55 protein-coding genes and 1 pseudogene (1 of these 56 running past the window's edge) are annotated in these 57,671 nt (G+C 55.8%); 26 read left to right on the top strand and 30 right to left on the bottom strand.

Annotated features, from left to right (window positions below; all coding sequences use genetic code 11):
- Window positions 1-446, top strand: partial view of a ribonuclease PH gene (rph, locus tag Q1A48_RS07985; RefSeq protein WP_299943195.1) — the 3' portion only. Its footprint begins 283 nt before the window's first position; the window shows 446 of its 729 coding nt (coding positions 284-729); its start codon lies beyond the left edge, outside the window; its stop codon occupies window positions 444-446.
- Between the two features lie 90 nt (window positions 447-536).
- Here rph and Q1A48_RS07980 read toward each other — a convergent pair whose 3' ends face one another.
- Window positions 537-1,304: an exodeoxyribonuclease III gene (locus Q1A48_RS07980; RefSeq protein WP_299943193.1), complete on the bottom strand. Its 768-nt coding sequence runs from the start codon at window positions 1,302-1,304 to the stop codon at window positions 537-539.
- Window positions 1,305-1,418: 114 nt separating this feature from the next.
- Here Q1A48_RS07980 and pyrE point away from each other — a divergent pair, with 114 nt between their 5' ends.
- Together pyrE and Q1A48_RS07970 are read left to right on the top strand one after the other, a co-directional pair.
- Window positions 1,419-2,072 carry an orotate phosphoribosyltransferase gene (gene pyrE, locus Q1A48_RS07975; protein ID WP_299943191.1) on the top strand — a complete coding sequence of 218 codons (654 nt, stop codon included), beginning with the start codon at window positions 1,419-1,421 and terminating at the stop codon, window positions 2,070-2,072.
- A 35-nt stretch (window positions 2,073-2,107) separates the two neighbouring features.
- Window positions 2,108-2,725 (top strand): hypothetical protein, encoded by a 618-nt coding sequence (locus Q1A48_RS07970; protein ID WP_299943188.1) that lies wholly within the window; start codon window positions 2,108-2,110, stop codon window positions 2,723-2,725.
- 89 nt (window positions 2,726-2,814) lie between these two features.
- On the opposite strand, the gene slmA is transcribed toward Q1A48_RS07970, so the two are convergent.
- From slmA to coaBC, 4 genes are all read right to left on the bottom strand, one after another.
- Window positions 2,815-3,423, bottom strand: a complete 609-nt coding sequence (slmA, locus tag Q1A48_RS07965) for a nucleoid occlusion factor SlmA (protein WP_299943185.1) — start codon at window positions 3,421-3,423, stop codon at window positions 2,815-2,817.
- 110 nt (window positions 3,424-3,533) lie between these two features.
- Entirely contained in the window at window positions 3,534-4,451 is a 918-nt protein-coding gene (argB, locus tag Q1A48_RS07960; protein ID WP_299943182.1) for an acetylglutamate kinase, read from the bottom strand.
- Between the two features lie 296 nt (window positions 4,452-4,747).
- A complete protein-coding gene (locus Q1A48_RS07955) occupies window positions 4,748-7,135 on the bottom strand; it encodes a phosphomannomutase/phosphoglucomutase (protein WP_299943179.1) in 2,388 nt (795 codons plus the stop codon).
- Between the two features lie 21 nt (window positions 7,136-7,156).
- The gene (gene coaBC, locus Q1A48_RS07950) at window positions 7,157-8,368 is read right to left on the bottom strand and encodes a bifunctional phosphopantothenoylcysteine decarboxylase/phosphopantothenate--cysteine ligase CoaBC (protein ID WP_299943177.1); all 1,212 of its coding nucleotides are present in this window, start codon (window positions 8,366-8,368) and stop codon (window positions 7,157-7,159) included.
- 139 nt (window positions 8,369-8,507) lie between these two features.
- Between coaBC and radC the strand changes: the two genes are divergently transcribed.
- From radC to Q1A48_RS07915, 7 genes are all read left to right on the top strand, one after another.
- Window positions 8,508-9,182, top strand: a complete 675-nt coding sequence (radC, locus tag Q1A48_RS07945) for a DNA repair protein RadC (protein ID WP_299943175.1) — start codon at window positions 8,508-8,510, stop codon at window positions 9,180-9,182.
- 217 nt (window positions 9,183-9,399) lie between these two features.
- On the top strand, window positions 9,400-9,636 hold the full coding sequence (gene rpmB, locus Q1A48_RS07940; protein ID WP_226644147.1) for a 50S ribosomal protein L28: 237 nt from the start codon (window positions 9,400-9,402) through the stop codon (window positions 9,634-9,636).
- A gap of 36 nt (window positions 9,637-9,672) precedes the next feature.
- A complete protein-coding gene (rpmG, locus tag Q1A48_RS07935; protein WP_020413983.1) occupies window positions 9,673-9,828 on the top strand; it encodes a 50S ribosomal protein L33 in 156 nt (51 codons plus the stop codon).
- A 99-nt stretch (window positions 9,829-9,927) separates the two neighbouring features.
- Window positions 9,928-10,743, top strand: coding sequence for a bifunctional DNA-formamidopyrimidine glycosylase/DNA-(apurinic or apyrimidinic site) lyase (mutM, locus tag Q1A48_RS07930; RefSeq protein ID WP_299943160.1), 816 nt, complete (start codon window positions 9,928-9,930; stop codon window positions 10,741-10,743).
- Between the two features lie 81 nt (window positions 10,744-10,824).
- Entirely contained in the window at window positions 10,825-10,977 is a 153-nt protein-coding gene (locus Q1A48_RS07925) for a DUF5993 family protein (RefSeq protein ID WP_299943259.1), read from the top strand.
- Between the two features lie 25 nt (window positions 10,978-11,002).
- Window positions 11,003-11,530, top strand: a complete 528-nt coding sequence (locus Q1A48_RS07920) for a disulfide bond formation protein B (protein WP_299943158.1) — start codon at window positions 11,003-11,005, stop codon at window positions 11,528-11,530.
- A 240-nt stretch (window positions 11,531-11,770) separates the two neighbouring features.
- A complete protein-coding gene (locus Q1A48_RS07915) occupies window positions 11,771-13,378 on the top strand; it encodes an amidohydrolase family protein (protein WP_299943157.1) in 1,608 nt (535 codons plus the stop codon).
- 50 nt (window positions 13,379-13,428) lie between these two features.
- On the opposite strand, the gene ggt is transcribed toward Q1A48_RS07915, so the two are convergent.
- From ggt to rsmD, 3 genes are all read right to left on the bottom strand, one after another.
- The gene (gene ggt, locus Q1A48_RS07910; RefSeq protein ID WP_299943155.1) at window positions 13,429-15,147 is read right to left on the bottom strand and encodes a gamma-glutamyltransferase; all 1,719 of its coding nucleotides are present in this window, start codon (window positions 15,145-15,147) and stop codon (window positions 13,429-13,431) included.
- A gap of 63 nt (window positions 15,148-15,210) precedes the next feature.
- Window positions 15,211-15,687 carry a pantetheine-phosphate adenylyltransferase gene (coaD, locus tag Q1A48_RS07905; protein WP_299943153.1) on the bottom strand — a complete coding sequence of 159 codons (477 nt, stop codon included), beginning with the start codon at window positions 15,685-15,687 and terminating at the stop codon, window positions 15,211-15,213.
- Window positions 15,688-15,785: 98 nt separating this feature from the next.
- Window positions 15,786-16,385 carry a 16S rRNA (guanine(966)-N(2))-methyltransferase RsmD gene (rsmD, locus tag Q1A48_RS07900; RefSeq protein WP_299943151.1) on the bottom strand — a complete coding sequence of 200 codons (600 nt, stop codon included), beginning with the start codon at window positions 16,383-16,385 and terminating at the stop codon, window positions 15,786-15,788.
- 328 nt (window positions 16,386-16,713) lie between these two features.
- Here rsmD and ftsY point away from each other — a divergent pair, with 328 nt between their 5' ends.
- The 8 genes and pseudogenes from ftsY to Q1A48_RS07860 all read left to right on the top strand — a co-directional run bounded on the left by ftsY (window position 16,714) and on the right by Q1A48_RS07860 (window position 23,120).
- Window positions 16,714-17,742, top strand: coding sequence for a signal recognition particle-docking protein FtsY (ftsY, locus tag Q1A48_RS07895; protein WP_366523394.1), 1,029 nt, complete (start codon window positions 16,714-16,716; stop codon window positions 17,740-17,742).
- Between the two features lie 30 nt (window positions 17,743-17,772).
- A complete protein-coding gene (gene ftsE / locus Q1A48_RS07890) occupies window positions 17,773-18,459 on the top strand; it encodes a cell division ATP-binding protein FtsE (protein ID WP_299943147.1) in 687 nt (228 codons plus the stop codon).
- Window positions 18,440-19,465, top strand: coding sequence for a permease-like cell division protein FtsX (gene ftsX, locus Q1A48_RS07885; RefSeq protein ID WP_299943145.1), 1,026 nt, complete (start codon window positions 18,440-18,442; stop codon window positions 19,463-19,465). The genes ftsE and ftsX overlap by 20 nt, the downstream gene beginning before the upstream one ends.
- Before the next feature lie 222 nt (window positions 19,466-19,687).
- The gene (gene rpoH / locus Q1A48_RS07880) at window positions 19,688-20,542 is read left to right on the top strand and encodes an RNA polymerase sigma factor RpoH (RefSeq protein ID WP_299943143.1); all 855 of its coding nucleotides are present in this window, start codon (window positions 19,688-19,690) and stop codon (window positions 20,540-20,542) included.
- 111 nt (window positions 20,543-20,653) lie between these two features.
- Window positions 20,654-21,031 (top strand): DUF423 domain-containing protein, encoded by a 378-nt coding sequence (locus Q1A48_RS07875; protein ID WP_299943141.1) that lies wholly within the window; start codon window positions 20,654-20,656, stop codon window positions 21,029-21,031.
- Between the two features lie 88 nt (window positions 21,032-21,119).
- On the top strand, window positions 21,120-21,878 hold the full coding sequence (gene trmB, locus Q1A48_RS07870) for a tRNA (guanosine(46)-N7)-methyltransferase TrmB (protein WP_299943139.1): 759 nt from the start codon (window positions 21,120-21,122) through the stop codon (window positions 21,876-21,878).
- 256 nt (window positions 21,879-22,134) lie between these two features.
- Window positions 22,135-22,443, top strand: a pseudogene (locus tag Q1A48_RS07865) (integrase core domain-containing protein); the annotation flags it as partial.
- 437 nt (window positions 22,444-22,880) lie between these two features.
- On the top strand, window positions 22,881-23,120 hold the full coding sequence (locus Q1A48_RS07860; protein WP_299943137.1) for a hypothetical protein: 240 nt from the start codon (window positions 22,881-22,883) through the stop codon (window positions 23,118-23,120).
- Between the two features lie 1,341 nt (window positions 23,121-24,461).
- Here the strand turns inward: Q1A48_RS07860 and Q1A48_RS07855 are convergent.
- Window positions 24,462-24,707: a hypothetical protein gene (locus Q1A48_RS07855; RefSeq protein WP_299943135.1), complete on the bottom strand. Its 246-nt coding sequence runs from the start codon at window positions 24,705-24,707 to the stop codon at window positions 24,462-24,464.
- Between the two features lie 1,314 nt (window positions 24,708-26,021).
- Window positions 26,022-26,492: a GNAT family N-acetyltransferase gene (locus Q1A48_RS07850; protein WP_299943133.1), complete on the bottom strand. Its 471-nt coding sequence runs from the start codon at window positions 26,490-26,492 to the stop codon at window positions 26,022-26,024.
- Window positions 26,493-26,800: 308 nt separating this feature from the next.
- Between Q1A48_RS07850 and bla the strand changes: the two genes are divergently transcribed.
- On the top strand, window positions 26,801-27,676 hold the full coding sequence (gene bla / locus Q1A48_RS07845) for a subclass B3 metallo-beta-lactamase (RefSeq protein WP_299943131.1): 876 nt from the start codon (window positions 26,801-26,803) through the stop codon (window positions 27,674-27,676).
- A 204-nt stretch (window positions 27,677-27,880) separates the two neighbouring features.
- Here the strand turns inward: bla and metF are convergent, their stop codons facing one another.
- The 4 genes from metF to Q1A48_RS07825 form a co-directional block, all read right to left on the bottom strand.
- Window positions 27,881-28,759, bottom strand: coding sequence for a methylenetetrahydrofolate reductase [NAD(P)H] (metF, locus tag Q1A48_RS07840; RefSeq protein WP_299943129.1), 879 nt, complete (start codon window positions 28,757-28,759; stop codon window positions 27,881-27,883).
- Between the two features lie 61 nt (window positions 28,760-28,820).
- Window positions 28,821-30,206: an adenosylhomocysteinase gene (gene ahcY, locus Q1A48_RS07835; RefSeq protein ID WP_299943127.1), complete on the bottom strand. Its 1,386-nt coding sequence runs from the start codon at window positions 30,204-30,206 to the stop codon at window positions 28,821-28,823.
- A 96-nt stretch (window positions 30,207-30,302) separates the two neighbouring features.
- The gene (metK, locus tag Q1A48_RS07830; RefSeq protein WP_299943125.1) at window positions 30,303-31,523 is read right to left on the bottom strand and encodes a methionine adenosyltransferase; all 1,221 of its coding nucleotides are present in this window, start codon (window positions 31,521-31,523) and stop codon (window positions 30,303-30,305) included.
- Between the two features lie 72 nt (window positions 31,524-31,595).
- Window positions 31,596-32,552 (bottom strand): metalloregulator ArsR/SmtB family transcription factor, encoded by a 957-nt coding sequence (locus Q1A48_RS07825; RefSeq protein ID WP_299943123.1) that lies wholly within the window; start codon window positions 32,550-32,552, stop codon window positions 31,596-31,598.
- A 260-nt stretch (window positions 32,553-32,812) separates the two neighbouring features.
- Between Q1A48_RS07825 and tkt the strand changes: the two genes are divergently transcribed.
- The 3 genes from tkt (at window position 32,813) to Q1A48_RS07810 (ending at window position 36,645) form a co-directional block, all read left to right on the top strand.
- Window positions 32,813-34,810 carry a transketolase gene (tkt, locus tag Q1A48_RS07820; RefSeq protein WP_299943121.1) on the top strand — a complete coding sequence of 666 codons (1,998 nt, stop codon included), beginning with the start codon at window positions 32,813-32,815 and terminating at the stop codon, window positions 34,808-34,810.
- Between the two features lie 116 nt (window positions 34,811-34,926).
- A complete protein-coding gene (locus tag Q1A48_RS07815; protein WP_299943119.1) occupies window positions 34,927-35,934 on the top strand; it encodes a glyceraldehyde 3-phosphate dehydrogenase NAD-binding domain-containing protein in 1,008 nt (335 codons plus the stop codon).
- A gap of 174 nt (window positions 35,935-36,108) precedes the next feature.
- Complete coding sequence (locus tag Q1A48_RS07810) at window positions 36,109-36,645, top strand: peroxiredoxin-like family protein (protein WP_299943117.1); 537 nt, start codon at window positions 36,109-36,111, stop codon at window positions 36,643-36,645.
- 115 nt (window positions 36,646-36,760) lie between these two features.
- Here the strand turns inward: Q1A48_RS07810 and Q1A48_RS07805 are convergent, their stop codons facing one another.
- The 3 genes from Q1A48_RS07805 to Q1A48_RS07795 all read right to left on the bottom strand — a co-directional run bounded on the left by Q1A48_RS07805 (window position 36,761) and on the right by Q1A48_RS07795 (window position 38,138).
- A complete protein-coding gene (locus Q1A48_RS07805) occupies window positions 36,761-37,159 on the bottom strand; it encodes an ester cyclase (protein ID WP_299943115.1) in 399 nt (132 codons plus the stop codon).
- Between the two features lie 162 nt (window positions 37,160-37,321).
- A complete protein-coding gene (locus Q1A48_RS07800) occupies window positions 37,322-37,657 on the bottom strand; it encodes a hypothetical protein (protein ID WP_299943113.1) in 336 nt (111 codons plus the stop codon).
- Between the two features lie 7 nt (window positions 37,658-37,664).
- The gene (locus tag Q1A48_RS07795; protein WP_299943112.1) at window positions 37,665-38,138 is read right to left on the bottom strand and encodes a type VI secretion system amidase effector protein Tae4; all 474 of its coding nucleotides are present in this window, start codon (window positions 38,136-38,138) and stop codon (window positions 37,665-37,667) included.
- A gap of 418 nt (window positions 38,139-38,556) precedes the next feature.
- On the opposite strand from Q1A48_RS07795, the gene Q1A48_RS07790 reads away from it, so the two are divergent.
- Window positions 38,557-39,516, top strand: a complete 960-nt coding sequence (locus tag Q1A48_RS07790; protein WP_299943110.1) for an alpha/beta hydrolase — start codon at window positions 38,557-38,559, stop codon at window positions 39,514-39,516.
- A 284-nt stretch (window positions 39,517-39,800) separates the two neighbouring features.
- Here Q1A48_RS07790 and ubiD read toward each other — a convergent pair whose 3' ends face one another.
- The 12 genes from ubiD to proC form a co-directional block, all read right to left on the bottom strand.
- Complete coding sequence (ubiD, locus tag Q1A48_RS07785; RefSeq protein ID WP_299943108.1) at window positions 39,801-41,264, bottom strand: 4-hydroxy-3-polyprenylbenzoate decarboxylase; 1,464 nt, start codon at window positions 41,262-41,264, stop codon at window positions 39,801-39,803.
- Window positions 41,265-41,418: 154 nt separating this feature from the next.
- Entirely contained in the window at window positions 41,419-41,688 is a 270-nt protein-coding gene (locus Q1A48_RS07780; protein WP_299943106.1) for an RNA-binding protein, read from the bottom strand.
- A 269-nt stretch (window positions 41,689-41,957) separates the two neighbouring features.
- Complete coding sequence (rho, locus tag Q1A48_RS07775) at window positions 41,958-43,217, bottom strand: transcription termination factor Rho (protein ID WP_299943104.1); 1,260 nt, start codon at window positions 43,215-43,217, stop codon at window positions 41,958-41,960.
- A gap of 370 nt (window positions 43,218-43,587) precedes the next feature.
- On the bottom strand, window positions 43,588-43,917 hold the full coding sequence (trxA, locus tag Q1A48_RS07770; protein ID WP_299943102.1) for a thioredoxin TrxA: 330 nt from the start codon (window positions 43,915-43,917) through the stop codon (window positions 43,588-43,590).
- Window positions 43,918-44,063: 146 nt separating this feature from the next.
- Complete coding sequence (hemW, locus tag Q1A48_RS07765; protein ID WP_299943100.1) at window positions 44,064-45,275, bottom strand: radical SAM family heme chaperone HemW; 1,212 nt, start codon at window positions 45,273-45,275, stop codon at window positions 44,064-44,066.
- Window positions 45,265-45,882, bottom strand: a complete 618-nt coding sequence (gene rdgB, locus Q1A48_RS07760) for an RdgB/HAM1 family non-canonical purine NTP pyrophosphatase (RefSeq protein ID WP_299943098.1) — start codon at window positions 45,880-45,882, stop codon at window positions 45,265-45,267. The genes hemW and rdgB overlap by 11 nt, the downstream gene beginning before the upstream one ends.
- Before the next feature lie 108 nt (window positions 45,883-45,990).
- The gene (locus Q1A48_RS07755) at window positions 45,991-46,443 is read right to left on the bottom strand and encodes a DUF4426 domain-containing protein (RefSeq protein WP_299943096.1); all 453 of its coding nucleotides are present in this window, start codon (window positions 46,441-46,443) and stop codon (window positions 45,991-45,993) included.
- Between the two features lie 177 nt (window positions 46,444-46,620).
- Window positions 46,621-47,211, bottom strand: a complete 591-nt coding sequence (gene metW, locus Q1A48_RS07750; RefSeq protein WP_299943094.1) for a methionine biosynthesis protein MetW — start codon at window positions 47,209-47,211, stop codon at window positions 46,621-46,623.
- Entirely contained in the window at window positions 47,211-48,392 is a 1,182-nt protein-coding gene (locus Q1A48_RS07745) for a homoserine O-acetyltransferase (protein WP_299943092.1), read from the bottom strand. The genes metW and Q1A48_RS07745 overlap by 1 nt, the downstream gene beginning before the upstream one ends.
- A 116-nt stretch (window positions 48,393-48,508) precedes the next feature.
- The gene (locus tag Q1A48_RS07740; protein WP_299943090.1) at window positions 48,509-50,476 is read right to left on the bottom strand and encodes a dynamin family protein; all 1,968 of its coding nucleotides are present in this window, start codon (window positions 50,474-50,476) and stop codon (window positions 48,509-48,511) included.
- 150 nt (window positions 50,477-50,626) lie between these two features.
- Entirely contained in the window at window positions 50,627-51,235 is a 609-nt protein-coding gene (locus tag Q1A48_RS07735) for a YggT family protein (protein ID WP_299943089.1), read from the bottom strand.
- Window positions 51,236-51,298: 63 nt separating this feature from the next.
- Window positions 51,299-52,132 (bottom strand): pyrroline-5-carboxylate reductase, encoded by an 834-nt coding sequence (gene proC, locus Q1A48_RS07730; protein WP_299943088.1) that lies wholly within the window; start codon window positions 52,130-52,132, stop codon window positions 51,299-51,301.
- Window positions 52,133-52,273: 141 nt separating this feature from the next.
- Here proC and Q1A48_RS07725 point away from each other — a divergent pair, with 141 nt between their 5' ends.
- A complete protein-coding gene (locus Q1A48_RS07725) occupies window positions 52,274-54,280 on the top strand; it encodes an alpha/beta fold hydrolase (RefSeq protein WP_299943086.1) in 2,007 nt (668 codons plus the stop codon).
- A 173-nt stretch (window positions 54,281-54,453) separates the two neighbouring features.
- Here Q1A48_RS07725 and Q1A48_RS07720 read toward each other — a convergent pair whose 3' ends face one another.
- Entirely contained in the window at window positions 54,454-55,158 is a 705-nt protein-coding gene (locus Q1A48_RS07720; RefSeq protein ID WP_299943084.1) for a YggS family pyridoxal phosphate-dependent enzyme, read from the bottom strand.
- A 68-nt stretch (window positions 55,159-55,226) separates the two neighbouring features.
- On the opposite strand from Q1A48_RS07720, the gene Q1A48_RS07715 reads away from it, so the two are divergent.
- Window positions 55,227-56,261, top strand: a complete 1,035-nt coding sequence (locus tag Q1A48_RS07715; RefSeq protein ID WP_299943082.1) for a type IV pilus twitching motility protein PilT — start codon at window positions 55,227-55,229, stop codon at window positions 56,259-56,261.
- A 64-nt stretch (window positions 56,262-56,325) separates the two neighbouring features.
- A complete protein-coding gene (locus tag Q1A48_RS07710) occupies window positions 56,326-57,477 on the top strand; it encodes a PilT/PilU family type 4a pilus ATPase (protein WP_299943080.1) in 1,152 nt (383 codons plus the stop codon).
- Window positions 57,478-57,671: the final 194 nt, after the last annotated feature.

Raw genomic sequence — 57,671 nt, 5'->3', positions numbered from 1 at the left:
TTGGTCGCTCGCTGCGGGCGGCAGTGGATCTGGAGAAGCTCGGTGAAAACCAGATTACCCTCGATTGTGATGTCATTCAGGCCGATGGTGGTACGCGCACAGCGGCGATTACCGGTGCCTGCGTGGCGCTGGTGGACGCCCTGCGCCATATGCAGCGGGAAAAGCTTCTCATCCAAGACCCGCTGTTAAACCTGGTTGCGGCGGTGTCAGTGGGTATCTATGCGGGGCAGCCGGTGCTGGACCTGGATTACCCCGAGGACAGTAGCGCCGATACCGATATGAACCTGGTGATGGCGGCAGACGGCGGAATGATTGAGGTGCAGGGAACCGCCGAAGGCGCGCCCTTTTCTGAAAAGCAGTTTGCCCAGATGCTGGGTTTGGGCAAGGCGGGGATCGACGAACTGATTGCCCTGCAGAAAAAGGCGCTGGATGCGCGGGGCGACTGAGATTCGGCAGACTCCTGGCTGCCTGGCCCGGCAGTCTCTGCCGGGGCGCAAATGCTCGCGGAGTTCAGTACCGCCCGGGCCCGCCGCTAATCACACTTCGAGGTCATAATCCATGCTGACCGGCAGGTGGCTGGAAAAGCTGACGTTCTTGTTGATGGCGCCGTACTCGATGCGATTCTTCAGCCCGTGTGAGACTATCTGCATATCGATGCGCCAACCATCGCCCTCGCCGAGGGTGCCACTGGGCCACCAGGTGAATTCATCAGTGTCTTTGACCACCCGACGGAAAGCATCGGCATAGCCGATTTCATTGAACAACTGGTCCAGCCAGCGCTGTTCATGGCGCATAAATCCCGGAGTGTCCTGATGGTCCTGCCAGTTCTGCACGTCGGCGCGGCGGTGGGCCATGCCCCAGTTGCCGCAGAAGATAAAGTCACGGCGTTTGCGGCTGACCTTGTGCAGGTGCGCCTGCATATCGTCGAAGAACTGTACCTTTTTCTCCAGGGTTGCCTCACCGGTGGCTGCGGGGGCGAGCAGCGAGCCGACACTCAGGCGCTCGAAGTCCGCCTGTAAATAGCGTCCGAACATGTCCTCACCACTGGCAAAGCCCATACCAAAGATAATGGCTTTGGGCTGGCTGCGGGTGTAGATGGCCACCCCATTTTCGTGCGGTGTTCCCGAGTCGAAGAAATAGCTGTAATAACCGTCGGGGTGAAAGACGGGGTGGTCCAGCTGGGGCTCGAGGGCACGCAGGTCCTGTAGACAGATAATGTCTGCGTCCTGCTCTGCCAACCAATCGTAGAGGCCGCGTTGTGCGGCCTGGTGAACGCCGTCCACCGACAAGCTTACTATTCGCATTATTAGCCCCTTACCAGCGGACTGTGTATCATTAGAAACATTATGTATGTGCCTGTCCCCGGGATTGCCACGGGGCGGTCTCCCTTCACCTTAGCCAATTGTTAACAATTTTCCATGCAGCAGTATCAGCGCGATTTTATCCAACTGGCCCTGGATCACCGAGTGTTGCGTTTCGGTGACTTCACCCTGAAATCAGGCCGCCAGAGTCCCTATTTCTTCAATGCCGGGCACTTCCATACCGGTGCAGCGCTGGCAGCACTCGGACACGCCTACGCCGAAGCGGTTATCGCTTCAGAGGTGGATTTTGATGTCATTTTCGGGCCGGCTTACAAGGGTATCCCGCTGGGTGCGGTGACCGCCGTGGCACTGGCGCAGAAGGGCATCAACAAGCCTTTCTGCTTCAACCGCAAGGAAGCCAAGGATCACGGCGAGGGTGGAACCATAGTGGGTGCGCCGCTGGTTGGCAAGGTTTTGATTGTCGATGATGTGATTACCGCGGGTACTGCGGTGCGAGAAGTAGTACAAATTATCGCAGCCCACGGAGCCAGCGCCGCCGGTGTGGTGATCGGATTGAACCGCCAGGAAAGAGCGAGCGAGGAATGTGAATTCTCCGCTATTCAGCAGATAGAGAGACAGTACAATATCCCGGTGATCAGCATCGTGCAGCTAGACAATGTGATCAGTTATCTCGAGCAGGAATCGCACGACAGCGAGACCCTGCAAAAAATTGTGGACTATCGGCAGCGTTACGGCGTTTCGGATCAATAGAGCGGGACCTTTGTGGCGGGCCGGAGGACTATTCAGTGAGAAGTGCGATGCGAGCCGCTCCTGTGGTACGTTTACTGGTCGCCGCTCTGTTGTCGCTGTCCGCCTTGGCAAATGCCGCGGGCGGTGCCGGGGACAGGGTGCTCTATCGCTATACCGATGAGCGGGGCATAGTGGTGCTCAATGAGGTGGTCCCACCCGAGTATGTTGCCAAGGGGTATGAGATCCTCACCCCCACCGGCCGTGTGCTTGAGGTGGTGCCCCCGCAGCCGAGCCCCGAGGAATACGCGGCGAAGCGCCGGCAGGAGGTCCAGAAGGAGGCGGACCGCAGGTTGCTAAAACGGTACAACAGCATTGCCGATATTGAGAGTGCGCGGACGCGCAAGCTGGCTATTGTGGAGCAGGATATGGCAATTATGCGCTCGAATATCGCCAGCCTCGTTCGCCAGATCGCTGAGGAGGAAGCAGCTGCGGCGCGTACCCAGCGCAGCGGTCGTGAGGTGGCACCCGAACTCCTGCGGCGTATCGCCGATTTACAAAAGGAGGTATCGGTCTTGCGCGAGCGCCTCAGTCAGCGTGCGGGGGAGGCCCGCTCTATCGGTGCGGAGTTCGATAAAGCCGTTGCCCGTTACACCGAGCTCACAGCCCGATCCTAGCCGGGCAGTCCTTCCGTTGCGCATTCCCCGGTTTTGCCCGCGGCCCATTTGGTTGCGGGGTGAATCATGGCGGAATTACCTGCGGCCCGCTACCTGACCGGGACCAAGGTTTCGCGAAAGAACCCCGAAGTCAGAACCGGCCACTGCTCCTCCCAATACTCGGTGGGTTTACGTTTAAAGCCGCTGCGCACATACTGCACAATCCGTCCTTCGGCACTGGCCAGCAGCAGGTTGGCCGCGCCGCCTAGAGGCAGCACTGGGCGCAGGTCCTCGCGCAGTTCCGCCTCTCGCAGGATTTGTCGCATCTGAGTTTCCAGGCGGTCGAACAACTGTAGAATACGCCCGTGTAGTCGCTCGGTTTCGCCCGTCAGGGCATCGCCCGTGAGCAGCCGGGTAATACCCGGATTGCGTTCACAGAAGGCCAGAAGGAGGTGCAGAATTTTCTGGCAGCGGCTCAGGGCCGAGGGCTCATCCCGCAGAATCAGTGCGACGCGACTAAAAATGGCCTCTTCAATGAATTCAATCAGGCCCTCAAACATTTTCGATTTGCTGGGGAAGTGGCGATAGAGTGCCGCTTCGGAGAAACCGACCTCCCTGGCCAGGGCTGCAGTTGTGATACGTGCGCCGGGACTGGCTTCCAGCATATGAGCCAGGGCTTCCAGAATTTGTTGCCGCCGAGTAATTTTTTCACTGCTCATTGATTGCCTTTTGTCCACTTGAGGGTGGGCGGTGATTTTGTTTTTATCGCTGTAGTGTTGCGGTGGCGGAATCCTACCGATTCGCCGGGCTGTGTTCAATTGCCAAGACGTTATCTGCTTTCAGTTTGCGCGCGGCTATTGGTGATCAATGTGCCTACGCCACTATCTGTGAAAATTTCCAGCAGTACCGCATTTGGGATGCGCCCGTCGATAATGTGGGCTGCGTTAACCCCGGCTTTGATGGCATCCAGTGCGCAGGTAATCTTGGGAAGCATACCGCCGTAAATAGTGCCATCGTCAATCAGGCTCTGCACCTGTGGGCTGGCCAGGCCGGTGAGTACTTCTCCCTGCTTGTTTTTCAGGCCCGCTACATTGGTGAGCAGCATCAGTTTCTCGGCTTTTAAGCACTCGGCGATTTTACCGGCCACCAGATCCGCATTTATGTTATAAGAGATGCCATTTCTGTCCACACCAATCGGGGCAATGACCGGAATGAAATCACCATTGATAAGCATGTTGATGACTTCGATATTGACTTTTTCCACCTCTCCGACCTGACCGATATCGATAATCTCAGAGGCGTGCAGGCCGGCGTTTTCATTTTTCCTGGTCAGTTTGCGGGCCTCTAACAGCAGGCCGTCTTTACCGGTCACGCCCACGGCGCGGCCGCCATTGTGGTTAATCAGGTTGACAATTTGCTTGTTGACGGTACCGCCCAACACCATTTCCACCACATTCATGGTCTCACTGTCGGTGACTCGCATTCCATCCACAAAGCGGGATTCAATATTCAGTTTATGCAGCAGTTGGCCAATTTGCGGACCGCCACCATGCACCACCACCGGGTTCATACCCACCAACTTCATTAAGATAATGTCGCGCGCGAAACTATTTTGCAGTTCCCAGTCCACCATGGCGTTACCGCCGAATTTCACCACGATGGTTTTGCCGGTAAATCGCTGGATATAGGGTAGTGCTTCATTTAAAACCTGGGCGACACGCAGAGCAGACTTCTTATTGAGGGACATGACCATTCCTTTCTGATCAAGCAGGATCGTACGGATATCGCCACCCGCCTTTACCGGGGATACTGGGCAAATAACCGGGGTTTGTATTGGAAAAACTCGCTGGCCAAGAGCTAACAGCGGCAGCAGCACCTGCCATATATATTACCGGGTCGGAAGGAAAGAATACCCTTCCCCCAGAACGCGCTGTGAATACATCCCTGTACGCCCTTAATCGGCCTCCATGCCTCATACGGTTCTGAGAGAGGGGGTATTTTCCCCTCCTGCTTTACTAGTCATTCGGAATCAAGCCGAACGCACTAGTCGAGAAGCTGCCAATTGGGCACTGTGATCGCGGGCGCAATTCTCCTGAGCTGGTCCATCACTTGGGTGCGGATACGTTCCAGGGCTTCGGCATTTTCCGCTTCAAAACGCAGCGTCAGCGCACTGGTGGTGTTGGAGGCGCGCACCAGCCCCCAGCCATCGGAAAACTCGATGCGCAGGCCGTCGATGGTGTTGATGTCCGCATTGGCAAAGTCCCCCTGCTCGCGCAGTTGATCGACCAGGGAAAACTTCTCCTGCTCCTCTACCGGCAACAAAATTTCCGGGGTGCTTTCCATTCTTGGCAGCGAATCCAAAAGCTCATCCAATGTCTGTTCGCGCAGAGCCATAATTTCCAGTATGCGCGCGGCCGCATAGATACCGTCGTCAAATCCAAACCAGCGGTCTCTGATAAAAATATGTCCCGACAGCTCGCCGCCCAGAATGGCCTTGGTTTCCAGCATTTTGGTTTTCATCGGCGCGTGGCCGGTTTTCCACATCACCGGGCGGCCGCCGTACTGGCTGATCAGTTGCGCCAGGCTGCGACTGCTTTTTACATCAAAGACAATATGCTCCCCAGGGTGACGTCCGAGAATATCCCGCGCCAACAGCATCACCAACTGGTCCGCCCAGGCGATGCGCCCGCTGCGAGAGATCAAGGTAACCCTATCGCCATCACCATCGAGCGCCACACCGAGATCTGCACCGCATTCAGTCACCTTGTCAATCAGGGCCTGCAGATTTTCGGGTCTGGAAGGGTCTGGCGGATGATTGGGGAAATTTCCATCCACTTCGCAGAAAATAGGGGTCACGGCACAGCCCAGTTGCTCAAACAGGCGTGGCGCCAAAACGGAGGCAGCGCCGTTGCCGGTATCCACAACCAAGTGTGGCTGCCCGGCAAGGGCGACGTTATTCAAGACCTCGTCAATGTACTTGTCTATGATTTCCTGTTCACGATTGCTGCCCTCACCCTGCTTGAAAGGACCTTTCTGCATCAGTTGATACAGTCCCTGCAGTTTTTCCTCGGCCAGCGGGCGCCCTTTCAGAACAATTTTAAATCCATTGTCCTCGGCGGGATTGTGGCTCGCAGTAACTATAACGCCACTGCTGGTATTTTTCCCTTTTACGCAGGCGTAATAGAGTAGGGGTGAGGGTATCAGCCCCAGATTGATACTGTTGCAGCCGCTGTCGAGAATACCTTCCACCAGGCAGTTGCCCAGCAGTTCACTGCTATTGCGGCCGTCGCGTCCCACCAGCAGAATAGATTCGCCAGCGTGTTGTGCCAGGGTTCCCAGGGCGCGCCCCAGTTGGTAGGCGAAAGGCTCGTTGATTTCCTCACCGGCAATACCGCGAATATCGTAGGCGCGAAATACGTGTTGTGGACAGTTGATTACCGGGTTCAGCCCGGACTGGCGCACAGCCATAGGGGGTTGTTTGCCGGTGGTGTTGTTTTCCCCGTTTTGCCGAGGGGTATCTGCAGTAACACTCGGTGGTGAAGCGAGACTCTGGGGTATAGGGTTTTCTCCCTGTATGACATTCCCGCTCGGCGCGGATTTTCCCGTTCCACCTTTTGCGCCATTGCCCCTGCGCTCCCAGGGCGCTTTGGTACCCCTGGGGAGGAAAGCTGCCAGTAATACCAGAGAAATCAGCAGGCCTGCGCCAGCACCGAGATAAATCCAGAGTTCCGGCAGGCTGTGCCGATTTGTGAAGCTGTCCGAGGGACTAAATTGAATACGCAGATAACTGTTTTGGAGATTTATCCCAGTGGCGTGTCCGACCCCCTGGCCGCCGCGCCACAGCGTCTGTGCCGGCGCATCGGGAAATTTCTGAATCAGTTGGATTTGTCCCCGGCTCTTGTCGAGTCCGTTCAGGGTATTTTCCAGAATGGCAAACGGCTGGGAGATCAGTAGCTGCTCTCCGTGCAGATTCAGTGCACTGTGCAGCTGCAAGCTGTTGTCTTTGCCGGTCCGCAGTATTTCCAAAGGTAGTCGCGAATCCGTCCGCCCGCGTTTGAGCAGGTCCACCAGGGCGAAATTGAGGGTCGGATTTGCACCTGCGCCCACTTGAATCTGCTGTTCAGTAAACACCTGTACTGAAGACCCCTCGGGCAGTTGCGCGGTTTTCAGCAGTGTGAGAGCCGGTATTTCTGTGGCATGAACTTTTTGCAGGCGCCGGGAGCGTTCGCTCAGTTGTTGCTGCACGATCTGGGCAAACGCCTCTCCCTGTTGCTGGGCTACCTGCCTTACCTGGGCCTGGTTGTAGGGATCTACAACGTATTCTATCAGTAAATAGGCACCGCCTAGCCAGGCGACAGCGGCCAGTAGGGATGGCAAAAACAGTCCCTTGTGCAGGTGCACACGGCGATGGTCATTCTTGTTGGAAACCACGGATTTTCCTGTTTGTAGCGTTTACTGTTGTTGTGCTTTTGTGGCGATTATTTCTATTAATTGTTTGGCAAGGTTGGTCTTTAAAGCCGGCGGCAAACTGTTACAGCCATCGCGGTCTATGACCGTGACCGCATTTTGATCGCTATTAAAGCCGCTATCTGCGCGGCTGACATCATTGGCGATAATCATATCGAGGTTTTTGTGCTGCAGCTTGCCCTGCGCATACTGCACTACCCGCTGGGTTTCCGCAGCGAAACCCACGGTGAATGGGCGTAGTTTGGTGCGCGCTGCAATGCCGGCGATGATATCGGGGTTTTTTACCAGGGTTATCGAAGTCTCGTCGCGACCTTCCTGCTTTTTAAGCTTTTGCCCGGCCACGGTTGCCGGGCGAAAATCCGCTACTGCGGCAGCGCCGATAAAAATATCGCAGAGATCCGCGGCGCGTTCGGCGGCATCGCGCATTTCCCGGGCATTGACAACATCGACGCGTTTTACCTGTGCCGGGGTACTGAGACTCACAGGTCCCGAGATCAGCGTCACCTGAGCGCCGGCCCGCCGGGCCGCTGCGGCGAGGGCAAAGCCCATTTTGCCGGAGCTGTGATTGCTGAGGTAGCGGACCGGGTCCAGAGCTTCACGGGTGGGGCCCGATGTGATCACCACTTTTTTTCCGTGCAGGCAGTCGCTTTTGGCGTACAGATGCTCTGCCTGTTGTGCCAGGTCCTCCGGTTCCAGCATACGTCCGGGTCCCACATCGCCGCAGGCCTGGCTGCCGCCCGCAGGGCCCCAGAACAGCACGCCACGTTTGCGCAGGGTTTGTGTATTGGTGGCAGTGGCAGGGTGGCGCCACATGGCTTGATTCATGGCGGGCGCCAGCGCCAGTGGTGCCTCGCTGGCAAGGCACAGGGTGGTTAGCAAGTCGTCCGCCATGCCACAGGCAAGCTTGGCCATGATCTGGGCGCTGGCGGGAGCGATGAGGATCAGTTCGGCCCATCTGGCCAATTCTATATGCCCCATGGCCGCCTCCGCTGCCGGGTCCAGCAGGTCGGTGTGCACCGGGTTGCCGGACAGGGCCTGATAGGTCAGCGGCTGTACAAATTCACGCGCGCCGGCACTCATGACCACTCTCACCGCGGCACCGCGCTCCTTGAGGCGGCGCACCAGGTCGGCACTCTTGTAGGCGGCAATACCGCCACTGATACCCAGAATGATGTGTTTGTCGGCCAGGGAGGACATAGGTGCAGTTCCCGAATTGCTACAAGGGGGTAGATTAGCATTGATGCCTCTGTTCATATAAGACGGGGATCGGGCATTCACTGAAATGCGGGTAGAGGCGGGGAATAAGGCGCTGTGGCGGAAAAGTCGGGGGGCAAAGGTGAAAATCAAGGATTGGCCCGAGGCTGAGAGGCCGAGGGAGAAGCTGTTGGCACAAGGTGCCGGGGCACTATCGGATGCGGAGCTACTGGCCATTTTTCTGCGCGTGGGCTTGCCGGGGGTCTCTGCGGTGGATATGGCGCGCAGTCTGCTGAGGGAATTCGGCGGTTTGCGTGCGCTGCTGGAGGTGGACCGGGACCGGTTCTGCCGCGCACCGGGACTGGGCAATGCCAAGTTCGCCCAGTTGCAGGCGGCGCTGGAAATGGCGCGGCGGCACCTGGCAGAGACCATCCGGCTGGGCAGTGCCCTGGGCAGCCCTGCGGCGTTACGGGATTACCTGGCAATGCAGCTGCGCCACCGTCGCCGCGAGGTTTTCTGCTGCCTCTATCTGAATAACCAGCGCTGTGTGATCGCCTTTGAAGAGCTGTTTGAAGGGACGCTCAACGCCGCCAATGTGTATCCCCGTGAGGTGGTGCAGGCTGCACTCTACCGGGGTGCTGCAGCGGTAATTTTGGCGCACAATCACCCGTCCGGTTCCTGTGAGCCCAGCCAGGCGGATATCTGGATTACCGAGCGCCTGGTTCAGGCACTGCAACTGTTCGATATCCCGGTGCTCGACCATATGATTATCGGTGAAGGCGAAACGCTGTCCTTTGTTGAACACGGGCTGCTGTAAAGCGAAAGCGCGGCTGCCGGTGACATGGACGGGTTGTACAAAACTTGCCCCCTGCGAGCTCTTTTGGTATAAAACGCCGCTCTTTGCGGCCGGGCCGGATTCTGAACAGGTTCCGCCGCCATCCAGGAACCGGACTAGAATCCCGATTTGTATGTTCCCGCAGCACCTTCCTCGCCAGGAGGGGCTGTGGGCACAAGCGTTTTCAAGAGGCCAACAGATGTCTAAGGTATGTCAGGTAACCGGTAAACGGCCAGTTACCGGAAACAATGTATCCCACGCCAAGAATCGCACCAAGCGCCGCTTTGTGCCGAACCTGCACAGCCATCGTTTCTGGGTTGAATCCGAGAAGCGTTTCGTGAAGCTGCGTGTTTCCGCGAAGGGCATGCGCGTGATCGACAAGAAAGGGATCGACGCTGTTCTGACGGAGCTGCGTACCCGTGGCGAAAAAGTATAACGGCTGTAGCCCAGCAAACCGATTGGAGAGAGAGCAATGCGCGAGAAGATCCGCCTGAATTCCAGTGCCGGTACCGGCCACTTTTACACGACCACCAAGAACAAGCGCAACATGCCCGAGAAAATGGAGATCAAAAAGTACGATCCCGTTGTACGCAAGCATGTTATGTACAAGGAAGGCAAAATCAAGTGACTGTCGCTTGCGTAGCCTGTAAAAAGCCCGGCCAGTCACCGGGCTTTTTTGTCTCTGTGGATTCGGTACGCCGGTCCTGAGGGTCCGCGAAAGCAGATAATGCCAGAACTACCGGAAGTAGAGACCACACGTCTGGGGCTGCAGTCCCACCTGAAGGGGCGCCGGGTATGCTCTGCCGAGGTGCGCCAACCCCGCCTGCGCTGGCCGGTGGAGCCGGACTTTGCTCGCCGTATCCGCGGTGCCCGGATACTCCGCCTGGCCCGCCGCGCCAAGTACCTGCTGGTGTACACGGATACGGGCTGCGCCATCTGGCACCTGGGGATGTCCGGCAGCCTGCGTATGGTGGAGGCCGGCACTGAGCCCGAGAAACACGACCATATCGACTGGCGGCTCGACAGCGGCTGGATACTGCGCTACCGGGACCCGCGCCGCTTTGGTGCGCTGCTGTGGGCTTCCGGCAACCCCCTGACCCACAAACTGCTCAGCCACCTGGGTCCGGAGCCGCTCTCTGCCAAATTTAACGGGGACTATCTGTTCTCGGTCTCCCGCAAGCGCCGGCAGTCGGTGAAAACACTCATTATGGATGGGCATATTGTGGTGGGCGTCGGCAATATCTACGCCAGTGAGTCATTGTTTCTCGCCGGTATCCGCCCGGACCGGGAGGCGGGTTCTATCTCCAGGGCCCGCTATGGACGCCTCGCGGAGGCCATCAAGCAGGTGTTGCAGCGGGCCATCACCCAGGGAGGGACGACCCTGCGGGACTTCACCGGGGGGGATGGCAAACCGGGTTACTTCGCCCAGGAGCTCAATGTCTATGGCCGTGCGGGGACGCCCTGCCCAACCTGTGGGCGCCCGCTGCGCGATAGGATTCTGGGGCAGCGCAACACCTTCTTCTGTACCCGTTGCCAGCGTTGAGGGGCTGGGTTGTGTGTGAGCAGCAGGGATCGGCAATACTCATATCAGCACGAATGCTGGCTGCGGAGATAGGTCGTGGTAATGATGTTGCCTTTCCTCACGGTCCTGATAGCCATCTGGTCTCTATGGAAGGGCCGCCGGCGTGCGGTGATCGGTTGGTGGCTGGCGACTTTGCTGATTTATATCGCCTGGTGTGCTTATCACATGACCGAGGTGTTGGGCCTCTCCTTCTAGGCGTGGTGATGGCATGGCGTATACAGTGCGAAGACTCGATACCCTGATCCTATTGGCCGTGACGGTCGCGTTGTGGTTTGCCTTTGCCGTGGAGATATTCCTGCAGCAATTTCCCTGCCCTCTGTGCCTGCTGCAGCGTGTCGCTTTTACCATGGTGGGCATTGGCCTGTTACTGAATTTGCGCTTCGGTGTGCGCCCCATGCACTACGGGGTAGTTATATTGTCGAGCCTCGCCGGACTGGCTGTGGCTGGGCGACAAGTGCTGCTGCATATCCTGCCGGGCAACCCTGGCTTTGGCAGTCCTGTTCTTGGCCTGCACCTGTATACCTGGGCTGCCATTGCTTTCTTTGCCCTGTTGGCCTACAGCGGGATCATCCTGATGTTGGCCTTTGCCCGACAAAACGGTGTTCCGTGTCGATTTGGTTTCGCCGAGAAATTTGTCGCAGCGGCATTTTTCACCATTGCCCTGGCCAACCTGATCAGTACTGTTTTTGAGTGTGGTCTGGGTCCCTGCACCAGTCATTCCTTCGGCTATCACTGGTTCCGGCCCTAGCTGTATTTATCAGCGCGGCAATCTCATCGACGGTCGGGTTAATAGCCAGGTGTTTTTCCTTTCCTATAATTTTTCTGTTGATACCTGAAATTTAAGTAGTGGAATAAGTGCTGCTTAAATATAAATACTCGGGTTGGTCCTTTATATCGAAAAAATCTGTACAGGGATTATTGCTGTGCTATCGATGTATAACTCAAGAGCATGCCGGTAATATTTTTCACCTGGGAAAAGGGAGGTAACATGATGCACCTGACCTGGTTTTTAGCGGGTTTCCTTTTGCTGTCTTGTGGGCGGGCTGACCCCAGCGGAGTCTCAGTAGTTACTCCAGTCGATCTGGTGATCAAAAATGCCCATATCTACACTGTGAACAGGGATAAATCTGTCGCTTCGGTGATGGCAGTCAAGGGTGGACGCATTGTCTACGTTGGCAGTGGCCGGGAAATAGAAAACCATATCGGACCACAAACAACAATTGAAGACCTTCATGGGCACTTTATTTTACCGGGGTTTATACAGGGAATAAAAATTCGGGGAGCGGTCTCTGGTATCAATCTTTTCTCTGGAAACTCTATAGAGGATTATCGTCACTCTGTAGAAAAATTCATAGTGGAAAATCCGAATCAACAGGTTATTGTTGGAATGGGCTGGCGTGCGCGGGTTTTTTCCCCCCGCAGGCCCCACAAAGAGATTCTGGACCAGGTCAATGACTTAATCCCGATCATCCTGTTTTCCGCCGATAGTGCCAGTATTTGGACAAATTCTGAGGGGCTGGCGGCTGCAGGTATCGATAACGATACAGAAAACCCCCAAGATGGGTTGATCGTGAGGGATGAAGATGGCATGGCTGTCGGCTTATTGCGCGGGCGCGGCGCAACTGCACTTTTGCAGAAATTGATACCGGAAGGCCGCTCCACAGACTATCGGGAAGCTATTTTGCGCGTACATAAACTGGCGCCAAGCCGGGGGGTGACAACCGCGTATGAAGTCGGGATACCCCCAAAGAGCGATAGGGAGCAAATAGCGGATATGGAGACCTTATCTGGGCTCAGCCCTTTGGATCTGCGTGTGAGGACTGCTTTTACCGTTTCGCCGGGAATTACCGAGGCACAGCTAAGGGTATTGCAAGGTCTTGCAAAACACTATACCAGTGAGGATTTCCAGATAGGCTCCGTGAGTGTTTCAGCACTGGATCATCAAACGTCCACCGACATGCACGTTAATATGGAACCGGTAGAAATTGACAGAATGGCCCGGTTGATTCAGCGCGCAAACAGGCAAAATTTTTCGGTACAACTGTACGCGGGAAATCGGGTCGGCACTGAGCGGGCCCTGGCGGCCCTGCTGCAATTGGAGGCGGTCGCAAAGCGCCAGCGCAACAGCATCCTGGGCGCCTCAATTGCCAGCGCCGGGGAATTACAGCGGTTTGCACAGGGCAACATTGTGGCGGTATTGCATCCCGGGCAGATTCCGTCAAAGCGTGTTCACCCCGACAGGTCCGGGGCCGGGCGCTTTTTCCCCGTGGGGGTGACCCTGGTATCCGGCTATGCCTGGTTACCGGGCGGGTCGGACACGCCACTGGCCGATATTCAATCCGGAGTCCGGCGCAGGATTCCTCTTGCGGCGATGATAGAGACCGTGACCATTAACGGCGCCTTTGCCAACGGCCTGGAAGCAGAAACCGGCAGTCTGGAAAAGGGCAAATGGGCGGATTTTATTGTGTTGGACCGCAACCTCTTCCAGATTCCGGTCGAGGAAATCCATAGGGCCCGTGTGCTGCGCACCTATTACAAGGGAAGACTGGTCCACGACAGTGACAACCCCCGCACATCCGGCTTGCCCGCCAGATAAAAAGCCTGAAAAATGGCCAGGGGTTCTTCCAAGGGGCAGCCAAAGGGAGGTTAGTGCCCGCGGGCGCTGCCCTCCCGGCGGGGATCAGCGCCGCCGTAGAGTTTGTTGCCTTTTAGCGCGATCGCGTGAAGGCCGCTGTTGAGGTTGCGCTCCACCACCTGATGCCCGCGCGCCTCCAGTTTCTCAACGGTATCCTCACTGAAGAAGCCCGGCTCCAGTTCCACACGCCGACCAATCGCCGCGATGTTGCCGGCGGCAATGGCGTCTGCAATGGGCATGTTCAGACCCAGGTGATAGAGGATGGTGCGCGCGGTGTAGTCGATAATACGGGAGCCACCGGGTGAACCCACTAACAGGCGCATGCTGCCGTCGGGGTTGAATACGATCGTGGGGGACATGGAAGAACGCGGCCGCTTGCGCGCCTGGATGCGGTTGGCCACCGGCTGCCCGTCTGCGTTTTTCGGGGTGAAGGAAAAGTCGGTCAGCTGGTTATTCAACAGGAACCCCTTCACAAGCAGGCGCGAGCCAAACCCGGTCTCGATGCTGGTGGTCATACTGACCCCGTTGCCGTAGCGGTCGACAATAACCAGGTGACTGGTATTGGGCATTTCCGGCGATTGCGACATAGCGCGCTTGCGCGCATGGCCGGTGGGGTCGCCAGGCTCGGCCACGGTGGCGCTGTCCGGATCGATCAGCGCTGTGCGCCCTTTCAGATAGTGGGTGGAGACCAACAATTGACTGGGTACACTGACAAAATCGGGATCGGCGGCGTAGGCGTTGCGGTCGGCAAATGCCAGCTCCGATGCCTCGACAAACAGATGGGTGAGCAAGTCGTCACCGGCTTCCAGGTCCTGCAGTGGAAACGCCTGCAGTACACCCAGGATAGCGCCCATGGTGGTGCCGCCCGAGGAGGGCGCATCGGCACTGCAGACGCGGTATTCGAGAAACAAGAAGCACAGGGGTTGTCGCTCTTTTGCGCGATAGTGCGCCATATCCTTCAGGCTGAGCAGGCCGGGATTGATCGGGTCGCCCTGTACCGCCTGTACAACTGCCTCGGCGATCTCCCCCCGGTAAAAGGCATCGGCACCGCCCTTGGCGATGGCCCGCAGGGTTTGCGCATACTCCGGATTCTTCAGCCGATATCCCACCGGTAATGGCTCGCCGTCACCGTTGAAGAAGTAGTTGGTGATAGCGGGCCTGGCGGCCACCCTGGGCAATTTCAGCAACAATTGGTGCAGTCGCGGGGAAATTTCAAACCCGGACTCAGCCAACTGGATCGCCGGCTGGAACAGGGATGCCCAGGGCAGTTTGCCGTCGCGCCGGTGTGCCAGTGCCAGCATGCGGACTACCCCGGGCACACCTACGGAATAACCGCCGATCACCGCCTGCATAAAAGAGCGCGGTCTGCCATCGTGCATGAAATAGTCTTCGTTGACCGCTGCCGGCGCTGTCTCCCGCCCGTCGTAGTAGCGGAGTTTTTTCTGTTCGGCGTTGTAACTGAGCATAAAGGCACCGCCGCCGATGCCCGATGACTGCGGTTCCACCAGTCCCAAGACCATCTGTGCGGCGATGGCTGCATCCACGGCGGTACCGCCGCGCGCAAGGATCTGTTCAGCGGTGCGGCTGGCGTAGGGGTTGGCGGTGACCGCCATATAGGTTCCGGCAGTGGCGGATTTGATGGCGCTACGGCCGGTATCAATTTCCGGCTGTGGCTCGTCGGCAACGGCCTGATTCAGAAAAACGGCGAAGGCGAAGAGAAGGTGGCGCACGAGACACTCCGCGGACTGTGGAAAAACCCGCATGAGTGTATCAGAAATTCCCCTGAATCCGGGTTAGCGGAATTTCTCCTTGAGCGCAGTCTGGACCGTTGGCGGAACAAATTTGGCCACATTCCCACCCAGAGAGGCGATTTCCCGGACCAGGGACGAGGAAATGTAGGATAAATGTTCCGCCGGGGTCAGAAACAGGCTTTCCATATTGGGGGCCAGCTGGCGGTTCATGTTGGCCAACTGGAACTCGTACTCGAAGTCGGAAACGGCGCGCAGGCCGCGCAGTACGCCGTAAGCGTTGACTTGGTGTACCAGATCGGCGAGCAGGATATCGAAACCGATCACTTCCACATTGGGCAGATGACCGAGTACCTGCTGGGAGAGTTCGACCCGTTCGTCCAGGGTAAACAGCGGATTTTTGCGACTGCTGGCGGCCACCGCGACGATGACCTGGTCAAACAGGCGGCAGGCCCGCTCAACGAGGTCCAAATGGCCATTGGTGATGGGATCGAAAGTCCCAGGATAGACGACTTTTTTCATATGCCAAGACTTATTGCGGGCCGGACAGGGTGCGAATGGTAAACAATTTACGGCTAGGGCTCAAAAAGGAATGGGGCCAACGGGTGTGCCCTGCCCCTCTAGTGATCGTCAGGACGGGATGGCGCGCAATGATATAAGCGCATACACACTTGCCCCGTGGATTTTTCCTTGTCCAGTTGCCAGTGTGGTGGCGTTGGGAGCGCGGTATTGCGAGGTGTCTCGACATAGACCAAAGCTTCGGGGGCGAGGTGACTTTCCAGCGCATCGAGACTCTCCTGCCAGAGATTGTCGGCAAAGGGTGGATCAACAAAGACGATATCGTACCGTTTGCTGGTGCTCGCCAGGAAGTCGTGCGCTTTGCAGTTGTGCACCTGGGCCCCGAAAGCGCCCAACAATTGCAGTTGTTCCTTCAGGGTGTGCGCCGCCTGTGCGTTCAGCTCGACAAAGTCCACCGAGGTGGCGCCGCGGGACAGCGCCTCCAGCCCCAGGGCACCCGAGCCCGCAAACAGATCCAGGCAGCGCGTGCCGGGCAGAGAGCATTGCAGCCAGTTAAACAGGGTTTCGCGCAGCCGGTCGCCGGTGGGCCTCAGCCCCGCCACCGCTGCGAACTGCAACTTGCGCCCGCGCCACTGTCCTCCAATGATACGCAACTGCGAACGGGGCGGCGGGGTTGACCGGTGCGATGAACTTCTGGCCAAGGTCACTCTCTACTGGGGGCTTAGCGATGCTAAGATTAGCGTCTTTCTGCAAGCGGTACACCCGGATATACGAATGATCTTTGATTTTCTGCGTAAAAAGAAAAAGGGCAAACCCGAACAAAGCGAGCCCCAGAAAGGGCATGCAGAGGCCGCCGCTGTGCCCGAAGAGGTATTGCCGGCGAAGCAGCGGGCACCTTCGGCAGTACAGGAAGAATCCCCTACGCCTAAAGCGCGCATCACCGCCGGGCAGGAGGCCTCTGAGGAGGACCCGAGCGGGACAGTTGCGGAGCAGGCTCCGGCAGAGCCCCCGCAGCCTGTTGTCGGGGAAATGCAAGGTGCTGCCGCCGCAGATGCCCCCCTGCCTCCCACACCGGAGTCCCTGCCTAAACCCACGGCCCCCCTGCAGGAAAAGTCGACCCCAATAAAGAAAGAGGGATTGTTTGCGCGCATTCGCCGGGGCCTCAGCCGCACCAGCAGCCAGTTTGCCGAAGGTATGGGCAACCTGTTCCTCGGCACCAAGGAGATCGATGAGGATCTGCTTGAAGAGCTGGAAACCCAGTTGCTGATCGCGGATGTGGGGGTCGAGGCCACCAGTGAAATCGTCGGGCGTCTTACCGAGCGCGTCTCCCGTCGCGAACTGGCCGATGGCAATGCGCTCTACAGCGCGCTGCAGCAGGAATTGACCGATTTACTTGACAGCGTCGAGGCCCCCCTTGTCATAGACACCGGCAAAAAGCCCTATGTGATTCTGGTGGTCGGCGTCAACGGTGTCGGCAAAACCACCACAATAGGCAAGCTGGCGCATCGCTTTCTCAACGAGGGCAGGTCGGTCATGCTCGCCGCCGGCGATACCTTCCGCGCCGCTGCGGTAGAACAGTTGCAGGTCTGGGGGCAGCGCCACCATGTGCCAGTGATCGCCCAGCACACCGGCGCGGACAGCGCCTCGGTTATTTTCGATGCGGTGCAGTCGGCCCAGGCCCGCGGGGTCGATGTCGTGATTGCAGATACCGCAGGGCGCCTGCATACCAAATCCAATCTGATGGAGGAGCTGACCAAGGTGCGCCGCGTCATGGGTAAGCTGGACCCCAGCGCCCCCCACGAGGTCCTGCTGGTACTGGATGCCGGCACCGGCCAGAACGCCATCAACCAGGCCACCCAGTTCCGCCAGGCAGCCAGCGTCACCGGCCTGGTGCTGAGCAAACTGGATGGCACCGCCAAGGGTGGAGTGATCTTTGCCCTGGCGCGGCACTTCGGCATTCCCGTACGCTTTATCGGTGTGGGCGAGCAGGCGGAAGACCTGCAGCCTTTCCGCGCGCGTGAATTTGTCTCGGCCCTTTTTAGTCGCGATGGGGCCTGATTACCTCACCCTCAGGGAAAATCCATAATCGTGATCACCTTTGACCATGTGAACAAGCGCTATGCATCGGGACAGGACGCCCTGGCACGGGTCAGCCTGGAAATCCCCCGCGGCGATATGGTGTTTATCACCGGGCATTCCGGTGCCGGCAAAAGCACCCTGCTCAGATTGCTCACCGCCATTGAGCGCCCCACCAAGGGCACGATTCTGGTGGCCGGGCAAAACCTCAACCGTCTGCGCAATCATCAGATCCCCTATTACCGACGGAATCTGGGCATTGTGTTCCAGAACCACCAGTTGTTGTCTGACCGCAGCGTATTCGACAATATTGCCCTGCCCCTGTCTGTAACCGGCTGCAACAGGCGTGAAACGGGCCGCCGGGTGCGCGCAGCGCTGGATAAAGTCGGGCTGTTGCACAAGGAAAAGCAGAACCCCATGGTACTCTCCGGGGGAGAGCAGCAGCGCGTGGGTATTGCCCGCGCCGTGGTGAATAAGCCGGCAATACTGGTGGCGGACGAGCCCACTGGCAACCTGGATTCACAGCTCTCGCGGGAAATCATGCAGTTGTTTGCCGATTTCAACGCCGTGGGAGTCACCGTGCTGGTGGCCAGCCATGATTTGGAGCTGGTTGCGTATATGCGCCAGCGGGTGCTGACGCTGCAGGAGGGCCAGTTGATTTACGACGGGGTTGCAAGCCGTGAAGTACTCCCAAACTAGGGCGGCGCAGACACAGCGCCGGAACAAAGCTGCTGCGGAAAAGCGCGCGCGCAGCACCGGAGCCGTGGTTGCGCGCACCGGCTTTGGCGACCTGTGGCGCAGCTGGCTCGGCCACCATCGAGAGATGGCGGTGGAGTCCCTGCACCGCTTCTTTGTCACACCTATGGCTAGTACCCTGACGGCCCTGGTGATTGCCATCGCCCTGGCATTGCCCGCCGCTTTGCAGCTGGGATTGCTGAACTTTCAGCGCGCGGTGGCCGGCTGGGATGGGCAGCCGCAGATCTCGGTATTTCTGCACAAAGACGCAAAAGAGGGGGCAGTCCGGTCTTATACCGAAAAGCTGCGCGAAGACCCGGCTATTGCCGAGGTAACTTATATCTCCCCGGAGATGGCCCTGGCCGAGTTCGAGCGGGCTTCCGGGCTTGGTGAGGTGCTCATGGGTCTCGACAACAACCCGCTACCGGCGGTGCTGCTGTTGCGCCCGCGGGATCTGCAGGATAGCGCAAAGCTGCAGGCGCTGGCTGAAAAGCTGGATGCACAGGCACTGACCGATTCCGTGGTGCTGGACCTGGCCTGGGTGCAGCGCCTCACCCAACTGACACAACTGGGGCAGCGCCTCTCTGCGGGGCTTGCGGTACTGTTGTCGCTGGGGGTAATCCTGATCGTGATTAACACCATTCGCCTGCATATCGAAAACCGCCGCGAGGAGATACGGGTGGTGAAGCTGGTGGGCGGTACCAACGCCTTTGTACGCCGCCCCTTCCTCTACAGTGGCCTCTGTTATGGCCTTGCTGGCGGCCTGCTGGCCTGGCTGCTACTCCTCGCCGGCGTGCTGCTGTTGTCGGGGCCGGTTGCTGGCCTGGCCTCCAGTTACGACAGCAACTACACCCTGGCCGGCCCCGGCCTCAACGACTTCCTGGGGTTGACTGCCGGTGCCGCCCTGCTGGGGTTGCTGGGTGCCTGGCTGGCGGCCACCCGGCATATCCGCGCGATAGAGCCGTGTTGACTGTTTGGTTATATCAAGAAGCGTAAAGCCGCCCCGGCGCAGGGAACCTGTGGCGCCAGCCGGTTCTCTAACTGACCACAATACACCGGAATACGGCGTGTGTCGGCGGGCTTTCTTATCTGCCGGTGCAAATGCTACACTGGGCCAGCTTGTCAGCGGATTCTGTGTCCGAGGGCAGGGGTCGGTGGAACCGGCCGACGAATAATGAGAGGAGAGACCTGAATGGCAACCAGCCTACAGCCAGTGCATACGCTGTCTCCGGGCGCCAACCTGGGAGCTTATATCCAGACGGTCAGTGGCTTTGATGTCCTGTCCGCAGAAGAGGAAAAGCGCCTGGCAGAAGACCTTTACTATCGGGAAGATCTCGATGCAGCACGCCAGCTGGTGATGTCACACCTGCGTTTTGTCGTGCATATCGCCAAATCCTATTCCGGTTATGGCCTCAACCAGGCCGATCTGGTGCAGGAGGGCAATGTCGGACTGATGAAGGCCGTGAAGCGCTTTAACCCCGAAAAAGGGGTGCGCCTGGTGTCCTTTGCGGTTCACTGGATCAAGGCCGAGATCCATGAATTTATCCTGCGCAACTGGCGCATCGTGAAGATCGCCACCACCAAGGCGCAGCGCAAATTGTTCTTTAACCTGCGCGGACAGAAAAAGCGGCTGGCCTGGCTCAGCAATGACGAAGCCAAAGCCGTGGCCAAGGACTTGAATGTGGACGTTACCCAGGTTCACGAAATGGAAGGACGCCTAGCCGCATATGATGCCGCTTTTGACGCGGGTGTCGATGACGACGATGACACCGCCTGGCAGGCACCGGCACACTATCTGGAGGATCGCAGTTTCGATCCGGCGGCCCAACTGGAGCGTGACAATTGGCAGGCCACCAGCCTCACCAGTCTGAACAGTGCCCTAGAGCAGTTGGATGAGCGCAGCCGCGATATTCTCCAGGCACGCTGGCTGAGCGAGGAAAAGTCCACCCTGCATGAATTGGCAGGGAAGTATGGTGTCTCCGCCGAGCGTATCCGCCAGTTGGAAAAGAACGCCATGAAAAAAGTGCGCACGGCAATGGAGGCCTGAGCCCGCGCATTGACCGATCAAGGGAAAACCGCGCTGTAGCGCGGTTTTTTTGTTTGCGCAATTGCCCTTTCCCTCTGCCCTTGGGGGAGGGCAATAGTTAGGAGGAAGGCAATGGCCAAGCTGTACTTTTTGCTCGCTGCCCTGTTTGGTGCCAGTGGCGTTGCGCTTGGCGCATTTGCGGCGCACGGGCTGCGCGACAAGGTGACGGAAAGCCTGCTGGAGGCTTTTAAGACCGGGGTGCAGTACCAGATGATCCACACCCTGGCCCTGTTCGGCGTTGCGCTGTTGATGCAGAGCTGGGGCGAGCGCCTGTCGCTGTCACTGAGCGGTGCGCTTTTTATCGCTGGCGTGGTGTTTTTTTCCGGCAGTCTCTATACGCTCGCGCTTGGCGGGCCGCGCTGGCTGGGGCCGGTAACCCCGCTTGGGGGTGTGCTGATGATTGCCGGCTGGATGGCGCTTTTTGCCGCCGCCGTTAACTTTTCCAAATAGGTTCGGGTGGCTGCCTGCACTTTGGGTTGTCGATGGCCCGGCACCGTCCCGGTCAGTGAATACCGTTTCGCATCAGAGGTTGTAAGTCATGCAAGACGAATTCGCGGAAGCTTTTTCCTACCGCACCGAGTACAAAAAAAAGTCCATTCGCAGCTACGTGATGCGCGCAGGGCGTATCACAGAGGGGCAGCGCCGTGCTTTCGATACTTACTGGGGCCAGTACGGACTGTCCCTGTTCGATGGTCCACCCAATGCCCGTGCGGTTTTTGGCCGCGGGGCCCCGCTGGTTTTGGAGATCGGCTTCGGCATGGGGGACTCCCTGCTGGCGATGGCGCAGGCAGAGCCTGAAAAGGATTTTATCGGCATTGAAGTACACCCGCCTGGCGTCGGAAGGTTGATCAACAACGCCGGCAAGGCCGGCGTAAAGAACCTGCGTGTGTATATGGCCGATGCCCTGGATGTTTTGAACGATTGTATCCTTAATGGCAGCCTGGATCGGTTCCAGCTGTATTTCCCCGACCCCTGGCACAAGAAAAAGCACCACAAGCGCCGTATTGTGCAGCCGGAGTTTGTGCACTTAATCTGCAACAAACTCAAGACCGGTGGCCAGCTGCATATGGCGACGGACTGGCAGAATTACGCCGAGCATATGCAGGCGGTATTGCAGGCGGCGCACCCGCTGGAAAACACCGCCGCCGATGGGGGCACTGTGGAACGCCCCCAGTGGCGCCCGCAAACAAAGTTTGAGCGCCGCGGCCAGCGCCTTGGGCACGGGGTATGGGACCTGCTTTACCGGCGCCTGCCCGGCGCTATTCCCGCCCGGAAAAAGTCCTCCGAGCATGGATAACGCACTGTTATTGGTAAATTAGGAAAACTGCCGAATAAAGAATGTATGCAAATGATTGGTCTGGCTAATTTATAGCCGGCTAAGCAATTGATGCACTTTGGGGACAAGGTAGAAGTACATTGGTGGAAGCAAAATTGCAGTCATCATCAGTGATTTCAATCCAATCGATAATTAATCAAGAAGTAAACCACCGCCTCTGGCGGTGAGACTCGACAGGGTTCTGCCGTTCCGGCGTGCAGGGTAAAAATATGGCCTCCTACTATTTGAATGGCGGGGCAAGCCCAGCATTATCCGCTGTGATAATGGCCCTGAGTTCATCAGTCATGAGTTTGTAGCATGGGCGAAAAAGCGGCGAATACGGATCGAGTACATCCAGCCAGGCAAACCACAACAAAATGCTTATATCGAGCGAGCCAACAGAACCATTCGGTATAGTTGGCTCAGCAAACACCTCTTCGGCAGCCTTGAGGAGGTTCAGGATTATGCAACTGAATGGTTATGGTTTTACAATCACCGACGGCCACACAAAGCAAATGGCGGTAAACCATCACTGATGGTGGCTTAACCTCTACTTTTGGCTGCGGGTAAAAATGGGGGGATTACCGTCTATGTTTATTCCGTCTACTTACACTCCCGCAAGAAGAGCCAAGTGCAACTTAACGCACCAACATCCAAAACTGCAATCACGAAGTAATCAGACAGCCTTAACTTGTTATTCTCTTGATTGACACAGATGTTTGATATAGACCTTTTTCGCTAATATGGTTGGAACACTAACCACGAATACCCAACCTAATATTAACACGATTTTCTCAGACCATGCTGGAAGAATACTTGAGTGGGGACCAGCTAAAAATAGTACAGTAAAGAACCCTATAGCTGCACACAACACTAAAGAAATAACGAATGTAATTAAGCTCAAAATCCATTTCTTCATATAGATATTTCCGACAACGACTCCTCGATTTTGGCCTTAAACATAACATTTATATAGTTATCATCGTGTCTAATATTATCCTGATTGCTATATCGAAATCAATTCTACGTCAATTCTCCAAAGTCTTTACTGAAAATAGCAAACAACTGAGCTTGCTCGTTGGTTTTGCAGGTCATCGGTTCACCCCCACAATACTGCTCATCATGGCACCGCCGTTGGTGATGGTGATTTCGCCGGAGTTCCGGCACTCGGCCAGGCGGCAGGCGAACAAACTCAACATTTTGTTAAATATTATTTTCAACTAACCGCTTAGCTTCTTCGGGTGTAAATTCACTCTCTTTGCACAAAATTTCGCATTCTACTGTGGCAACTGTCATACCGGGTCCTCTGATTGGAATATGCAATTCTAAAACTGAGGTGGCTGCACTACCAAAAGGTTCATCTCTTAGTGAGCTTTCTCTTTGGTCAATTAGAATATAGCCTTTGTTTGGACAAAGTTCGCCACCCCTTTTGAAAAAAGATTCGCCTAGCGTCAGAATAGTTCGACCAACTCTTTACATCAGTTTTTCCAGTAACTCTGTATAGATCTGCAGCTATCTTTTTCTCAAAATAACCGCCTTTGAATTCTCAGTCGTTGGTTTTTTGCTATTTTGTAACACATCTTTGAATCAAGACGACTCCAGCTAAAATTATTAAATATTTCATGATTGCCTCGATATGTTTAATGCCATTAGCAGCGGCCGAAATATAGTGGCGAAGGTGCGGAATGTAGGTCGAACCAGCTTTGCTGGCGATCGAGCTTGGCTTTGTTAAGCATAATGCCCCTACGCCTGCTTAGTTTATATAGCGCAATATTTGTTACATGAAAAGACGCACACCATAGCAAACCTACCACTCCTCCCAATAGGAATTTAGCGGCCCCCAGTACCCCAGGGCTGTAGCTCGGATCTAAAAGCATTAACACCTTCATTGAAATAATACCTCCAAGACAAACAGTAGTAATCCCCGCGAGCATGCCGCGAAAAGAATACCTATAGGATAAATAAGCAGAACTACCATAGATAAGAATTAGCATTAATAGATCAACAGCCTGAACCATAACACTCTCTGATGCTTAACATTTGTATACTGATCACCATGACCAGTATTTATGGACTTTTTTCACGCCAAACTATTAAAAAAATGCTGTGAATCAATCAGATACGATAATTTAGCACTATCGAACCATCTGGAATAATGATCACTACGACCAGTATCCCAAAACTCACCCATAAATGTAACCCGTTGTATATATTGGCTTTTAGGAGGAATAAGTCTTCACTGCTAAAATAACGGTCACAGTGATCGAAATGCCGACTCGTATCTGATCCTATTGCCTGTAAAACTGCACCACTGTCCAGATAGGCGTACCGCCAGGGCGTCTTCCCTCTCGCCCGTTGATACACTTTTCCGGTACAGCCAGGGCAGCGCTGACTGCAGTGATCGAGTCTTGCGTATCTGCGGCGGCACCAAGACGGAGCGGAAGGTCACTGTCTTGCCGTCTTGACTGCGCTTACCTCCCTATAGTGACTGTACAAGAAGGTAAGCGTTTACGGTGCTGCTCTGGGTTGCACAGACTTTCGATCCACCCGCTCTGCCTTTCAGCGCTACGTTTTCTTCTTGGGGCGGTGCTTGAACGGCCTGAGGATGGCTGGGGGCTGATCGGTTGGGTCCTCCTCCAGCGCCCAGGCCTCTTCCAACAGTTGCAGTAAACGCACGGCCCGCATCACCCGGTTGCCTCTGCCGGGCGCAATGTGCAGATCCACAGCGTTATCCCTGATGGCGACCGGCGTGATAATAAAATACCCGCCCAGGTCCAGTGGCTGAAACAATCGACAGGGTAATATAGGCATCTTTATTGGCTCCTTGAGTCGCCTGTGGCGGAAAGGCGCAAAAAAAGAACATCGCTTTGCGCCGTTTCTCTCGTCGCAGGCGCAGTCCTTGTGGGGAAAAGAAAAGGGAAACTTGCACAAAGGGTGCGCAGCCAGAGAGGCGGTGCGCGGATGAAGTAAAAGACCACACCAATCATCACGGAACGCCACAGCACACTCCGCCGCCTGGGGCAGAAGTGACCCGTAAAATTCGCCTTCAGGGAGACGTTTATTGAAGACGAACGAGTGTATGGCGTATCATTCAAGACAGCCTCGCTAGATATCCTGTTATCTATTGGGGTTAGCCATCTCTCGGTGTTTGGCGCACTGGGAGGTGGCGTTTTTCTCTCATTTACGCGGTCATGATGCGGTCCTTGTTTGTATGATTATTTTACGTTTGGGTTTCCCGCGAGTGCTCCCGTTACAGGGCGCCTCGTGAGCGGAATACTGGTCGTTGCGCTGTTTTTTATCTGTTTTTTCTTTGCTTGCGCCGGTTAAACGGCTGGGCACTATGGCAGCAGACCTACCCTAATCGCTTTCTGCAAGCAATACAATCAAGGTGAAGTTTTAGGCGACACCAAGTTTAGTTCCCCGAGCAGAATACGATTGACCAAAATCCCACGCTGTTTTTGTGTGCAGCGCATGGCCATAGCATAATACCTGTTGTGCCTATGGATGCCGATCCCGAGCGTATAAGGATGTATTCACAGCGTGTCCTGGGAGAGGGGTATTCTTTCCTTCCGGCCCAGTAGTATACGTATTCCTGTGCCACAGATATGCAAATGTTTTGGAGAAAACGCCTTGAATTCACCCTTCAATGCTGATTCAGAAATACATGGAAGGTATACCCTTTTCGGTCACATATACTTTTATGAATTTTTGTGGTCCTGACGATAGTCATTGAGAACGTCGAAGAAACCGCGATTGGCTGATGTGACTGGAATATTTGTAATTACGATTAGCCCATTGTTTTTTACAGTCTCAACCCAAACCCATGCGATGACCCCTGCAAGAATCGCCCCCCTAAGAAAAACGTATTATTAATGGCAGTCTTCATATTGGCCTTAAACATCACTAGAACCGGTGAAATGTAGGTGATTTTATTTTGTGCTAATTACTACCGGGTCGGAAGCAAAGAATACCCTCCTCTCGGGACACGCTGTAAATACCTCCCTGTACGCTCGTAGTCGGCGTCCATGCCTCATACGGCCCCGAGATAAGAGTATTCTTCCCTTCCGCCTTGTTAGTAAGTACAAAATAAAAACAATGGAAAGGGTCTCCACGTTGATAGATTTATTAGAGTTTTTTTCTGTAGATGGTGACAACCTCTCCACCATAGGCCACCACCTCCTTCTTGACCCAACCAGCACGAAGCAACAAATTGTGTGCTTTGCTTGTGCCTGAATAAATTTTGGATACCCCGAGATTTGCAGCCGTATTCTCAATACTTGCCAATAACTGTGCACCAAGTCCACGGCCACGCATATTAGGAACAACATAGCCTGCTGCCGCCCAGGGGCCTAATTCTGGTCGAATTTCTATCGATTCATACTTCAAGGCCATAAACCCACTCAGCATACCGTTAACATAGGCCACCAGGCCAATCGGCAATGCCTTCTTTCCGGCGTAGCTTTGTACATCAGCTAACGCATCGCCTGGGCCAGATTCCCCATAGTACGCAGGCCATTCACTTTCAAAGAGTGCCCCTAACTGAGGTATGTCTTCCTTTCTCTCATAAAGCGGCCTGATTGTAGTTCCATAGATCATCGGTAGAGAATTCCCATGCCTTTATTACCGGCTGCGTTGTTGTGTAGCGACGTTTTTAGCAACCCAGCCAGCTTGCTGACAATGGTTGAGTAACTTATTGAATATTTTTAGGGTGATAACGATAAATAACATAGACTGCACTTATTGAGGAAGAGCAAAGTGTAAATCATCAGGCTGAAGCTTTTTTACGCAATTCGGTAGAAATAGCGCCTACCGTGTGCCAGGGGCAGCGGGTTGTGGGCAGTGAAAATTCAGTCGATAATTACTTCATTTCAAGCACCTGGTAAAAGATAAAACGAGTCAATTCAATGCATTTCAGCACAATCACTGCCGCAGCTCTGCCAGTATTACTTGCCGGGATAACCTCGGCAACAGAGCTGGACCCACTGCCACAATTGGAAGCCTACAAGGTGCCAAAGTCCTGGCGACAGCCGGTGACACCCCTGCGGATTGCCGCAAATACCTGGCAAATCGGTACAGAGGGTATTACCGCTCTGCTACTCACAGGCCGTGAAGGGGCGATTTTGATCGATGGGGGTATGGCGCAAACAGCGGATCACCTGCTCGCAAACCTGGGGGTACTCGGGCTACAGCCCGCCGACCTGAAACTGATACTGCACAGCCACGCCCATGCCGATCACGTCGGCTCCCTGGCGGCTGTGCAACGTGCAACAGGTGCCCGAATCGCTACCAATGCAGAATCCGCACTCCTGATGGCCCGCGGTGGCGCTAATGATATCCACTTCGGAGATGGGATATTGTATTCGCCCATCCAAGCCGATCGCATACTGCATCATGGCGAGGAAGTCGCTTTGGGCAATCTGCATCTGCGCGTACACTTTATTCCGGGCCATACCCCGGGCAGCATGGCCTGGACTTGGCAGGATATTGTCGATGGTAATAAAACACAACTCGCCTATGTGGACAGCCTGAGTGCGCCGGGTTATCAATTGATTAACAATAGCCGCTATCCCGATATTGTGCAGGACTACCAAACCAGCTTCGAGCGCGTGCGCAACCTGCCCTGCGAACTGCTGATCACGCCCCACCCAGCAGCCAGTGGCTGGTTATTTGAGAACACCGCTACACAGAAAACACCGCTTAGCTGCAAGCACTATGCAGATAAGGCAGAGAGGAAACTTCAAGCCCAGTTAGAGGCAGAACGTAAGGGTTCGGAGGGCTGATCCCAGGCTTGGCGAATGCAGCCATCAAACTGCGGTTTCGTGGCCTGTGTATTCGCCACCCCTTGAAGCCAAAGCAACTGCACGCAGTTATTTATTGCAGGGTCTGGCACCCGCTGACTGCCAGCAGTGATACGACCCTGCCCTGGCGGGTCAGCCCTGAGGTGTCTGGATCAGAATATAGTAGAAGAGCCCCAGTCATTGCTTTCAGGAGTGCTTTTCGGTTTGAGGGCACATTTCTGAAGCAGTCTGGGTTTCAAGGTGTAGTTCTTGCAAAATCCTGGCCGTCGGGTCCACCTGGTTCATGGTATAAAAGTGCAACCCGGGGGCGCCCCCCGCCAACAGGGTCTCACATAAATCCGTCACCACCTCGAGCCCCAGTTTGCGGATATCCTCCCGATTGCGATAGCTCTCCATACGCTTTTTCAGCCACCTTGGAATTTCCGCACCACAGTTGCGCGAAAAACGCATCAGGTTATCGAAATTGACAATGGGCATAATGCCGGGATAAATCGGTGCATCTATGCCGGCCTTTTCACACTGATCGATAAAGTAAAAATAGGAGTCTGGATTGTAGAAATATTGGGTAAGCGCACTGTTGGCGCCCGCTTCAAACTTGGCTTTCAAAAAGCGGATATCGTCACCATAGCTAGTGGATTCCGGATGTATTTCCGGATAGGCGGCAACTTCCAGATGGTAGTGATCTCCGCTGTGGCGGCGGATAAAAGCCACCAGCTCATTGGCATACACCAACTGCGCAACGGCACCCATACCGGAGGGCATATCGCCACGCAGGGCCACTATCCGGGTGACTCCGGCTTCCCGGTATAAATTCAACAACCCGAGAATGGTTTCCTCATTATCTCCACCAAAGGACAAGTGCGGTGCGATGGAGATCCCGTCGCGGCACAGATCCGTGACAATACTGGCGGTGGTCTCGCGCGTGGTGCCACCGGCACCGTAGGTCACAGAAAAGAACTCGGGATTAAATGCCTGCAGTATTTCACGGGTTCGGTACAGTTTGGCACGGCCATCAGCCGTTTTTGGGGGGAAAAATTCGAAACTGATCCGAATGGGGTCTTTCATACTCTGTTCCATTCCCTGCGAAATCCAGGTGCCGGCACAGCCGGCACCTTTTATGAGGGTATCAGTATTTATAACTTTCGGGCTTATAGGGGCCGTCCACAGAGACACCGATATAGTTGGCCTGCTGTTCGGTCATGCGGGTAATGACACCATCAAAACCCTCCACCATGTAGCGCGCCACCTCTTCATCAAGACGCTTTGGCAGCACTTTGACAGACAGGGCCGACACTTTCTGGTCTGCGGGCAGGTCGGCAAATTTCTCTTGGAACAGATGAATCTGCGCGAGAACCTGGTTGGCAAATGAACCATCCATGATTCGGCTGGGGTGGCCGGTGGCATTACCGAGGTTGACCAGGCGACCTTCGGAAAGCAGCAGCAGGTGATCATTGTTTTCCCTGTTGCGCACCACTTTGTGTACCTGCGGCTTCACTTCCTGCCACTGCCAGTGCTCGCGTATAAACGCGGTATCAATTTCGTTGTCGAAGTGGCCGATGTTCGACACCACAGCGCCATTCTTGAGAGCCGCCAGCATGTGCGCATCACAGACATTGGCATTACCGGTGGTGGTAACAATCAGGTCCGTATTGGCAAGCAGCTGTGTATTGATGCCCTCAGCCGTACCGGTATTGATACCGTCGATGTAGGGGGAAACCAGTTCGAAGCCGTCCATACAGGCCTGCATGGCGCAGATAGGGTCCACTTCGGAAACCTTGACAATCATGCCCTCCTGGCGCAGAGAGGCAGCGGAACCTTTGCCCACGTCACCATAGCCAATCACCAGCGCCTTCTTACCCGCCAGCAAGTGGTCGGTAGCGCGCTTGATGGCGTCGTTCAGACTGTGGCGGCATCCATATTTATTGTCGTTTTTGCTCTTGGTGACCGAGTCGTTGACATTGATCGCAGGCACTTTCAGCGTGCCTTCGCGCAACATATCCTGCAGGCGGTGCACGCCGGTGGTGGTCTCTTCACTGACCCCGTGGCACTGATCGAGAATATGCGAATAGTCGCGATGTAGCAGATCCGTGAGGTCACCGCCATCATCGAGAATCATGTTCGGCTGCCAGCCGGCAACATCCGCACCCACGGTGCGCTCCAGGCACCATGCGTACTCATCCTCGGTCTCGCCTTTCCAGGCAAATACCGGTATACCGCGCGCGGCAATTGCGGCTGCGGCGTGGTCCTGGGTGGAAAAAATATTACAGGACGACCAGCGCACCTCAGCACCCAGCGCGACAAGGGTCTCAATCAGTACAGCGGTCTGGATGGTCATATGGATACAACCCATGATGCGCGCTCCGACCAGCGGCTGCTCTGCGTGATATTTTTCCCGCAGGGTCATCAGGGCCGGCATTTCACCCTCGGCGATCTCGATTTCGCGGCGGCCCCATTCGGCCAGGGAGATATCCGCAATCTTAAAATCCTTAAATTCAGTACTCATCTGATTCATTCTTTTCAGGTCCAGTAAAATTGTTTTTTCACACGGGCGCTGACCGCCCGGATTTCAGAAGCTCTTCCTGCAGAGCCATAGATTAGTCGACGCGCATTAAAGCCCGGCCTGGGCACGCAGGGCGTCTACCTTGTCCGTTTTCTCCCACGGGAAGGCGGTAAAGGTTTCACTGTGCTGCTGTCCATTGCCGTCCACCCAGTTGTAGGTATGGGTACCGGGGTCGCGACCGAAATGGCCGTATGCCGCCGTCAACTGATACATGGGGTGTAACAGATCGAGGGATCTGGATATGGCGAAAGGGCGCAGGTCGAAATTCTCGCGTACCAGTTCCACCAGCTTGTCCTCCGGGACCATGCCAGTGCCGAAAGTATTGATAGCAACGGAGGTGGGCTCAGCGACACCGATGGCGTAGGACACCTGGATTTCACAGCATTTGGCCAGTCCCGCCGCGACAATATTCTTGGCTACATAGCGACCCGCATAAGCGGCGGAGCGGTCCACCTTGGATGGGTCCTTGCCGGAGAAGGCACCGCCACCGTGGCGGGCCGAACCACCATAGGTATCCACGATAATCTTGCGCCCGGTGAGACCACAGTCTCCCATTGGGCCACCGATCACAAAATTGCCTGTGGGGTTAATATGGTACTTGGTGCCGGCGTGCAGCCACTCAAGGGGCAGGGTGTGATGCACAATCAGCTCCATGACCGCTTCGCGCAAATCCGTCTGGCTCACATCCGGGTTGTGCTGGGTGGAGAGCACGACCGCATCAATGGCACAGGGGCGGCCCTGTTCGTTATAGCGGAAAGTCAACTGGCTCTTGGCATCCGGGCGCAACCACGGCAGCAGTCCGGATTTGCGCACTTCTGCCTGACGCTCCACTAAGCGGTGCGAATAGTAAATCGGTGCCGGCATAAAAGTGGGGGTCTCATTGGTGGCGTAGCCAAACATCAGACCCTGATCACCCGCACCCTGATCTTCGGGCTTGGCGCGATCGACACCTTGAGCGATATCCACAGACTGCTTGCCAATCACATTGATCACGCCACAGGTTTCACCGTCATAACCCACATCGGAGGAGGTATAACCAATATCGGTGATCACCTTGCGCACCAGCTCTTCCAGATCGACCCAGGCAGAGGTGGAGATCTCCCCGGCAATCACTGCAATACCCGTTTTTACCAGGGTTTCACAGGCCACACGGGCCTGTTTGTCACGGGCCAGCAGAGCATCCAGTACCGCATCGGAAATCTGGTCGGCAATTTTATCCGGGTGTCCCTCGGAAACGGATTCCGAAGTAAACAGTGTGTATTCACTCATGTGAGAGTCTCCATTGATTCCATTGCGGGCGGTTGTATAAATTCTGCTTCTGCCAACGCTTGGTTAATACCTTCAGGGCTTTATAAATTCACGTATCTGGATCTGAAAACCATTGCGCAGGGCACTGTAGACACTGCGCCCGTCCTTCAGATCGGCGCTCTGCGCCCAGTCACTCAGCTGTTCCGGTGCAAATCCCAGCCACAGATCCCCACAGGCCTCTCTGGCCCAGTCCTGCGCGTGTTCCTGCAACTCGGCCACCAGCAGACGCCCTCCGCTTTTCAGGGCGCTGTGCAGGTCGTAAAAAATCCGGGCGGGGTCCGGTGTGTGATGCAGCACCATATTCACCACGATGGTGTCGGCACTGTCCGGGCGCGCTGCGGCTGCACGGGTGTCGCTGCAGACAAACTCAATATTGTTCAGGCCATGCCCACCGGCAAAGATCCGGGCGCGCGCCAGCATGGCAGACGACAGATCCAGCGCTGTCACCGTGTCAAAGCGCTGCGACAGCTCTTGCAAAAATTCCCCCTCTCCGGGGCCCACTTCTATCGCGTGGGCCCCGGGGCACAGCAGCTGGGCAACCTGCGGACCGTATACCCCGTAGCCGGCGATCAGTTCCTGCTGCTCGCGGAAACGGTTGCCGTAGTCGGCAAAGAAGCGTCGCGAGGCCTCGGCCCGCTCCTCGGAAATACGTGCTACCGACTGAGCCCGCCCGGTGGACAGGGGCAGTTGATCCAGATCGGTAAACAGCTGCACAAGCAGCGCAGAACTGCCGGTGCGCCGGTAAAAGAGGTTGTTGCCCTCGCGGCGCTTACTGACCAGGCCAGCCTGGGCGAGCACCTTCAGGTGATGGCTCAAGGCCGGTTGGCGCAGATCAAAGATACGGCACAACTCCAGCACACTGTAGGAATCCCGGCTGAGCAGGCGCAATATCTCGAGCCGCAGAGGGTCACCGGCCGCTTTCAGGGTCGCCGCCAAGCGGGGCATTTCCGTGCCGGGGCCGGGTTCCGAGGGGGAATGGGATTCAGGCATGGGGACGAGTCTAGCAAGCGTGCGCAGCTATATCAAAATTTTTTGATATAGGTTGATAAAAGTATTTTGATGCAGATGATTTAAGGTTGCTCAGATTACCGTTTGAATCGCTGTTGCTGCACTATTATTGGCAAATTCTGCGCCAAGGCTTTGCGCGGAGCGGACCTTTACGGGAGAATACGCCCCCGTTTTAGTGACCCCACGGAAATCTGCCCGCAGAGCAGCGCCGCGGCCCCTCCCAGAACCAGAGAGCCCTTTTTATGTCTTCTATCCCCTCTCGCACAAGCAAGGCCAATGCTATCCGGGCCCTGTCCATGGATGCAGTCCAGAAAGCCAATAGCGGTCACCCCGGTGCACCTATGGGTATGGCAGATATCGCCGAAGTGCTCTGGAATGACTACCTGAAACACAACCCGGCCAATCCCGATTGGGCCGACCGCGACCGCTTTGTACTGTCCAACGGTCACGGCTCCATGCTGTTGTATTCCTTGTTGCACCTGTCCGGTTACAACCTGCCACTTGAAGAGCTGAAGAATTTCCGCCAGTTGCACGCCAAGACCCCAGGGCATCCGGAACACGGTTATGCCCCCGGAATTGAAACCACCACCGGCCCACTTGGCCAGGGCATTACCAATGCGGTCGGCATGGCGCTGGCAGAGAAAGTGCTGGCGGCCCAGTTTAACCGTCCCGGCTACGAATTGATTGACCACCGCACCTATGCATTTATTGGGGACGGCTGCCTGATGGAAGGGATCTCCCATGAGGCCTGTTCTCTCGCCGGCACCCTGGGCCTGGGCAAGCTGATTGTCTTTTACGACGATAACGGCATCTCCATTGACGGTGAAGTCGAGGGCTGGTTTACCGACGACACACCCAAACGCTTCGAATCCTACGGCTGGCATGTGATCCCCAATGTCGACGGGCACGATGCCGCAGCCATCAAGGCCGCGATCGAAGAGGCGCGCACCCATGCCGACAAGCCTTCCATAATTTGTTGCAAAACCGTCATAGGCTTCGGCTCCCCCAATAAGCAGGGCCGCGAAGAGTGCCACGGTGCACCACTGGGCGATGATGAGATTGCGCTGGTGCGCGAAACCCTGGGTTGGCCCCACGCCCCCTTCCATATCCCCGAAGAGATCTACGCAGGCTGGGATGCCAGGGCTAAAGGAGAAGCGCAGGAAGACGAATGGAAAGACATCCTCGCCGACTACCGCGAGACCTTTCCAGAGCTGGCCGCCGAGTTTGAACGCCGCATGGGCGGTGAACTGCCGACAGACTTTCACGTTAAAGCCGATCAATACATCAAACAATGCCAGGAGCAGGGTCAGAAAATCGCCTCACGCAAAGCGAGCCAGAACACCCTCAACGCCTACGGCCCGCTGTTGCCAGAATTACTCGGCGGCTCTGCGGATCTGGCCGGTTCCAATCTCACCCTCTGGTCCGGCTCCAAGGCGGTCAGTGCAGGGGATGCCTCCGGCAACTACGTGTACTATGGCGTGCGCGAGTTTGGGATGAGTGCCATGATGAACGGCATTGCCCTGCACGGTGGTTTTGTACCCTACGGTGCCACCTTCCTGATGTTTATGGAGTACGCACGCAATGCGGTGCGCATGGCCGCATTGATGAAGCAGCGCGTGATCTTCGTCTACACCCATGATTCCATCGGCCTCGGCGAGGACGGCCCCACCCACCAGCCGGTAGAACAACTGAGTGCACTGCGCTCTACCCCCAACCTGCACACCTGGCGCCCCTGCGACGCCACCGAATCCGCTGTGAGCTGGAAAATGGCCATTGCGCGTAAAAAGGGCCCCAGCACCCTGGTATTCAGCCGTCAGGGCCTGGCGCCGCAAAGCCGCAATGCCGCGCAACTGACACAGATAGAAAAAGGCGGCTATGTCTTATCCGATTGCAAAGGCACCCCGGGAGCGATCATTATCGCCACCGGCTCCGAAGTGGATCTGGCCATGGCAGCACAAGAGAAACTGGCAGGTAAAATGGTTCGCGTAGTTTCCATGCCCTGTGCCGAGGTCTTTATGGAACAGGACGAATCCTACCGCGAATCCGTACTACCCTCTGCGGTACGCGCACGAGTGGCAGTGGAGGCAAGCCACAAAGACTACTGGTACAAGTTCGTCGGCTTCGATGGCGCTATCATCGGCATGCGTACTTTTGGTGAGTCCGCCCCCGGCGCCGAGCTGATGCATTATTTCGGATTCACTGTGGATAACGTTGTGGAAACCGTGGAAAAACTGCTGTAGCCAACTCGGCTATTGGCGCTGTTACCCGATACCGGCCCGGATGGCAAACCAGTTGCCACGCCAGCCGGCAACGGTTGTCCCAGCGCCCTCTGTAACCTCAATTCGGCAACACTGCTATGACGATTCGACTCGCTATCAATGGCTATGGCCGTATCGGCCGCTCCGTACTACGCGCCCTCTACGAATCCGGTGCCCGCGATACCTTGCAGATTGTCGCCATCAATGAGCTTGCCGACTGCGCCACTATCGGCCACCTGACCAAATACGACTCAGTACACGGGCGCTTCATCGGCGAAGTGTGCGCGGAAAATGATACGCTGGTGGTCAATGGAGATCGTATCGCTGTCACGCACTGCGAACGACTGGAAGAGCTGGAGTGGCACAAAAACAATGTGGATATTGTACTGGAGTGCACCGGCAGCTTTAAGGAGCGCAAGCACGCTGAGCTACACCTGGCTGCCGGTGCCAAGCGGGTTTTATTTTCGCAACCCGCCAGCCGCGATGTGGATGCCACCATTGTTTATGGCGTAAACGACCATATCCTCAGCGGTCAGGAAATGATTATTTCTGCTGCCTCCTGTACCACCAACTGCAGTGTGCCCGTTATTGCTGCCTTGGATACAGCATTCTGTATCGAGGCCGGAGTAATTACGACCATCCACTCAGCCATGAACGATCAACCGGTAAATGATGCCTACCACCATACCGACCTGAGAAAAACCCGCTCCGCCGTTTCATCAATTATTCCCGTTGATACCGCACTGGCCCGCGGCATCGAACGCATTCTCCCCCATTTGGCCGGGAAATTCGAAGCCCAGGCCATGCGTGTGCCCACCGTTAATGTTTCCGCCATTGATCTGTCTGTGCAATTGCAAAAAACCACCAGTCAACGTGAAGTGAATGCCCTACTCAAATCGGCAGCTGCAAAAGGCTTCAAAGGCGTACTGGGTTTTACCGAGGAGCCGCTAGCTTCCTGTGATTTTAATCATGACCCGCGCTCGGGCATTATCGATGCCAGCCAGACACGGGTAGCAGGAGGTAAGCTGGTGAAGATTTTAATCTGGTTTGATAATGAATGGGGCTTTGCAAATCGCATGCTGGATGTGGCCAGGCAGATCATTTGAACTGCTTACTACCGGGCTGAAAGGAAAGGATACCCTCGCCGCTGTGACGAAGTTATAAGATGTACTAAACTGCCTATACACTGTAATGGCCACTCTTCATTGGTTACAAAACGGTTAATGTATTAGTCACAGCTCCTGAAATACATCCTATACCTGTATTGTGTGAGGAAAACGATGCTGATTCCCCGCCAACCAGTTCCCAGGCTGGCATTGGAAACCCTATCTTCAGGCACCTTCGATCTATCCCGGGATAATCCCGAATTCGCAACGCTGGTTGTCTTTTATCGTGGTCTGCATTGTCCTATCTGCGCAACTTACCTAAAAGAACTCGGGGGTGTGTCTGCCGAGTTCTTAGAAAGCGGCGTCAAGACTATTGCAATTTCATCCGACAATGAAAGTTGCGCCAGGAAGATGGCGGAAAAGGTTGGCTATCCAGAACTACGTGTTGGTTACGACTTACCATTGTCAGTGGCAAAGGAATGGGGGCTTTACCTTTCATCGGGCCGCGGCACGACCTCTATCGGTATTGAGGAGCCGGCGCTCTTCTCTGAGCCAGGGGTTTTTTTGGTTCGAAAGGATTGCACGCTCTATTTTGCCATCGTTCAAACCATGCCGTTCGTGCGTCCACATTTTAAGGAAATGCTCGGTGCACTCAAATTTGTTCAAGAGAACAATTACCCAGCGCGGGGCGAGTACACCGGGTCGGTCTGACTCCAGCAGGTTGGCGGTGCCAGATGCATTTGATCTCTGTCTGGATCCGCGAGGGTAAAACACTGGCACAGAACTCCAAATACGATCTATTTCGACGTCCTCCATTCTGCTCAAACTAGGATTCAAGTCTGTGATAGAGCTCCCAGGCACTCCTTTCAATCCACTTTTCTACTATTTTTCCTTCTCTGACTACTGAAATAGTAATTCCTGAAAGGTCTACTGGCCGAAGGTTTTTATCCGTATTCATAAAGCCCTTATTTTGACCGGTAATTTGCCAGCGACTGACAACCTTTGCTTCACTGGAAAAGATGTCGTGAACAATAAATCTGAGCTCACCTATCTTAGACTGAAAATTAGCCACCCATTTAGAAAATGCATCAATACCAAGAACATCTTTTCCTGCAGAATGAATGATAAAATTCGGGGCTATAAAATTTGGAATTTTAGTCAGCAGTTGCCTGTCCCAAACCTGCATCCAAAAATCATATACAAATTTTTCTTCTTCTGTTTTCATAGCAAATAAACTCCCTCAGATTGAAAGATTCATTGCAATTTTGTCACACAACGAATAATCCTAACTTCCACCCTATATAGTTCTCCAGCCGGTAAATCCCTGTGCTACTGACTTAACTGTTTATCTACTATACCGACGCCACAACTCAATAATAGCTGCTTTTCAGAAGCAGGCTGCGCCTTGTTGGTTTGGCTCATTTTGCTTCAAACAGTTAACCACATCGACAAGCTCCCTGGCGGTTTTGCCACCTATCTTTTCGAGCCCAAAATCAGATTCAGTGCCATACCACTCCAAGGAGCGATTGAATTTGATGAGGTCGCCCTCTTGCAGCCCGGCCTTAACCTGATCCAAATTGGTCAGGCCGTCTTCAGGATCGTATTGAAGGGTGGCACCTTGCTCCGGAAGGGTATTTTCATAGGCCTTGTATGGGGGTCGCTCCTCAAGGCTACAGGCGAATAGTACAAAAACAATCAAAACCGAGAGGGTATATTTTTTCATATCGCCCTCACGCTACCGGCCAGAACCAGACAGTGGCTTTTTCGTAGTGGCGGCCGTTGCGGATACTGAATTCAAACCAGGTTGTGAATTTGGTTAATCTGCGCCCGTTCCAGAGATCAATATGGTCGCCCCGATTACCGGGGCCATAATAGTCTTTGAAGAAGACGATTCCTTTCTTTCCGTTGATCTTCACAAACCCTTTTGAGGCTTCAAAACCCAAACTTTGCCTGAAAGGAGAGAAAGGGCCCTTTAGCCAATTGGCTAACTCCTCTGCGCGGAGGATATGGCCAGGCTTATGCCCATACCAACAACGGGCGCCTTTAAAGGTATCAAGTTTCACTCCGGATTTTTGCAGGGAAACTCCCATTCGGATCGCGCATTGATTAGTATATGTCCTTTTCCCATCCATGGTGCACGGCGCGTCATCCGAGAATATCGATGCGCTAATGGTAGGATGATTGCTCCATAGTTTGTCAAACATCACAAGTTCTTCCCTGAGACTTGAAAAGACTGAATCTTAAACCATCAATGGCCTGTCAAACAAAGAGGCACTTGTCATTGACGCAGCGTTCGTTGAACACAAAGCTGATTTACTTTTCGAATTAATTCAAACAACCCGGAATGCGAGTGTTTTTTTAAACAAATAGAGTTCCTGGCCACTCAAGAAAGTGTGAACAATAGCCATCCGTTCCCATAGTACCGGAATTTACACTCACCAAATGCCAAACCGTTCTTATTCAGTGTGGGTAAAGCAACACATTGAAAACCTCGGTTTGCCAGAACTCGTTCACAACCTGGTACGGCATTACCTAATTGCGAATGTCAACAACAGTAACAGTAGCGAGTTGAATCCGGGATTGGTTATACTTTACGCCATATACGTTTATCTAATAATCAATATGACAAAATTACTCTCCCTCGTGACCCTATGTGTATTGATATCTTCCTGCTCATCGGGTGTTGCCTTTTTTTTAGAAAAGTCCGAGAGCTTTCCCTACGAACAAATAATCACAGATGGACAAATTGAGGACTTGGGTTTTAACAAAAACCAATTCTGCTCCAATTCTGAGGGGGGCTGCATCAGTTATTTCTTTGCACCGCCCATCACATCAAAAAAGCTTGGATATTCTATCGAAGTGGATTCGGGTAACCGCACTAGCCAGGTTGAGCTTGCTGTGCAAAGAGGCGCTCTGGCGAATACTTACTCCGGAACAATTGTTCTTTTGCACGGCTTTAGGGTCTCCAAGGAGTTCATGATCAATTCTGCGCTCTACTTTCGCTTCCTGGGGTATGAGGTAGTTGTCCCGGATCTTTTGGGACACGGAGAGTCAGGTGGCACTAAAAAATACGGCGTGGGAGATAGCGCTGTTGTCAGCAATCTTATCGACGACCTGATCAGCAAGCAGACCATCAGCGGGGAGAAACTCTATCTTTTGGGTAGCTCCATGGGCGCATTAACAGCCGCACGGGTGTCCTCTAACCGCGAGGACATCAGGGGACTTATTTTACAGGCACCGATGCCACAGTTTGACACAGCCGTTTATAACTATTCCAGAGCAAACCATCGCTTAGTCGGCAATCTTATTTCCGAAGAGCAAATTCGCAAGGGTGCTTTATTAGCACTAGAAAACGCTAATATTCAGCTCGAAGACACTCGAATAGAACCGCTCCTCGTAGCCTCCGACACACCTGTTCTGCTGTTTTCCTCACCTGCCGATCTGGTATCGCCATACGACAACTTCAAAGCATTAAACGATCATACGATCAAAGTGATTGCGCTTGCAGATCGCAATCACGCCAGTATGGCAGTGATCGGACAAACCGAGCACCAAATTCTGCAAAGTTGGCTAGTGCCTTGAGACATTAGCCTTTGGCAGAATGGTAACTTCAGGCCATAAAGTGAAGCCCCGGGTTATGGGTCTCATCCGCTATCTTATATCACTCAAGATTATTCTCATTTCCAAGTAGACTGCCAAAGGCTGTTGGCAATACATGACATCTCGGGAAAAGGCTATCTGGCCAAATAGAAGAACTGACAATTACCAGGCTCAATTGAGTAACAATCAGATAGCGCATTTTACCGGATAGTCTATCGGCAGGGCGGATTGTTCCGAATTTGAATGCAATCCAATTGCAGCGATGCTTAAAGACCCAGCTTGGACCAGATTTCATCCACTTTTTTGACGACCCCTGTATCCCGCTCAATAGGATTGCCCCACTCCCTGTCAGTCTCGCCGGGCCATTTGTTGGTCGCATCCAATCCCATTTTTGAGCCGAGCCCCGATACCGGTGAGGCAAAATCCAGATAGTCAATCGGGGTATTCTCTATCATCACCGTATCCCGTACCGGATCCATACGCGTGGTGATGGCCCAGATCACCTCTTTCCAATCCCGCGCATTCACATCGTCATCGGTAACAACCACCATCTTGGTGTACATAAACTGGCGCAGGAAGGACCAGATCCCCATCATCACCCGCTTGGGATGCCCGATATACTGCTTTTTTATGCTTACCACTGCCAAACGGTAGGAGCAGGCTTCCGGCGGCAAATAGAAATCGACGATTTCAGGAAACTGCTTTTGCAATATTGGCACAAACACCTCATTCAGCGCTTCTCCCAGAATCGCCGGCTCATCCGGTGGGCGCCCAGTGTATGTACTGTGATAAATGGGGTTCTTGCGGTGGGTGATTTTTTCCACAGTAAATACCGGGAAGCGGTCCACTTCGTTGTAGTAGCCTGTGTGGTCCCCGTAGGGGCCTTCATCGGCGGTATCCCCGGGGTAGAGAAAGCCTTCCAGGACATACTCGGCACTGGCCGGCACCTGCAAATCGCTTGACAGGGCATTTGTCACTTCGGTTTTATCCCCGCGCAGCAGGCCCGCGAACGCGTACTCGGACAGAGAATCCGGAACTGGAGTAACAGCGCCAAGAATGGTGGCGGGATCTGCACCGAGGGCCACAGCCACGGGATAGGGCTCAGCGGGGTGCTTTTTACACCAGTCGCGGTAATCCAGGGCACCGCCTCGGTGGCTGAGCCAACGCATAATCAAGCGGTTTTTACCAATCAGCTGCATACGGTAAATGCCGAGATTCTGGCGTTTCTTTTCCGGCCCACGGGTAATGACCAGTGGCCAGGTCACCAGGGGCGCCACATCCCCGGGCCAGCAGGTTTGGATCGGCAACTTGTGCAGGTCTACCTGATCTTTATCCAGCACAACCTGCTGGCAGGCAGGGCCCCGGACTACCTTGGGTCCCATATTGAGCACCTGCTTGAATACCGGCAGCTTCTCCCATGCATCGCGTAGATTCTCCGGCGGCTGTGGTTCCTTGAGAAACGCGAGTAATTCGCCAACCGCCCGCAACTCATCCACACTCTCTCGCCCCATACCCAGGGCCACACGCTCCGGGGTGCCGAACAGGTTGGTAAGCACGGGGACATCAGAACCCACCGGGTTCTCAAACAACAGTGCCGGCCCACCAGAGCGCAGCACGCGGTCTGAGATCTCTGTCATCTCCAGGTGCGGGTCGACGGGATAACGAATACGTTTTAACAGGTCACGCTTTTCCAATAGCGTGATAAAGTCGCGCAGGTCTTTGTATTTCATGGGCTAGCGAACGCAGTCAATAAACCGGCGACCAGTGTAAAACAGAAGACACAAAATAGGGAGCGGCTCCCTGGCAGGATGGCTGAGTGGAAGGGAAGAAACGGCCCGCAAGCGATGTGCAGCGGGCCGAAAAAATCTTAAGCTTTTTGCAAGCTTAGAAGCGGGGGCGACGCGGACGGTCTTCGCGTGGCTTGGCTTCGTTAACACGAATGTTACGGCCAGACATCGGCTGATCGTTCATCTCTTCAATCGCTTTGCGCGCTTCGTCGTCGTTGGGCATTTCTACGAAACCGAAGCCCTTAGAGCGGCCAGTCTCACGGTCGGTGATAACAGTAGCCCGAGAGATCTCTCCGAAAGCACCGAAAGCTTCGTTCAGGTCGTCAGAGGTTACACCGTAGGCCAGATTTCCAATATAGATATTCACAAAAGGTTCTCACTAGATATGTGGGCTGTCGTGCAGTCACAAATGGAAACCAGCTCCACCAGATTTTCCATTTGAGATTGGCCCTTTGCGGAATTACTCCTGAGCCAATTCAGTCGGGCGCCCCTCAGTAACATTCACATCCAGCGCCACTCTGTGGAGCTTTATATGCCTAATAGCTCGCCTTTTCAACAATAAACCGTGCAAATAATCGCCTAATTCGCTCCCAAGCACACAAATGGTACCGATACCGGTGTCTATCCCGGTGAAAATCACTTCCGCTTCATGGACAGGAAGAACTCATCATTTGTCTTGAAGCCCTTCAGCTTATCCACCAAGAATTCAGTCGAGGCCAAATCCTCCATATCGTGGAGCAGTTTGCGCAGAATCCACACCCGCTGCAGCTCGCCCTCTGGCATCAGCAGCTCCTCGCGTCGCGTACCGGAACGGCGTACGTTAATCGCTGGATAGACGCGCTTTTCAGCAATCTTGCGATCCAGTTGCAATTCCATATTACCGGTACCTTTGAACTCCTCGAAAATCACCTCGTCCATCTTCGAGCCAGTATCAATCAGTGCAGTAGCAATAATAGACAGGCTGCCGCCCTCTTCAATATTGCGCGCAGCCCCGAAGAAGCGCTTGGGACGCTCCAGAGCGTGGGCGTCCACACCACCGGTGAGCACTTTACCGGAGCTCGGTACCGTTGTGTTATATGCCCGCGCCAGGCGGGTAATAGAATCCAATAGAATGATGACATCTTTCTTGTGTTCAACCAGGCGCTTGGCTTTCTCGATCACCATTTCAGCAACCTGGACATGGCGCGCCGGCGGCTCGTCAAAAGTAGAGGCCACCACTTCACCACGCACGGAGCGCTGCATTTCTGTCACTTCTTCCGGGCGCTCATCAATCAGCAGAACGATCAGATGGCACTCTGGGTTATTGCGCGTAATGGCCTGGGCCATATTCTGCAGCATAATGGTCTTACCGGCCTTGGGTGGCGCCACGATCAAACCGCGCTGGCCCTTACCAATCGGCGCCACAAGATCAATAATACGACCAATAAGGTCTTCGGAAGAGCCGTTGCCACATTCCAAAGTAAGACTGTCATTGGGAAACAGCGGCGTCAGGTTTTCAAACAGAATCTTGTTTCTGGCATTCTCTGGCTTGTCAAAGTTAATTTCGTTAACTTTCAATAAGGCAAAATATCTCTCACCCTCTTTGGGCGGGCGAATTTTTCCAGAAATCGAATCACCGGTACGCAAATTAAAGCGGCGAATCTGACTTGGGGAAACGTAAATATCATCCGGTCCCGCGAGGTAGGAGGAGTCCGCGGAGCGTAAGAATCCAAAGCCATCCTGGAGGATTTCCAATACGCCATCACCATAAATATCTTCACCGCTTTTGGCATGGCGCTTTAGGATATTGAAAATAATATCCTGTTTGCGAGACCGGGCCAGGTTTTCCAGGCCCATACCTTTCGCTATTTCGATTAACTCTTCAATGGGTTTGGTTTTTAATTCGGAGAGATTCATACCAATTGCTTATTAAGGTTTCTGTTGTCATTTGGCGCGGACACGCCGGAAATTTTTCGAGGAGGGATTTGAAAATTAAGGGTTTGCTCGTCTATTTTTCCAAAACACCAAAAGTGCCCTTGCCCATCCAGAGCGCAGTATTCGTCAAGCCTATGTGCTCCATCGTCAAAACTGGAGCAGTATTAGAATAAGCTCAATCCGAGGAATATATACGCCGGGAATGATCGGAGACCCTGTGGAGGGGCGTTTAATTCAGCTGGCCACCAGTTGATTCATAGCCGCCGGGCTATTACAGAATTACTGCCAGTATAACGGGTGTATTCCATCCTGCAAGCAAATTTACCATCTTTACAGGATGGAGCCACCGGGATTACAACTGGCTGTCAATAAATTCGGTCAACTGGGCACGGGACAGGGCGCCGACCTTGGTACCTTCCACATTGCCGCCTTTGAATAGCAACAGAGTGGGGATACCGCGCACATTGTATGTCGCGGGGCTCTCCTTGTTGGTGTCCACGTCGACTTTGACAATTTTCAGCTTGTCACCATAGTGAGCAGCAAGATCATCCAGCACCGGGGCAATCATCTTGCAGGGACCACACCACTGTGCCCAGAAGTCCACCAGCACTGGGCTTTCAGCCTTGAGTACTTCCGCTTCAAAATCGGCGTCAGTTACATTGATGATTGCGTGCTCGCTCATATTGCTTTCCTGTTCTCTAGTTACTCAGTGCGGGGCCACTCGGAGGTATCAGCGCACAAGGCTGGCCGCAGAAATACAGCCGGAGTATGCCAGCTACCGCGTAGATTGGGGCGCTGACACATAATTCAAGGCCCGGCGCGGGTAGCTCACGGCTGCTCCAGAAAGCATTGCAGAATCTCATCGAGATAGTTAAAGCCGAAGGCACTGGCGGTGATACGTCGCTCAAGAGGCTCTACCAGGTCCATAGCCACCAGTGCCGGCCACTGCCGCGACAGCGCTTCCAAAGACAGTCCGGTATACCGCTCAAAACTGTCCAGGGGCACACCCTCGACCAGGCGCAGAGTGTTCATCAAAAACTCCAGCGGCAGGTCTCCCGCCTCAACCGGATCGACATGCGGTGCAGCCAGCTCTGTATACAGTAACTCACGGGCAGGCGCAATCGACAAATAGTCCCTCGGGGTGCGCGTGCGCCGGGTGCGCAGGACCCGGCCCTCCTCTGGCAGTGTGACTTTGCCGTGCGCCCCGGCGCCGATGCCCAAATAGTCGCCAAACGACCAGTAATTGAGGTTGTGGCGGGATTCCAGCCCCTGCCCGCTATAGGCGGATACCTCGTAGCGCATATAACCCTGTGCGGCGAGAAGCGCACGCCCACTGCTTTGCATACCGACAATCAGCTCCGAACCTGGTGTGGAGGGTGGCGCGCTATAGAAGGCGGTATTGGGCTCAATGGTGAGCTGGTACCAGGAGATATGCTCCGGTGCCAGGGACACAGCGCGGCGCAGATCTTCCAGCGCCTGCGCTTCCGTCTGTCGCGGCAGGCCGTGCATCAGGTCCAGGTTGATATTGTCGAATCCGGCTCTGCGCGCCATGGCCAGGGCACTGACGGCCTCCTCGCCGCTGTGGATACGACCCAGGTTGTGCAACTGGGCGGTGTTGAAACTCTGCACCCCGATCGACAGGCGGTTGACCCCGGCAGCTCGGTAACCGGTAAACTTTGCCTGTTCGAAGGTGCCCGGATTTGCCTCCAGAGTAATCTCGATGCCCTTGGCAAAGCCTACAAGCTCCTCGGCCATCGACAGGATCTGCCCGATGGCCTCTGGGGAAAACAGGCTCGGGGTACCACCGCCAAAGAAAATCGACTGCAGCTCGCGCCCCTGCACCCAGGGCAGCTGGCTCAGCAGGTCGCGTCGCAGCTGGGCCACATAGTCCGCCTGGGGCAGTGCGTAGTCGGTATCTGTGTGGTCGCGGGCGGCCTGGTAGGAATTAAAGTCGCAATAGGGGCACTTGCGCACGCACCAGGGGATATGCACGTAGAGGCTGACAGGCGGCAACACGAGGCCGTTGCGGCTAACCGGCAAGGCTGGCTCCCAGCATGGCCTGGCGCCAAATGACCTCAAACTTTGCGAGTGCCTGGGCGCGGTGGCTAAGGCGATTCTTCACTTCCCGCGGCAACTGCGCCGAGGTCAACCCTTCGGCGGCCACATAGAACAGGGGGTCATAACCAAAACCCTGCTCCCCTGCAGGCGCGTCGAGTATACGCCCGCGCCACTGTGCACTGCACACCAGGGGTACCGGATCGTCGTAGCGGCGTACAAAGGCCAGGGCGCAATGGAAGCTGGCTCCGCGCTGCTCCTCCTCAACCCCCTGCAGCATCTCGAGCAGCTTGCTGTTATTGCGTGCATCTGTGGCCCCTTCGCCAGAGTAACGGGCCGAATAGATGCCCGGCGCGCCACCCAGTGCGTCCACCGCCAGGCCCGAGTCATCTGCCAGTGCCGACAGACCGCTGATGCGACTCGCATGGCGGGCCTTGATCAGGGCGTTTTCGATAAAGCTGAGCCCCGTCTCCTGCGCTTCGGACACACCGAAGGCTGACTGCGGCAAAACCTCTATTTCCCAAGTGCTGAAAAGCTGGGAAAACTCTCGCAACTTGCCGGTGTTACCGCTGGCAAGAACAATGCTTTTCACCTTACCCCACCCAATAAAAAGCGGGCGTCAGGCCCGCAGTGAATCCCATTAAAAAGTAGTATTCCCCTGCACCGCACCAGACACCGGCAAGGGCCCCGGCGAGACCGATCAGGGCCTGTCCAGCTTACGGCGGAACGTGACAGTTTCTTTTTTGCCGTTGGGCAGGCTGACATCCACGTTGAACGTGAGTGTCTCCTCGTCTTCGAAGCGCAGAGCTGCCAGATAGTAGACCGCATCGCCCTCGCGGATCTCGGTGAACTTCAGCGGCCGCGACTGCTGGATCAAGTTTGTCGCCGAGCCCGACATCTCAGCACTGAGACCGTGGATACCGCCCTCTTTTTTCACCACCGTCACATTGACGAAGGCGCGATCCTTGGCCCGCACCAGTTGGTACTTCTGCGCGATATCCGGCTGGATAAAATCGCTGTTGAAGACCGAGTAGACCACCCGGTAATCGCCAAAATCCTCATGGTTCTTGATAAGCCGGGCCTGCTGTGCGGCAGCGCCGGACATCCAGAAGAACAGGGCCAGTGCGGCGGCTGCGGCAAGAATTGATTTCACGCTTCACCTCCAATGGTAATGGGTAGCGACCGGCAAACGGGGTCAGTGTATCCCGGTGGCGCGCTCACAACACAGAAGCACCCACCCAAAACGGCTTGCCTTGCCCAGGGTAAGGACACAAAACATGGCGCAGGAATAGTTGTTCGACAGCGCATCATTGGTTACCGGATTATTAGTTTAGCGAGTCAGATGATATATCGCGGTCTCACCAAATAAATTGGGTAAATACTCTTTCAATAATCCACCCGGCATAGATTCGCATACTACCTGGCGATGCAAAATAGTCCAACTGCGCTCCCTGCACAACACCTCGAAATCCCCGAAAGTACAAAAGTGAATATTAGGTGTGTTATACCATTCATAGGGTAATAGGTCGGAAACCGGCATGCGCCCGGAGAAGGCCAGATGCCAGCGGGCCTTCCACTGGCCGAAATTGGGAAAGGTAATGATGCAATCGCGCCCCACCCGCAGCATTTCCTCTACAACCAGGTGGGGGTGTCTGAGCGTTTGCAGGGCCTGGGTCATCACTACCGTATCAAAGCTCCCATCGGAAAAATTGCCGAGCCCGGCATCCAGGTTCTGCTCAACCACATTCACACCGCGCTCTACACAGCGCGTGATCTGCCCCGGGTCAATCTCCAGCCCATAGCCTGTCACAGCCTTGTTCTTGCCCAACTGCTCCAGCAGAGCTCCGTCGCCACAACCCAGGTCGAGAACACAGCTGCCGTGCGCTATCCACTCCTGAATCACATCCAAATCTATCCGCATCAGAACTTCTCCTCCGCCACCCGTTGCATATGGGCAAGGAAGATATTTTCGTAGCGCTTGTTTGGCAGCAGAAAAGCATCGTGGCCCATGGCCGATTCAATTTCCACATAGCTCACCGGCATATTGGCGTGCATCAACGCATCCGCAATCTCCCGCGAGCGCTGCGGCGCAAAGCGCCAGTCGGACGTAAAGGAAACCAACAGGAAACGGCAACGGGCATTGGCAAATGCGGCCACAGGGTCGTCGCCGTACTCCCGCGCGAGGTCGAAATAGTCAAGGGCGCGGGTCATCAGTATATAGGTGTTGGGATCAAAACTGTTGGAGAAGGTATCGCCCTGGTGACGCAGATAGCTCTGAATCTGGAACTCCACTTCCTCGGCGCCCTGCTGGAAACTGCCGGTGCGCAGCTCACGGCCAAACCTGCGCCCCAAACCATCGTCGGAGAGATAGGTGATATGGCCTATCATACGCGCCACCGCGAGGCCTCGGCGGGGCAATTTTTCCCGCTCCAAATAACGCCCCTCACAAAAATCCGGATCGGAAGTGATGGCTTGGCGGGCGGTCTCATTGAAGGCGATATTCTGCGCCGACAATTTCATCGCTGAGGCAATCACCACGCAGTGGCGCAACCGCTCTGGGTACTCCAGTGACCAGCGCATGGCCTGCATGCCGCCCAGGCTGCCACCAATCACCGCCGCCCACTGCTCAATACCCAACAGGTCCGCAAGACGTGCCTGGCTGTGTACCCAGTCGCGCACCCGCAGCGAGGGAAAGTCTGGCCCCCAGGGTTTGCCGGTGTCGGGGTTGATGGAAACCGGCCCGGTAGAGCCATGGCAGCCGCCCAGGTTATTGGGGGCGACCACAAAAAATGCATTGGTATCAATCGGCTTACCGGGGCCGATATAGTGATCCCACCAGCCCGGCCGCTTGTCCTCGGGGCGATACCGCCCGGCGGCGTGGTGGTGACCCGAGAGCGCATGACAGATGAGTACCGCATTGCTCTTCTGGGCATTCAGTGTACCGTAGGTTTCGTACACTAAGGTGTAGTCCTGCAGAACGCGTCCGCAGGCCAGCGCCAATGGCTCAATAAACCTGTGGCGCTTGGGGGTGACAAGACCCACAGAGCCCCTGTCGCTGGCAGTCTGATCCTCTTGAGGCGTGGTGGGGTTTTGCGTGAACAAGGCGTTTATATCTGTCGGTTACTTGGCGGTTGGCAAATACCGGAGCGACAAGTGTACGGGAGCGCCGCAACGGATGACAATTGCGGAAGCCGCCAGTGGAAAATCACCTGCCCTGTTCAGCGGTTGAGAGAGGCCTTCAGAGGCGTGACATTACGCGCGCGGGGTGCAGGAGCCAGCGGTTGCGGGGTAGAAGCACTGTGGTGAAGCAACGCCTCCAGCGCCGACAGAGCCCCGTCGTTGCGCAGCACCTCATCCTCCAGGCTGCGCAGATCGGTGCGCCGGCTGCGGCTTTTCTGTTTCAACTCGGTAAGCTTGATCAGGTGGCGGTTCAACAGGTGCTTCTGGTATTGGGCATGCTGCCTGAGAGGGTCCAGGGCCCGCTCCAGCCAGTCCTCTGCGGCGGTACTCATCTCCTGGTAGAGCCGCCTCACCTCACAGGCGAGGGTCGCGAGAAAGCGCTCACTCAGTCGATTGCGTCGCGCCAGTAACAATTGCGGTGAGCGGCGCAGCTGGGCCGCCTGACGGTGCAGCCCACGCAGGGTCGCACGGAATTGTCGAATATTGAAATACTGTCCGGTACTGGCCACCCTCTTCAGGCTTGAGCGCTCGAAAACGGCATCCAGCAGACGGTTGACCTGGTTCACCTCGCGCTCCAGGTTGGAGAGTTGGTGATCGACACCCAGCATAAAACCTTCGATGGCTTTGGCCAATCCCATAGGCGTCCAGCGTTTGTGCAATGCTTTGCTGGTGTCGTCGATCAACAGCTGCAATTGCTGACTGGAAATTGGCGCCAATAGAGAAGCGCTCCGACGCATCAGCATGCGCTGGCTGGATTTGAGCGTGAGCAGTTCCTGGTGACAAAGCTTGTGCTGCTCGCGCGCCACCTGTTGCAACTGGCCCAGCTCCGCCAGTTGCTCCCGGGTATTGGTGCTGTTGCGCTGCAGGTGCGCCAGTGCCGCGCGACCGCTGTTGAGGCGGCGTTTGAGCAGATCGCGGGTATCCGCCATCAGGGTCAGGGCCTGGTGCAGGGCGCGGTGCTCTGCCACCTTCTGGCGGTGCTCCAGCAGGCGTTGTACCAGCAGTGTTTCAAAATCCGCAAAACGGCTGTTGCGCAAGAGCGCTACATCACTTTGCTGTCGCGCCAGCAGTGCCATTTTCGCCGATACAGCGGCGACACTCTCCCGGGGCAGCGACAACCGCCGGGCGACCTCGGCGCGCATACGCTGCAACAAAATCTCGGCATCCTCATCGGGGTCCTCCCAGAGAACGTCCACTTTATTCAGCAGTGCCATCACCGCCGTGCCGCGATGATTGCGCAGTGGTGCCAGATGGGTCTCCCACATGTGCATATCGGTACCACTGACACCGGCGTCCGCGGCGAGCAGGAAGGCCACCGCCTGGGCCCCGGGCAGAGTGCTGAGTGTTAGCTCTGGCTCATTGCCGAGGGCGTTCAGCCCCGGTGTATCGATGATGCGCAACCCCTGATCCAACAGCGGGTGGGGCAGGCAGATCAGGGCATAGCGCCAGGCGGGAATCTCCACCAGATTGCCCTTGTCATCCAGGTGGCGGCGGTCAAAGCCGTAGCGCGCCGCCTCCTCCGGCATCACCGATTTGGTCGCGGCAACCTTCAGCAGGGCCGCGCGGGTGGCCTCGGGATCATTGGCGTCGAACTCGTGAGTGACCCACTTTTGAGGAATACGACGGAAACTCTCCAGACTGGTATTGGTGGCGAGTGTTTCGATCGGCAGCAGGCGCAGGCTGGCATACTCGGCGCCATCGTTGAAGATCTCCGTGGGGCACATGGTGGTGCGCCCGGGTTTGGAGGGCAGCAGGCGCTTGCCGTAGGTCTGTGACAAAAGCGCATTGATCAGCTCTGTCTTGCCCCGGGAAAATTCCCCCACCAGAACCAGGGTAAACTGGTCTTCGGTGAGCAGAGCGCGCGCCTGCTGCACGGCCTGGCGGGCCCCGGCAGAATTGGGAAAGTATTGCTCCAGCCACTGGCTGAAGCGGGCAAACTGGCAGTCCAGATTCTTTTTCCAGCGGTCGTAGTCGGCGATATGCTGGCGTAAGAGTGCGTCTTCCATGTCAAGGTGTTCTTGTTATTGACAGCCTGGATACAGGCCCCCGCCCGTTGCAGCCGGCGGGGGTCAACCGCTACCAGTATAAGGGCCCGACGCTCGGGCAGATGCGACCCAGTGCGCGCAACGGAAGAAATCTTCCCTGCGCAATATCCCCTAAAAGCCGGGGATATGCCAAAACAGCTGGTAAACAAAAGCGGGCATATTGGCCATCCGCGCAAAGCCCAGCAACAGTTTGTCTGCCACCGTCAGCAGGATAAACACAAAAATCGGGCTGATATCAATCACCCCCAAAGGCGGTATCAACCTGCGCACCGGCGCGTAGAAGGGGTCCAGCAGCTGGCGCAGCAACATCAGCGCCGGATGGCCGCTGTGGGGCGCAATCCAGCTGAATACGATGGAGATCAGCAGGCCGACAAACACGACCGCGATCACCGTGGCAACACAGCCGATCAGGGACCAGAGCAGCGCACTGAGGGGGTTAAACAAACCAAAGCCGGCCAACAGGCCGCAGGCCAGTATCATCACCAGCCCCACCAGCAGCGCCAGTACCACCGATGCCATATCAATGCCAAAAATGCCGGGAACCACCTTGCGCAGGGGCAACAGCGGCGGGTTGGTGATCTTGACGATCCCCTGGGAAATGGGATTGTAGAAATCCGCGCGGGCCAATTGCAGTAAAAAACGCATCAAGACCGCAAATAGATACAGGATACCCAGGGTCGCCACCAGAAAGACGCCGATATTGCTGAAGGTATTTGTCATTAAAAACCCCTGAAAAGTGACTGATATACGGCGCTGCCTGCACCACCCGATTGATTCATAACCCTAGCGGTCCAGTTCCCGGTCCATCTCTGCCGCGCGTTCGGCACAATCGCCCATGGCCTCGGCCACCAGTTGGAAGAGCCCCCCTTGCTCAAAACGCTTTACGGCACACTCTGTGGTACCACCTGGCGACATCACCTTGCGTTTCAACTGGGCCACATCCTCTTCGCTGGCCATGGCCAGTTTGGCGGCGCCCAGTGCAGTTTGCAACACGAGGCGCTCCGCATCGGGGCGGGCAAATCCGCTGGCGACAGATGCCTCAATCATGGCCTCCATAAATTGGAAAAAATAGGCTGGTGCCGAACCCGCCACAGCAATGATCTGGTTGATTTCGCGCTCGTCCCGGACCCACAGGGAAATCCCCACCGCATTGGCAATCTGCTCGGTGATGGCGCGGTGCTCAGCAGTCACCCCCGCGCCCGCATACAAACCGGTCGCTCCCGCCTGTACCAGCGCCGGGGTATTGGGCATGGCGCGCACGATGGGCAAGTGCTCGCCGAGCCAGCGCCGGTAAGCGGCCAGGGGAATGCCGGCTGCAAAACCGATGATCAGTGGATTGCGCCCGGCCAGGTGCGGATGCAGACCCATGCACAAATCGCGCATCATCTGGGGCTTGACCGACAATACAATCACGTCGGCATCACTGATCGCAGCAATATTATCGTTGTGCGCCACCACACCGTGACCTCTGGCAAAAGCCGCCAGTTTGTGGGGATCGCGTCCGGTTGCCACAATCCTGTCCGCTGGGTAGCCGGCCGCCAACAGGCCGCCGATCACCGCAGCGCCCATATTGCCGGCACCGCCGATAAAAACGATTTTGGGGTCTGTCGCAGTCACTCGGATTACCTCGGCAAGCCCTCGGCTCACCTGCTGTGAATTTCAACCTCTGTTTCCCCTATTGGGGATTCCGCTAATATGTGGCCGTCTCATTCCAATAACAAGAGAGCTGCGCCTGCCTGGGCCAGCAAGGAGAACACTATGTGCCAATGGCGCTCTTTAATCACTGCCGTACTGCTCAGCGCAGCGGGCCTGGCCAGTGCGGTGGAGAGCCGTACGGAAAACAGCGGCCAGCTGGTGCTGGAAGATGTCCCCTCTATTCCACAAAGCATTGTCGATAAGCTGAACCGCTACCAGAACGTGCGCTCGGCCAGCTTTCGCGGCTGGGATATGGATGGCACCGGCCTGTTTGTCAGCACCCGATTTGGCGAAGTGAGCCAATTGCACAAGGTGGAGGGTGCCGGTGGTGCCCGCCGCCAGCTGACCTTTTTTAAAGAACCGATCGGCGCTGTAGCCACCCGCCCGGAACACCGGCAGCTGGCTTTTACCATGGATGCCGGTGGCAATGAGTATGCACAGATCTTCCTGTTGGACATCGACAGCGGCAAGCGCAGAATGATGACCGACGGCAAATCCCGCAACGGTGCCTTGCTGTGGAACAAACAGGGGGCTGCCCTGGCTTACCAGAGCACCCGCCGTAACGGCAGCGCCAACGATATCTGGCTGAGCACCTTTGACGGTGATACCCAAAAGGATCGCCTGATTATGAAAGCCGAGGACGGCAGCTGGTGGGGGCCCGCCGGTTTCTCCCAATCCGGCAACCAGTTGCTGGTGCTGCAGTACATCTCCTCGACCCGCTCCCTGGCCCACCTGCTGGATCTCGACAGCGGCGCACGGACACTGGTCGCCGGTGGTGGTGAAGACGACTCGCGCAACTTTCCCGCGGGCTTTAGCCAAGACGACCGCTCTGTCTACCTGATGAGCGACCGAGGCGGCGAATTCACCCAGCTGATTCGCAAGGACCTGGCCAGCGGTAAAGAAAAAGTGATTACCGCTGATATCCCCTGGGACATCAGCAGTTTTGTACTGAGTAAAGATGGCCGCCGTGGCGCCTTTGTGGCCAACGAAAACGGCTTGTCCGCACTCTATCTGTACGATCCGCGCAACGACCGCTACAGCAAAGTCGATTCCCTGCCCATCGGGGTTATCGGCGGTATCGAATTCACCCCACGCGGCGACAAACTGGCACTTTCCCTGAACACTCCGAAGACCCCCACCGATACCTTTGTGCTTGCGCTTGGCCGGCGCCCGCTGTCCAGTGGCGATCTCACACGCTGGACCTACAGCGAAGTCGGCGGCCTGAATACCGGGCAGTTTGTCGAGCCGCAACTGGTGCACTATCCCACTTTCGATAAAATCGACGGCAAGGCTCGCGAGATTCCCGCTTTCGTCTACAAACCGCGCGGAGCCGAGGGCCCGGTGCCGGTGATTATTTCCATCCACGGTGGCCCGGAGGGCCAGTACCGCCCGGTGTTCTCCAGTACCTACCAGCTGTGGCTGGAGACGCTTGGCGCCGCGGTCATCGCACCCAATGTGCGCGGTTCCGCAGGCTACGGCAAAAGCTACCTGGGCATGGATAACGGCTATAAGCGCGAGGACTCTGTCAAAGATATCGGCGCCCTGCTGGACTGGATCGCCACCCAGCCGGATCTGGATACGGAGCGGGTCGCCGTGTTCGGCGGCAGCTACGGCGGCTATATGGTACTGGCCACCGGCATGCACTACTCCAATCGACTCAAGGCGGCAGTGGATATCGTGGGTATTTCCAACTTTGTCACCTTCCTGACGAACACCAAGAGTTACCGCCGCGACCTGCGCCGGGTGGAATACGGTGATGAGCGCGATCCCCAAATGCGCGCCTTCCTGGAGAACATCAGCCCCAATAACAATGTGGAAAAGATTCAGGTGCCTCTGTTTGTGGTGCAAGGGCAAAACGACCCCCGCGTGCCCGTTACCGAAGCGGAGCAGATTGTGGAAGCCCTGCGCGAAAACGGCAACGAGGTATGGTACATGAACGCGTTGAACGAGGGCCACGGCTATCGCAAGAAGGAAAACCGCGATGTCTTTACCCAGGCCACTGCGCTATTTTTTGCCACATACCTGCTCAAAGAGGGACAGAAAAAGAACCTGGCGCTAAACCAGCCTTGAGCCCGAAACATTCGACCACCCCACGGCCCTGCGGAGCCGTTTTTACTGCAGGGTCCCCACTCCAGCACCCACAGCCAATGCCTGCTGGGTGGCCAGAGTGCCACTAACACAATAGGGTTCAGCAAGCTTGCGATGAAAGCTATTCCCGACGCCGGAAAAAGGCACAGGCCCCTTCACACAGAGTAATTCCGTGCGCCAAAAATATCTGTGCCGATACGCACAATGGTGGCGCCGCAGGCGATCGCCGCCTCCATATCCGCCGACATGCCCATGGACAGGGTATCCAGGGGCGTTTGGGGAAATTGCGCCCGCAACGCTTGCAGCAGGCGCGCCAGCTCGACAAAAGGCCTGCGCTGTTGCGCCGGGTCGCGCCGCGCCACCGGTATCGCCATCAGCCCGCGCAGGCGCAATCCCGGCAGCTGCACCACGGACTGCGCCAGCGCTGCCAGTGCCTCTGGGACTATGCCAGACTTACTCTGCTCGCCATCAATATTCACCTGCAGGCAGATATTCAGTGGTGGCAGTGCATCGGGGCGCTGTCTGGATAGGCGCTGGGCGATTTTCAGTCGATCTACGCTATGTACCCACTGGAAGTGTTCGGCCACCGCACGGGTTTTGTTGGACTGCAGCGGGCCAATAAAATGCCAGCAAATATCCAGCTCAGCTAGTCTGTCCTGTTTTTGCAGGGCCTCCTGTAGATAATTTTCGCCAAAGTGACGCTGGCCAGCCTCATAGGCGATGCGCAGAACCTCTGCCGGTTGCGTTTTGGAAACCGCCAGCAGGGTGATTTCTGCAGGGCTGCGAGCGCAGTTGTTGCAGCAGGTCACAATCTGCTCACCGACTCCATTCAGGTTTTCGACGATGGTCTCTTTGCGCATATACTGGGGTCCGTACCGAATTGAGCGGCAATTTTACCTGAGCCAAAACAAGAACCTAAGGTAGCAGTATGGATATCACTGAACTCCTCGCCTTCAGCGCCAAGCAAAACGCCTCGGACCTGCACCTCTCCGCCGGCCTGCCGCCGATGATCCGCGTGGACGGCGACGTGCGCCGCATCAATCTGCCGGCAATGGAGCACAAGCAGGTGCACGGCCTGATCTACGAGATCATGAACGACAAGCAGCGCAAGGACTACGAGGAAATCCTGGAGACAGACTTTTCCTTCGAAGTGCCCGGCGTGGCGCGCTTTCGTGTCAATGCGTTTAATCACAACCGCGGCGCCGGTGCCGTCTTCCGGACTATCCCCTCCAAGGTACTCACCATGGAAGACCTGGGGATGGGGCAGGTGTTCAAGCAGATTTCAGACACCCCCCGCGGCCTGGTGCTGGTCACAGGGCCCACCGGTTCCGGTAAGTCCACCACGCTGGCGGCGATGATGGATTACATCAACGACAACAAATACGAGCACATCCTCACCATTGAGGACCCGATCGAATTTGTGCACGAATCCAAAAAGTGCCTGGTGAACCAGCGCGAGGTGCACCGGGATACCCATAGCTTCGCCGAGGCGCTGCGCTCGGCACTGCGTGAAGACCCGGACATTATCCTGGTGGGCGAGATGCGGGATTTGGAGACCATTCGCCTGGCACTCACCGCAGCGGAAACCGGCCATTTGGTATTCGGTACCCTGCATACCACCTCCGCAGCCAAAACCATCGACCGGGTTGTGGATGTATTCCCGGCACAGGAAAAGGCCATGGTGCGCTCCATGCTGTCGGAATCCCTGCAGGCGGTTATCTCCCAGACCCTGCTCAAGAAAAACGGCGGCGGCCGTGTCGCCGCCCACGAAATCATGCGCGGCACCCCGGCAATCCGCAACCTGATCCGCGAGGACAAGATCGCACAGATGTATTCCGCCATTCAGACCGGTGCCAGCGCTGGCATGCAGACCATGGACCAGTGCCTGGAAGATCTGGTGACGCGCCGTATCGTCGGCCGCGAAGTTGCACGGGAAAAAGCCAAAATGCCGGAAAACTTCTAAGCGCCGATCTACCTGGGCCTCAGGCGCGGCCCATCACTGTCAACTTTAAATTGCGGTAACCACCATGGAAATTGAAAGACTTCTACAACTGGTTGTAGAGAAAGGCGCTTCGGATCTGTTTATCACCGCCGGCATACCGCCCTCCATCAAGCTGCACGGCCGCGTCGTGCCCTGTAGCAGCACCTCGCTCACGCCGGAAAAGGCGCGCGAATTGGTGGTGGGCATCATGAATGAAAAACAGCGGCGCGAATTTGCCGAGAAAAAGGAGCTGAATTTCGCGATTGCCGTGCGCAACGTAGGCCGTTTCCGGGTCTCGGCATTTTTCCAGCGCAGCCTGGTGGGTATGGTACTGCGACGCATTGAGACCCAAATCCCCACGATCGACGGGCTCGGCCTGCCGGACGGACTCAAAGACCTGGCCATGACCAAGCGCGGCCTGATCATTTTTGTGGGCGCCACCGGCACCGGTAAATCCACCTCACTGGCCTCCATGATCGGTCACCGCAACGAGAACACCAAAGGTCATATCATTACTATCGAGGACCCCATCGAGTTTATCCATCAGCACCGCGGCTGTATTGTGACCCAGCGCGAGGTGGGCCTGGATACCGAATCCTTTGAAGTGGCCCTGAAAAATACCCTGCGCCAGGCACCGGATGTGATCCTGATTGGTGAGGTGCGCTCGCGCGAGACCATGGACCACGCCATCGCCTTCGCCGAGACCGGCCACCTGTGCCTGTGCACCCTGCACGCCAACAACGCCAACCAGGCCCTGGACCGCATCATCCACTTCTTCCCGGCGGACCGCCACGAACAACTGTTTATGGACCTGTCGCTGAACCTGAAGGCGATGGTGGCACAGCAGCTGGTGCCGACACCGGATGGGGATGGCCGCCGCGCCTGTCTGGAAATCATGATCAACACCCCGCTGATGTCGGACCTGATCCGCAAGGGCGAGGTGCACAAAATGAAGGAACTGATGAAGCGCTCCGGCGAGCAGGGTATGCAAACCTTCGACCAGGCCCTGTACGAACTCTACGACCGCGGCGAAATCACCTACGAAGATGCCCTCTCCCACGCGGATTCCTCCAACGACCTGCGCCTGATGATCAAGCTCAAGTCCGAATCCGATGCCGAATACTTAAACAGCGCCGCGGGCGAATTGAGCCTGCAAAATGATTCAGAGTACGGCGACGGTGGGCCGCAGTTGTATTAAGTGCTCACTTAAATTTGGCTGGGATCGCGGCGCTTAGCGTCGATTGGGGTACCCGGTCCGACAGTGCCTTTCCCCGCTTTAAAAAAGAACATGGTCCCCCAAACCCCCGCTATACAGCTAGGGGCTGTTCCCGTTTCACATGGGTAGCCATAGGAAGGCACAAGCCATAGCTACTGTGCTTTGATAGCACCTCT

Source organism: uncultured Microbulbifer sp. (assembly GCF_947489355.1).
GTDB lineage: Bacteria > Pseudomonadota > Gammaproteobacteria > Pseudomonadales > Cellvibrionaceae > Microbulbifer.
This window is presented reverse-complemented; position numbering and strand designations above follow the sequence as displayed.

Coding starts and splice junctions, on each gene's coding strand:
- Q1A48_RS07980 (WP_299943193.1), bottom strand. CDS start 1,304: ATGCGAATAGTAAGCTTGTCGGTGGACGGCGTTCACCAGGCCGCACAA.
- pyrE (WP_299943191.1), top strand. CDS start 1,419: ATGCAGCAGTATCAGCGCGATTTTATCCAACTGGCCCTGGATCACCGA.
- slmA (WP_299943185.1), bottom strand. CDS start 3,423: ATGAGCAGTGAAAAAATTACTCGGCGGCAACAAATTCTGGAAGCCCTG.
- argB (WP_299943182.1), bottom strand. CDS start 4,451: ATGTCCCTCAATAAGAAGTCTGCTCTGCGTGTCGCCCAGGTTTTAAAT.
- coaBC (WP_299943177.1), bottom strand. CDS start 8,368: ATGTCCTCCCTGGCCGACAAACACATCATTCTGGGTATCAGTGGCGGT.
- rpmB (WP_226644147.1), top strand. CDS start 9,400: ATGTCTAAGGTATGTCAGGTAACCGGTAAACGGCCAGTTACCGGAAAC.
- rpmG (WP_020413983.1), top strand. CDS start 9,673: ATGCGCGAGAAGATCCGCCTGAATTCCAGTGCCGGTACCGGCCACTTT.
- mutM (WP_299943160.1), top strand. CDS start 9,928: ATGCCAGAACTACCGGAAGTAGAGACCACACGTCTGGGGCTGCAGTCC.
- Q1A48_RS07925 (WP_299943259.1), top strand. CDS start 10,825: ATGATGTTGCCTTTCCTCACGGTCCTGATAGCCATCTGGTCTCTATGG.
- Q1A48_RS07915 (WP_299943157.1), top strand. CDS start 11,771: ATGATGCACCTGACCTGGTTTTTAGCGGGTTTCCTTTTGCTGTCTTGT.
- coaD (WP_299943153.1), bottom strand. CDS start 15,687: ATGAAAAAAGTCGTCTATCCTGGGACTTTCGATCCCATCACCAATGGC.
- ftsY (WP_366523394.1), top strand. CDS start 16,714: ATGCAAGGTGCTGCCGCCGCAGATGCCCCCCTGCCTCCCACACCGGAG.
- rpoH (WP_299943143.1), top strand. CDS start 19,688: ATGGCAACCAGCCTACAGCCAGTGCATACGCTGTCTCCGGGCGCCAAC.
- Q1A48_RS07875 (WP_299943141.1), top strand. CDS start 20,654: ATGGCCAAGCTGTACTTTTTGCTCGCTGCCCTGTTTGGTGCCAGTGGC.
- trmB (WP_299943139.1), top strand. CDS start 21,120: ATGCAAGACGAATTCGCGGAAGCTTTTTCCTACCGCACCGAGTACAAA.
- Q1A48_RS07855 (WP_299943135.1), bottom strand. CDS start 24,707: ATGCCTATATTACCCTGTCGATTGTTTCAGCCACTGGACCTGGGCGGG.
- Q1A48_RS07850 (WP_299943133.1), bottom strand. CDS start 26,492: ATGATCTATGGAACTACAATCAGGCCGCTTTATGAGAGAAAGGAAGAC.
- bla (WP_299943131.1), top strand. CDS start 26,801: ATGCATTTCAGCACAATCACTGCCGCAGCTCTGCCAGTATTACTTGCC.
- metF (WP_299943129.1), bottom strand. CDS start 28,759: ATGAAAGACCCCATTCGGATCAGTTTCGAATTTTTCCCCCCAAAAACG.
- ahcY (WP_299943127.1), bottom strand. CDS start 30,206: ATGAATCAGATGAGTACTGAATTTAAGGATTTTAAGATTGCGGATATC.
- metK (WP_299943125.1), bottom strand. CDS start 31,523: ATGAGTGAATACACACTGTTTACTTCGGAATCCGTTTCCGAGGGACAC.
- Q1A48_RS07825 (WP_299943123.1), bottom strand. CDS start 32,552: ATGCCTGAATCCCATTCCCCCTCGGAACCCGGCCCCGGCACGGAAATG.
- tkt (WP_299943121.1), top strand. CDS start 32,813: ATGTCTTCTATCCCCTCTCGCACAAGCAAGGCCAATGCTATCCGGGCC.
- Q1A48_RS07815 (WP_299943119.1), top strand. CDS start 34,927: ATGACGATTCGACTCGCTATCAATGGCTATGGCCGTATCGGCCGCTCC.
- Q1A48_RS07810 (WP_299943117.1), top strand. CDS start 36,109: ATGCTGATTCCCCGCCAACCAGTTCCCAGGCTGGCATTGGAAACCCTA.
- Q1A48_RS07805 (WP_299943115.1), bottom strand. CDS start 37,159: ATGAAAACAGAAGAAGAAAAATTTGTATATGATTTTTGGATGCAGGTT.
- Q1A48_RS07800 (WP_299943113.1), bottom strand. CDS start 37,657: ATGAAAAAATATACCCTCTCGGTTTTGATTGTTTTTGTACTATTCGCC.
- Q1A48_RS07795 (WP_299943112.1), bottom strand. CDS start 38,138: ATGTTTGACAAACTATGGAGCAATCATCCTACCATTAGCGCATCGATA.
- Q1A48_RS07790 (WP_299943110.1), top strand. CDS start 38,557: ATGACAAAATTACTCTCCCTCGTGACCCTATGTGTATTGATATCTTCC.
- ubiD (WP_299943108.1), bottom strand. CDS start 41,264: ATGAAATACAAAGACCTGCGCGACTTTATCACGCTATTGGAAAAGCGT.
- rho (WP_299943104.1), bottom strand. CDS start 43,217: ATGAATCTCTCCGAATTAAAAACCAAACCCATTGAAGAGTTAATCGAA.
- trxA (WP_299943102.1), bottom strand. CDS start 43,917: ATGAGCGAGCACGCAATCATCAATGTAACTGACGCCGATTTTGAAGCG.
- metW (WP_299943094.1), bottom strand. CDS start 47,211: ATGCGGATAGATTTGGATGTGATTCAGGAGTGGATAGCGCACGGCAGC.
- Q1A48_RS07740 (WP_299943090.1), bottom strand. CDS start 50,476: ATGGAAGACGCACTCTTACGCCAGCATATCGCCGACTACGACCGCTGG.
- Q1A48_RS07735 (WP_299943089.1), bottom strand. CDS start 51,235: ATGACAAATACCTTCAGCAATATCGGCGTCTTTCTGGTGGCGACCCTG.
- Q1A48_RS07725 (WP_299943086.1), top strand. CDS start 52,274: ATGTGCCAATGGCGCTCTTTAATCACTGCCGTACTGCTCAGCGCAGCG.
- Q1A48_RS07720 (WP_299943084.1), bottom strand. CDS start 55,158: ATGCGCAAAGAGACCATCGTCGAAAACCTGAATGGAGTCGGTGAGCAG.
- Q1A48_RS07715 (WP_299943082.1), top strand. CDS start 55,227: ATGGATATCACTGAACTCCTCGCCTTCAGCGCCAAGCAAAACGCCTCG.
- Q1A48_RS07710 (WP_299943080.1), top strand. CDS start 56,326: ATGGAAATTGAAAGACTTCTACAACTGGTTGTAGAGAAAGGCGCTTCG.